Raw genomic sequence first — 57,671 nt, 5'->3', positions numbered from 1 at the left:
GGCTGCGCCACCTGCGGGTGCCCGGCGGGATACCGGTCGTCCGTAAACTGGATACTGATATCGCCGATGGCGAAAATATCGGCATATCCTTTCACTTTATTGAACGCGTCGGTGATCATTCTTTTTCCCCTTCCGATACTTTCCGGGGCGATGCCGTTGAAGGAATTGGCGACCACACCCGCGGCCCAGATCAGGGTACCCGCTTCGATGGCGGTGCCGTCAGACAGTTCAACGCTGCCGTTGCGGAAATCTCTCACCTGCGTGTTCAGCTTCACATGCACGCCCAGTTTGTTCAACGCTTTGAACGCCGCCACGTGGGTTTTGGCGCTCATGGGCGCCAGCAGGGCCGGCGCGCCATCTATCACATGGATATTTACCGGCGCTTTGGCCAGGGTAGGATAATCGTTGCCGAGGATGTATTTCTTCGTTTCCGCGAGCATGCCGGCCACTTCCACGCCGGTGGGGCCGCCGCCGGCGATCACGACCGTCAGCATGCGCCGGCGCTCTTCAGGATCGGTTTCCAGCGAGGCTTTTTCGAGGTTCTTCAGCAGTTCGTTGCGCAGGAAGAGCGCATCATCGATCCCCTTCAGCGAAAACGAATGCCGGCGGATGTTTTCGTTGCCGAAGAAATTCGTTTTCGATCCGGCGGCGAATACCAGGATGTCGTAAGTCAGCTCGGAACCATCGCCGAGGTGGAGCTTTTTCCCAGCGGTGTCTACATCGTTTACCGCAGCCATCCGGAACGCGACGTTCTTTTGGCGGAACAACCGGCGGAAAGGATAACTGATGCTCGAAGGCTCCAGGAAGCTGGTGGCCACCTGGTAAAGCAACGGCGTAAAATAATTGTAGTTGTTCCTGTCTACCACCGTGATATCGTAAAACGGGTTCCTGTAGAGGCGCTTCACGAAATTCAGTCCGGCGAACCCGCCGCCGATGACGACTATATGCAATTTATTTTTCATGGTCTTCTGTTTTTGCCGGAGCAAAGCATGGGCATCCCGGCCTATGGCGGCCGGTTGCGGTGTGTACGAAAAATCGTAGTTGGAAAGGGAGGTCAGTGGCCCGGGAGCGCCTTCAGCTCCGCGATGTATTTTTCCATCGCGGCGATGCCCGCGGGCGTGTGCGCCAGTTGCAGCGCCGATCCGTAATGCTGCAGCGCCTTTGCGTCGTTGATGCCGGTATACAGATTGCCGAGCAGCGCGTAGTAGAAATGATTGTCTGTCAGCGCCAGTTTCTCCGCTTCCCGGATCGCTGCAGGTTTCCCTTTTACCTGCGCAATGGCGTACGTCCGGTTGAGCGCGGCCATGGGTGAGTATTGCAGGATGAGCAGCTGGTTATAGAGATCGAGGATATTCTCCCATTTTTCCCGGTCGTCTGCCTTATGCGTATGCCACCAGGCGATGGCGGCTTCCAGGTGATACGTACTGAGATTGGGGACGGTAGCGGCCTGGTAGAGATAATATTCCCCTTTTTCGATCAGCTCGCGGTTCCAGCGGCTTTCATCCTGTTCCTGGTAAAGTACCATTTCGCCGCGCTCGCTCACGCGCGCGTCGAACCGCGATGCGTGGAAGCACATGAGCGCCATGAGGGCGTTCACGGCCGGGAGGTTGGTCTGCGGCGATTCCAGCAACAGGTAGCAAAGCCGCATGGCTTCCACACAGAGGTCGCGGCGCAATACCAAATCGTGCGACGAAGAAAAATATCCTTCCGAAAACAGCAGGTAAATCGTTTTCAGCACCACGTCTATCCGGTCGTTGATTTCTGAAACGGTGGGCTGGCGGATGGCGAGCCCGGCTTCTTTCAGTTTCTCCTTCCCCCGGCTCAGGCGTTTGTAAATGACGGCGGGCGTGGTGAGATAGGCGTCGGCGATCTCCTGCGCACCGAATCCGCAGAGCAGGCTCAGCGCGAGCGCCACCTGCGATTCCGGCGGAATGGAAGGGTGGCAGACAGTGAACATCATGGCGAGCTGACTGTCTGACACGTTCCTTTCCGATAAATCGATCTCCGGCATTTCCCCTTCGGGTGTTGCACGCTTGAGATCGGTGAGCAGCTGCCGCTGGAAGAGGTTATTCCGTTTGAGCCAGTTCAGCGTTTTATGCTTCGCGACGGTGTACAGCCATCCGGTGGGGTTTTCGGGCACGCCTTTGGCGCTCCACGATTCGGTGGCCGCGAGAAAAGTTTCGCTCACGATATCTTCCGCTTCGTCTACATGGCCCGCGCCGAAAAGGGAACACAGTACCGAGATCATCTTCCGGTATTCCGTTCTGAACAAATGCGGTATTAATTCCCTTTCTTCCATCCTCCGAACATTAACGCCGTTATTGGACCGCCATGCGGATTTCCACGGTGCCGCCCAGCTCGAGGATCGGCGATCCTTCCGCGATTTGCACGGCTGCTTCATAATTCTCCGCGCGGATGACGATGAACCCGCCGATCGATTCCTTGATCTCGGCAAACGGGCCGTCGGTCACGCTTTTATCGTGCCTGACCACTTTGCCCGCAGGCTCCCAGGGCTGCAGCGGCCTGGCCAGCAGGTCGCGCGCCTTGAGATCGTCGAACCACGCCCGCCACCGGCCCAGGTGCGCCTGCAACTGTTCCGGCGACGGCTGTGTTTCCTTTGTCTTGTAATCTCTTCTGAATACCAACAGGAATTCGTTCATAATGCAAATTTTAAGGTTGTTCCTTCGTGGCTCAACCGAACTGTCCGGGTTGGTAGGTACCTACTGCCGCGGGGTTCGGGAAAGCGATGTTGAAACGGTTCCAGGTGTTGATGGAAGATACCACCAGCGTGAGGTCGATCAGCTCTTCGTCGGTGAAAAATACCTTCACGCGCTTGAATGTTTCGTCGGGCACGTTGCAGGCGGTCACCGCTTCGGCCCAGGCCAGCGCGGCCCTTTCACGATCGGAAAAGAACGGCGTTTCGCGCCAGGCGGCCAATGCGTACAAACGCTGCTCCGTTTCGCCATGTGCACGGGCGTCTTTGGAATGCATATCCAGGCAAAAAGCACAACCGTTGATCTGCGATACCCGGAATTCTACCAGGTGCTGCAATTTCGCTTCGATCGGCGATTTTTTCAGATAAGCGCCTATTCCGAAGAGAGTTTTGAGGGCGCCCTGCCCCTTTTCGATGAAATTAATCCTTTGTTCCATTATTATTCGATTTACTATACTAATGACAATCGAATCCCCTCAAATTGGACATTTTTCCCAACTTTTTTTATTCAACTGGTTATCAAATAATTATATCGTTTTGCGGTACGATCGGCGGCGGCAGTTCCTTTTCTCCCAGCATTTCCCGCAGGTCGATTTCGATGGCGCGGCAGATCTGGGAAATGGGCACGTCGTTGGAGTTCCCTTCGAAAGGGTTTTCCGTGCTTTCGCCGACCTGCACCAGCGAGGTATAAATCCAGGAGATCATGACGCTGAACGGAATGAGCAGCCAGACCATGTGCCCGTGCAGGAGCCCCGGCGCAGCGCGGTTCAGGCTGTCGAATTCCCGGAGCAGGCCGAACGGCAGCAGCGCACAGAATATCCTTACGAATATAGTATTGACGATGGAATACTGGCGGGGATAGGGCGTGTCTTTCAGCGATTCGCTCTGTGCCGTTTGCGCGAAAAACAGGTTGATCGTGCGTTGCAGCTCGATGAACTGCGCCAGCTGGACGGTCCCCTCCCCGTAAGCCGCTTTCACCGCGGCGCTCTGCATGGCCAGCAGCTGCGTGGTTTTGTTCCGCACGCCGGCAATCTGTTGCAACTCCCCCTGCGAAAGGTACTTCGCCAGTTCGGCCTCCAGGCTGCTGTTGCGCTCGGGAATGGTGTAATATTGCTGGTATTCCGCATTGTGCTGCGCGTCCGCGGATTCCCAGACACGCTCGCCGCGCAACTGGTACCGCAAGGCCGTGAGCCAGGCGAAATGCCGGTATACCAACTCCCGCGCAACGGGCGAATCCCCGAAATAATCGCGGCACATAATGCCCCAGGTATTGCTCGTATTGCCGATGTTGGTCCAGATGTGCTGCGCGTCGCGCGTGCGGTTGTAGCTCTGCGAATTCTTGAAACCTACGATGAACGCCGTGGCCGTTCCGAAAAGCGACACCACCGTCCATGGAAGCACCAGCCACCGCAGCCCGAACGTTTCGTACAGGATAACGGGCACGGCGCCGACCCCGGTGAGGATATACAGATCGCGGCGGGTCCAGTACAGGAAATCGGTGAGGCGGTATGATTTGCCGATGTGCATACGTCAGGGTGCCTGGGGTTGAGGGTCTTCTTCCGGGCTTTCATCTGTCCTGATCTGATCGTCGAGGAACTCGGAGCCTTGCCAGGTGTCGTGCTCACGGACGGGCGCGGGGATCGATACGTCTGGCGGATCGTCGGGGCGGATCCCTTTTCCGGATTGCGGATGTTGTGACATGTTGCAGCGTTTTTGGTGATGAATAATGTCGGGGATGGATAGGCAACCCCTGTGCCATCACCCCAACTATCTCACAATCAAACACTTACCAAACTATTCATCTTTCGCGGCTGACGATATTTCGCCAACCCGCAATGATTCCGCGATATTTAGCGAAGCTTTCCTACGATCCGCTCAAATCCTCGAACGGATACTTCCGTTCGCTCCAGAACGCGTCCAGCGCCAGGAGCCTCGGCTTGAAAAACGAGATCAGCGCCGGCCAGTCGCCCTGCCGGAACACGCTCACCCCGGGCAATTCCTTATAGATCCTGCTGATGGTTTTCCCATAATCATCGCGAGTGTGCAGCTCCCAGGTCCAGGTTTCGCCGAGATGGCTTTCGAGCGCGGATTTGAATTCCCGGAACTGCTCGAAGAAAAGTTCCTGTACGCCCGCGTCCGGGTGGGCCACCTCTATGGCGATGGCGGCGCTGCGGTGGCCGGCCTGCATCCGGAAATAGATATGTTTCACGCCCGTTTTGTAATTGGTCCAGTTCACGCGGTTGCCTTCGGCAGATAGGTGCGGCGCGATATACTGGCCGAAAGCGGTCCAGAAAGCTTCTCTGATGCGGGAGGTTTCTTCTTTTGAATACAAATCCGGTAATATTTTGGCGGATGCAAGTTAGGATTTTGCACGCTATCATTTAAAAACCCGGCCAATGACGTTCCCGATCTCCATGAAATCCCGGTGGTTGCTGACCGACCGCTTCTCCACCATTCCTTCATCATCGGCAAAGGGAAAGATGAGCAGATAGGTGCGGTCTTTGAGCCGGCTATTCAGAAAATCGGGCAGCCGCCGCATTTCGCGGGTGTACGACGGCGAGCCCTGGCGCGCCATAAGCACCACGAAAGCTTCGTCTTCCTTCACCCCCGACGCGATCCCTTCCGCCTCACGCCAATGTTGCAGTTCACGCATTTCCGCTTCCAGGCTGGCTTTCGACAGGATGCGCTCCAGTACTTTCCGGGTGTCGGCGCTCACATAAAACACCATCTTCGCCCCTGAATTCCGGCCGATGTTCCAGACGCGCAGCAAAGCATGGAAGAAACCCGGCTCCATTTCCGCACGCGCCGGAATGAGCACGGTGTAGCGTTTGATGGTGGATACGGGCTGAACGGCGTGATAGATCAGCACGTTCACATGATCGTTCTGCAGGTAGCCATTGTGCAGGTTATAGACGAACGAAGGCGAAAATCCCTTTTCGTCCTGCAGCACGAACACGACGTCGGTAATTTTCTGTTCCTTGATGACGTTGCCGATGCCAGACACCACATCCGCATCGTACCGCGTCAGGGGAACGAGCTCTACATCGGCCGCGGCGGCGGTTTCTACCGCTTCGTGCAGGATTTTTTCCGAGTTCCTGATGGCGGATTCGTTCTTATCGTCGTCGATGACGCTGATCGCGAAAAGCGGGTTGCCGGCCGATTTCCCGCGGACGAGCAATCCCAGGTTCACGAGCTTTTCCACCGTTTCGCCGTGGTTCACGGCCAGCAGGATGTGGTCTTGCTCCCGGCTGTTCCCCGACACCGTGTTTTCATTATCGGCTTCCGCGATGCGCCGCGCGCTCGACAGGGAAACGAACGACGAAATGGTACAAGACACCAGGATCAGCAAAATACTGCCGTTGAGCACGTGCTCGTTCAGCAGGCGGACAGGCTCTCCGGCAGCGGTTTCCGATAGGATGATGTTGTACCCCACCATTACGGAAGCCAGTGTGGCCGCGGCGGAAGCGGTGCTCATACCGAAGATGAGAATGCCTTCGTCCCTGGTGAGCCGCAGCGTTTTTCGGGTGGCCACGGCGGCGAGGTATTTCCCGCCGATGGACGCGATCATCATTACTGCCGCCACGCCCAATGTCTCCCATCCCTTGAAAAACACTTTAAAATCGATCAGCATGCCCACGCTGATGAGGAAAAAGGGAATGAAGATCGCGTTGCCCACGAACTCCACGCGGTTCATCAGCGTGGAAGTGCGCGGAATGAGCTGGTTGAGCGCCAGCCCCGCGAAAAACGCGCCGATGATGGATTCCACGCCCGCCACTTCGGCCAGCAGCGCGGCCAGGTAGATCATCACCAGTACGAAAATATATTGCGATATCTTGTCGTCCACCCGCTTGAAAAACCACCGCGCAATGATGGGAAAAACGAGCAGCACCACCAGCACGAAAACGACCATGGAGATCGACAATTGTGCCCAGAACCCCGCGCCCACGTCGCCCTGCGTCATGCCCACTACCACCGCCAGCACGAGCAAAGACAGCACATCCGTGACCATCGTTCCGCCCAGCGTGATGTTCACGGCAATGTTCTTCGTGATGCCCATTTTGCTGATGTAGGGATATACGATAAGGGTTTGCGAGGAAAAAAGACTGGAGAAAAGCACAGTGGTCAGCATGTTGAACCCGAGGATGTAATATCCCCCGATGATGCCCAGGCCGAAAGGTATGATGAACGTAAAGGCGGAGAACAGGAGGCTTTTCCATTTGTTTTTCTTGAAATCGCCCATATCGATTTCGAGGCCGGCGAGGAACATGATGTACAACAGCCCGGTGGTGCCCGTCACCACGACGCTGCTGTCGCGCGAGAGGAGATGGAAACCGTTGGGGCCCACGAGCGCCCCGGCGATGATGAGCCCCAGCAGGTGCGGCACTTTGATCTTGTTCAGCAACAGCGGCGCGCCGAGGATGATGATCAGCTCCAGCAGGAATTTCAGCAGTGGATCGTCGATTGGCAGCGTCAGGTGCCCGATATTCAGCAGGACCATACATTATTTATTTGAAGCCCGGACCAATTCTACGGTGAACCTCGCGGTACAGCCGTTTTCCATTTTCAGCAGCTGGCTACCCTTCATGGTACCCGTTCCGCTACGGCTCAGTTCCACATCCATTTCCACCCGCCGCGCCGCGCTGGAATCCGACCGGAATTGCAGGCGCACGGCCGAACTGTCGAACGTACCGGCATACACGCGCACCAGGGCGTTGCGGTCGAACACCTTGGTGAACAGTCCGGCGGAATCGGCCGAAAACTCCCAGGCGCCGGCGCGCTGATCGCCCACCACGTATTCGCTGCACGACGATTCCTTGCAGACCGTCTTACTGTTCCACCGCCCCAGCACATCTTCCGGCCATGCCCTTTCGGCGATGGCGCCCAGGGTATCTTTCACGGCGAGCAAACTATCCCGCCAGCGGAGGAGCGCGCGGTAATCGGCTTCTTTCAAGGCAAACTGTTTCTCCTTTTCCGCCAGCGCCGCCTCGCGCGATGCGAGCTGCCGTTCCCGTTCGGCATCCTTGCAGGCGGCTATGGCCAGCAGGCAGAAAATCATGGTTACAAATGGCTTCATCGATAAAAATATTTGAGGGATGAATGGGCACGGAACGCAATGGCATGGCCGTTCACCGTTAAAATCCCCTGTTCTCCCGTTCGATTCAATCAACAAAAAATATCCGAAATTGTTCCGGCGAAGCGGCAGCGGCGATTCCCCGAACTATTCCGTACCTTCGCGCATTCCAGGTCAGGAAATGTAAACTTCGGGATGGTCCAGCTTCTCCAACAATACCACGATAACCGCGACGCACAGGAAGCCATCAGGCTGATCGCCTATACCCGCCAGTCGGTTTTCCTAACCGGCAAGGCCGGAACGGGTAAGTCTACCCTGCTGCGCAACCTCATCGCCCACATCCCGAAAAAATACATCGTGCTCGCTTCCACCGGCGTGGCGGCGCTCAACGTCGGCGGACAAACCATTCATTCCTTCTTCCTCGTTGAACCGCGGCCCTATCTGCCGCAAGACAAAGGCGCGGCCGATCTGAACGAAGAAAAAACGGAGCTCCTCAAGCAGGTAGACCTCATCATCATCGACGAAATTTCCATGGTGCGGTGCGACCTCATGCATGCCATAGACCTCACTTTGCGCAAAAACCTCCGTTCCGCGCTGCCCTTCGGCGGCAAGCAGCTCCTCGTTATCGGCGACCTGCTGCAATTGCCGCCAGTGATCGACAATAAACGTGCCGGCGAAGTGGAGATCATTTCCGGGAACTATTCCACCCCTTATTTTTTCAGCGCGAAAGCTTTCAAAGAAGGCTTCCGGATGCAGATCATCGAACTGAAACGCGTGTACCGCCAACCCGATCCCGCGTTCGTGCAGGTGCTCAACGCCGTGCGCGACAATACCGTGCAGCCTTCCCACCTCGCCACGCTCAATACCCGCCATGATCCCGACTACGAGCCGTCCGGCGCGGAGCTGGAGCTGATCCTCTGCACCACCAACGCCATCGCCGACGCGGTAAACGAACAGCGGCTCAAAGCGCTGGAAGGTGAGATCAACTCCTACAAAGCTTTGCTGACGGGTGATTTCGAGCAGGAAGCGCGCAGCGGCGGCAACCGGCTGCCCGCGGAATTGCAGCTGCAACTGAAAACGGGCGCACAGGTCATGTTCATCAAGAACGACAAGGAAAGGCGCTGGGTGAACGGTACGCTCGGGAAAATTACCGCCCTCGAAGAAGAATATGTGGAAGTGCAGCTGGACGAGGGCGAAGTGGTACACCGCGTCGATAAATCGGAGTGGGAACACATCGAGTACAAATGGAACCGCCAGAAAGAAGAGATCGAAAAGATCGTGACGGGCACGTTCCGGCAGCTGCCGCTGAAACTCGCCTGGGCCGTAACCATCCATAAAAGCCAGGGACAAACGTTCCAGAAAGTGATCATCGACCTGGGGAACGGCGCTTTCGCGACGGGGCAAACGTATGTGGCGCTCAGCCGCTGCACGAGCCTGGAAGGCATCCGGCTGAAAAAGAAAGTGACCCTGCGCGACGTCCGCTACGATCCCCGCATCGAATTTTACCTGCAACACATGATGGGCGGGAACATGGAAGCGGAAAAACAGCGTGCCATCGCGGAAGGCATCCAGGCCCGCATCGCGGAGATCGGCGCCGGAAACGCCAAAAACGAAACCGAGCGCGCCGCCCTGGAAGCGGAGCGCGCCCTGCTCGAAACTTCCTGATCCTTTACTGGTATACCTTCACCCAATCCACGATCATATTCACCGGAAGCGTTTCCGGCTTCACTTTTCCTACCCAGTTACCTCCCAGCTGCTGGTCGATGAGGATGTAGAACGACTGGTCGAACGGCCACTGCGAAGCATCCACGCCCTGTACGCGCGGATAGGTGAACGTTTCCCTGCCGTTGAGGATGTACACGATTTTATCGGGATACCATTTCAGGCCGAACACATTGAACTCATCTTTATTGAAAACCGCGGTGCCGCCGTGTTTGGGGTTATCCGCCTGTTTCAGTTCGAGCGTGTACCAGGAATGGACCGTCTGGTAAATGATGGAGTCGTAGTTGAGGTGCTCCATGATATCGATCTCCCCGTTTTTCGGGTATTTGCCGTATTTATCCTTTTCGGCGAGCATCCACATGGCGGGCCAGGCGCCCTGGGCGCTTTCGAGCTTTGCGCGGATCTCGATCTTTCCGTACTGGAACGCGAATTTCCCTTTCGTCCAGATACCGCCGGTGAGGAAAGGGCGCTCGTCGGCCGAGGTGTCCGGGTTCACGATGCCTTTGAGATAAAGCAGCCCGTCCTTCAGCTCGTAGCATTTATCGTCTCGCGTCATATGCCTGTTCCAGTCCGATTTCCCGGGCGGGATGCGCGTCCACTTCGCCGTGTCGATCGTTTGGCCCTTGAAATCATCTTTCCAGACGAGTTTCCAGTTTTCGTTCTCCCGGCCGGGGCGCTGTTCGTACATATAACCGTCTACCAGTTGATACGCCGGTGTTTTGCAGGCGGCCAGTGCGCCGAGGAATGAGAGGAAAGCTGCCGGTTTGGCGAAAGATCGGATCATACTTTTCATATCAAACAATAAGTAAAAAGATAAAATTATCATCATCCGTCAAGCGGAATGCCGCTAAATTAACCAAAACAGGATGCAAATTGACAAAATACCCCAACTTCGGGCTGAGCCACTATCTTTACGGGTATCCTTTATTTGTTTGGTATGAAAAAAACGATATTGCTTTTATCCGCCTGCTGGATGATGCAGGCACACGCCCAGCAATCGCCCATCCCGTTCCGCAACACCATTGCGGTAGATGCGGGCGACAGTCCGGCCGACATTATCCGCAAAGCCGCGCACGTGGTGCCTACGGCCAATCAGTACGCTGCGCTCCGGAATGAGTTCATTGCCTTCATTCACATGGGGCCGAATACTTTTACACGAATGGAATGGGGGAACGGGAAAGAAGACCCCGCCATCTTCGACCTGAAAACCTTAAATACCGACCAATGGTGCGCGGCGATGAAAGCGGCGGGCATGAAAATGGTCATCATCACGGTGAAACACCACGATGGGTTCGTGCTCTGGCAGAGCCGGTATACGAAGCACGGGATCATGTCTACCGGGTTCCGCAACGGCAAGGGCGATGTGCTCCGCGACCTGTCCGCCTCCCTGAAAAAATACGGGCTGAAGCTCGGGATTTACCTTTCCCCCGCCGACCTTTACCAGATCGAAAACGCGGAAGGCCTGTACGGGAACCTCAGCAAATACACGAAGCGCACCATCCCGAGGGCCGTTCCCGGAAGGCCGTTCGCCAATAAAACGAAGTTCGAGTTCGAAGTGGACGATTACAACGAATATTTCCTCAACCAGCTGTTCGAGCTGCTGACGGAATACGGGCCGGTGCATGAAGTATGGTTCGACGGTGCGCATCCCAAAACAAAAGGGGGCCAGCAATACAACTATGCCGCTTGGAAACAGCTGATCCACACCCTGGCGCCGAAAGCGGTGATTTTCGGGAAGGAAGACATCCGCTGGTGCGGTAACGAATCGGGCAGGACGCGCGCGGAAGAATGGAACGTGATCCCTTACCCGGAAAACCCCAATACCGCCAGCCATTTCCCCGATATGGAAGCCGACTCCCTGGGCCAGCGCTCCAAATTGCTGTCCGCCAAATTCCTCCATTACCAACAGGCAGAAACCAATACCTCCATCCGCGAAGGCTGGTTTTACCGCGACGATACCCGGCAGAAAGTGCGCAGCACCGACGATGTTTTCGACATCTACGAACGCTCCGTGGGCGGCAACTCCACTTTCCTGCTGAACATTCCGCCCAACCGAGAAGGGAGATTCTCGCCCGCAGATTCCATTGTGCTCTATGAAACCGGCCGCCGCATCCGTGAAACCTACGGCAGCAGCCTGTTCAAAGGCGCGAAAGGCCCGCAGGCCGTGCTGGACAACAATCCCGCCACCGCATTACAACTGAAAAGCGAATCCGGCGCCATCGAGATCACGGCGCCGAAACCCGTCACCATCAACCGTATCGTGCTGCAGGAAGCCATCCAAACCAGCAGCGAAAGAGTGGAAAAACACGCGGTGGACGCGTGGATCGGCGGAGAATGGAAAGAGATCGCGCATTCGGCCAACATCGGGTACAAACGCATCCTGCGTTTCCCCGACGTGACGGCGAGCCGCTTCCGCGTCCGGATCATCGAATCGCGGCTGGCACCCGCCATCAGCACGGTTTCCGCCCATTACTACCGGAGCCGGCCACCGCAACTGGCCATCAGCCAGTCGGCAGAAGGCATGGTCACCATCGCGCCCGTGCAACCGGAATTCAACTGGAAGCCACACGGCGAAAACGCCACGCAAAACCTCAGCGCCAATTTCGAGATCCGGTATACGACAGACGGGTCCACGCCTAACGCGCAATCCCGGAAATATGAAGGCCCGTTCCGCATGACGGCCGGCGAAGTGAAAGCCATTTCCGTTCAGCATAAGGAAACCAGCGGCGTGGCGCGCCAAACCATCGGCCTCGCCAAAAACGCCTGGAAGCTCGTCAATGCCAGCAGCGAACGCAACAGGCGCCCCGCCACAGCGGCTTTCGACGCCAATCCGAAAACCTTCTGGCAATCCGCCGACGGCGGTGCGCACAGCATCACCATCGACCTGGGCGCACCGCACGATCTGAAAGGATTTGCCTATACGCCGCAAACCGCCAATGCGGAAGGCATGATGGCGAAGGGTAAATTGCTTGTCAGCGCCGACGGACAAACCTGGCAACCCGCCGAAACGTTCGAATTCGGGAACCTTATCAACGATCCTACAACCCGCTACCACTATTTCAAGAATAGCGTCAAGGCGCGGTTCGTGAAGATCGAAGCCACGGAAACGGCCGCCGGCAGCGCATCGGTAGCGATCGCGGAGATCGGTTTCTTTGAATAGGGAAAGATGTAAAAAAGAAAAAGGCGGGATGTGATTCCCGCCTTTTTTATTGGTTATTTCCGCTGGTAGTTCGTGTATTCGTTGACCGTTATCATCTCCAATGGTTTTCCGAGCACCTTGAGGTTGATCGATACTTCTTCCCGTAGCGGCACATATCTCTTCAGGTCGTCCATAAATTGATAAGTGACGCTGCTGCTCATGTGATCTCCCTTGAACATTTTTATTCTGAACGTTTCAGCGATTTCCGCCTCCGACTTTTTCAAACGGCCGGTGGTGGCGTTGAACGTGAGCGTAATGATGCAGGCTTTCATGAATTCGTTGTCAGGCACCAGCGACGCGGGATCGTAATGATAACTGACAACCAGTTCCCTGCCATCGTCCTTTACGATGTTGAAAGTGGCGGTATCGGGCCTGGGCGCGGGAATTTTTTCGCTGTGCTGCTTTTTGAACGTGTTGAGGTCGAGGCGCGAAGGGGCGCCGCCGTTCACGGATTTCAGCATCCACTGCGCGCCTTCCGGTGCGGAGGGATCGTGCCGGGCGATGTAGTTCTTCTCCGTTCCTTCCGTCACGATCGAAGTATGAAGGTCGAACGCATAGTGAAGGAAAGCATGCGCGGCCACGGAATCCGCTGCGGTGATGTCGATTTTGTATTTCCGGTAAGCCTCCAGCACGACTGCGCGTTGCGCGGTGGCTGCCAGCGTCAGGCAGAGGCCGAGGGAAACGAATATGGACTTTCTGATCATGCCGGCGGGTTTTACAGGATGCAATCGGTTTGCGGTTCACATTTCTTCATCACCGGCTTGATCGTGGTTTCGGACACCGTCATCACTTTCAGGTAGGCCTCGAAGCTGTAGCTTTTTTCCGGGAGGATTTTAACGTAGTAAACCTGTCCCGGTTCTACTTTGATGGTCACCGGGCGCTTGGGCGACTTCAGCTCTTTCGAATAAATTTTCACATTGACGACATGATCGCCGGCCGGCACTTCATGTACCGAATAGTGATTGTTTTTCAGGTCGCAAACACGGCTACTGTCGATAAAACAATGGAAATTCAGCGCCATCCCGTTGTAGCCGGTGTGGCGGACGAAATAGATCTTGCCGGTGTTGCCGCTATCCTGCGCTGCCGCACTGAAAACCGGGCAAAAAAACGCGATAGCCAGCAGAAGGGTTTTGAATATCTGCATATGAATCGTTAGGGGTGAAACAAGTTATTTGGTATACAGCGGCGAGCGTTTCAGCAGGTATTCCAGCGTGTTGGAATAAGCGTCCTGTGTGTTCCAGAAGGCTGTCCTGTCCTGGCTGTACACGGCCGTGCCTTTATCGTTATAGATGGCGAGGCTCAGTTTGGTCTGGAAGTTTTGGGTGGCCGTGCCGTAGGAATAGCTGTTGTATTTGCGGTCTTTACGATCGTCGTCATCGTTCCCCCTGGTTTTAACGGCTCCGGAGTTGGACTGGGTGGTGGTTTGTGTGGTTTTGTTCATGGTCACGAGCCCGTCTACCACATATTCCACGCCGAGCACGTTGCAGATATCCTCCATGGTAAAGCCTTTGATGGTTTCGCTGTTGATGCCGGCCTTGATGAGCAGGGCATTGGTGGTGCGGGGCGGGAGGATGGTATAAACACCGGAATGTTTGTTCATGAACGAATAGCATTCATTCTGGATCTGCTCACCATCTGCGGGCTGTCCGTCGCGGATGAAGCCGAAAGGCAGGATGGCTACTTTGTTATGATGGTCTTCGAGGCTGGATTTGTCGGTGGATGCGGGTGCCTGGGCGGGAGCGGCTTGCTGGGGTTTGTTGAATACCTGGATGCGGCCGCTGCCAAAGGTGATCTTCATGATCTCCGCCTTCTTGATGTTATAGGTGAGGGTTTCGCCGGCGTAGGAGAACTCTATATCGTTATCATTGATTTTCAAAACCTTACCTACCAGCTCGTCACCATCGAGCTTCAGGATGACATCGTTTTTGGATTGGGCGAAGGAAATAATGGAAACGAGTAGCAATGCGATGCCTGTCAGGAGTTTTTTCATGTGCTTTGAATGAAGGGTTATGATTAGATTATATGGTAGCAGCAAATTAAAAAAAAATCCGACATGAAAATGCAGGGGCCCTAACTATCCTGCATGAGCGCCGACCGGCCGCCGTCTACCAGGTAAGTGGTGCCGGAAGCGAAGGCAGCGAAGGGGCTGGCGAGAAAGGCGCACCAGGCGCCGATTTCTTCCGGATGGCCCAGTTGCTTCACAGGGTGGAGTTGCACGGTGCGGTTTCTCTCTGCCGCGGGGTCGGGGAACGAATCGAACCAATGCTGGTTCCCGGGCGTATCGATGAACCCCGGGGCGATGCCTACCGTACGGATGGCCGGCCCCCATTCGATGGCCAGGCTGCGGACAAGCCCCGTCAGCGCCGTTTTGGCCACGTTGTAGGGGAAGCAGCCGGGAATGGTGGAAAATGCGTGGTTGGATGCGATGACGATGATGACGCCATGCCCCTTCTTTTGCAGGTGCGGCCGGCACAGTTTCGCGATGCGCCAGTGCGCCGTAAGGTTCAGTTGCTGATTGCGTTCCCAATCGCTGTCGGTACATTCGGCCGCGCCTTTGAAAACATTGGCGCCGGCACAAGACACGAGGATATCGACCCCTCCGCGCCGGTGCGCCACCGCTTCCACGAAGCGCTCCAGGGCCGTGGCGTCCGTCACGTCCACTTCTACCACCCCTTCTCCCCCGTTCAGGTCGCAGCCTTCCACCACGGCGCCCGCACGGGCCAGCACCGCCGCGATCCCCGCCCCGATCCCCGAGGCGGCGCCCGTCACAATGGCCACTTTGCCGGCCAGGTCAATTTGCAGCGCCATACCGTTCTATTTTTGTTTGGGTGAAAATAAAGCCATCAATCCCCCGAACCCCACAAACAGCAATCCACACCAGAGATTGGTCCCCGCTTCGCCGCGGAAAAAACTGTAACCCGCTAACAGCAAGCCCGTCAGCAGAAAAAACAGTCCAATGATAAACCGAAGTTCCGTCAATCTTTCCATATCCTGAATTAAAAGAAAATGATGTTCAGCACTAATGTGAAAGCCAGCACCACGGCCCCCAGCCACATGGGGTTCTGGTACCAGCGTTTGGCGGTGTCCGGCGTTTTTTCGGTAAGGCTGTACACCAGTCCTTTCAAATCCTCATCCGGCCGCGCTTTCGTGAACATGCTCACCGCTACCGTCACCGCCCCGCAAACCAGGAACGCCATCCACGCGATGTTGAACGCTTGTCCCGTTCCGGAAAGATACGTATGCAACGGGGCGATCCATCCGCCTTTTCCTTCCGCTACCGACAAACCATGGACCACCGCGGCAGACAGCGTGCCCGCCACCAGCCCCCAGAAAGCCCCGTGACCGGTCGTTCTTTTCCAGAACATGCCGAGGAAGAACGTTGCGAAAAGCGGGGCGTTCACGAAGCTGAACACCAGTTGCAGCAGGTCCATAATGCTATTGTACCCCCGCGCCACGTATGCCGTGGCCACGGATGCCAGGATCCCCGCTACCGTCGTGAGCCTGCCCACGAGGAGGTAATGGCTTTCCGGCGCGTTGCGGCGGATGTGGGCCTGGTATATGTCGAACGTCCAGACGGTGTTGAAAGCCGTTACATTGCCGGCCATTCCGCTCATGAAAGACGCGATGAGCGCCGTAACGCCGACGCCCAGCATGCCGCTGGGATAGAGTTGCTTCAGCAATACGGGCAATGTCATATTATAATCCACATCGCCGGAAGGCGTTTGCGGCAATTCGAAACCGGAGAACTGCGATTGCAGGGCAAGGATGACCAGGCCGGGCAGGATGACGATCGCAGGCATCAGCACTTTCGGGATGGCGGCGATCACCGGCGTGCGGCGCGCATCGTTGAGGTTACGGCTGATCATGGCGCGCTGCACCACGAGGAAATCCGTGCACCAATATCCGAATGCCAGTACGAATCCGAGGCCAAACACCATGCTCACCGCATCCACGCCCATGGGGTTGGTAGCGGGAGAAGCCAGCCCTTTCCAGACGTGCAATTTGGCTTCGTCCACGTTTTTAACGATCCCTTCCCAGCCGCCGGCACGCTGCATGCCCACGAACACCAGCGGCGCAATGCCGAGCACGATGAGGAAAAACTGCAGCACCTCGTTGTAGACGGCGCTCGTCAGTCCTCCCATAAAAATATATACCAGCACGATGCCCGCCGCCAGCCAGATAGACACGTCGAAATCCCATCCCAGCATCACCTGCATGAGCATGGCCAATGCGTACAGCGATACGCCCGATGAAAAAACCGTCATCCCTGCAAACGTTACCGCATTCAGCGTGCGCGTTTTTTCGTCGAAGCGGAGCTTCAGGTATTCGGGCACGCTCCTGGCGCGGCTCCCGTAATAAAACGGCATCATGTACACACCGAGGAAAATCATGGCCAGCACGGCGCCCAGCCAGTAAAAATGGACCGTGTACAATCCATATTTGGCGCCATTGGCCGCCATGCCCAGCACTTCCTGCGCGCCGAGGTTGGCGGAAATAAAAGCCAGGCTGGTGATCCACAACGGAATGCTGCGGTTGCTCATGAGGAAATCGTTCCCGGTTTTCACCCGTTTCTTCAACATCAACCCGATGCCGACCACAAAAACGAAATAGAGGAGAATGATCCCGTAATCGATCAGTTCTAATTGCATAACGATGGAATAACGATTGCATGCGGAACGGCGGCGTTTCGCGAATTATACATAGAAACCCGGTCTGGGCTGGAGAATGCCGGGATGCTTCTCCATTTCCGCTTCTACGAGGTCCACCCCCAGCCCCGGCCGCTCGCTGAGGCGCAGATGCCCGTTGCTGACCATGCCAGCGATAGGATGGGTAATGACTTCGTCGCGCCAGGGCACGTCGGTGAACATGAATTCCTGCCGGAAGAAATTGGGCACCGATGCGCAAACGTGTGCAGATGCGAGGGTCGACAGCGGACCGTTGGGATTATGCGGCGCCAGCAAAACGTTGTAGGCTTCCATCATGGTGGCCATGCGCTTCATTTCCGAAGGGCCGCCGCAGCGGGTGATGTCGGGCATGAGGATGTCGCACACGTGTTTTTCCAGCAGCGGCCGGATGCCGTACCGGGTATAATGGCGCTCTCCCACGCAAATGGAAACGTTTGAAGGGATGCGTTCGCGCATGGCCCGGAGCGTATCGGCGCTTTCCGGGCCGGCGGGCTCTTCGTACCAGGTGATATTCAGCGCAGATAACCGTTGCGCCATTTTCACCGCCACGCTGTAATTGAGCATGGCATGCGTTTCGATCATGATATCGAACTCAGGGCCCACTGCTTCGCGGACGGCTTTGCTGACCTCGAAGGCCAGGTCTTGCTGCGCGGGCGTCAGTGTGAGGTTAGACGAGAGATCTTCGCCGTACAGGTAGTTGGTATGGGCGAACGGGTCGAACTTCAGGCCGGTGAAGCCCGCGTCTTTCACTTTGCGCGCCTGCGCGGCATAATCTTCCGCGTTATGGCCGCCGCCGGTAAACCAGTAATTGGCGTACAGGAGAATATCTTTCCGGTAGGCGCCGCCGAGCAGCTCGTAGCAGGGAACGCCGAGGGCTTTGCCTTTCAGGTCGAGCAGGGCCATGTCGATGCCGCTGATGGCGCAAAGACTGGCGCCGTAGGGGCCCATCCAGTTGAGATCGCGGTAGAGTTTGGTCCAGATGAAATCCGTTTTCTTGGGGTCGAGGCCGATGATGCGCTCGCCCACATGTTTGGCGGCATGGTAAACGATGGGGCTCCCGGGCCAGTTGGTAGCCTCTCCCACGCCGGTGTGGCCCGTATCGGTATAAATCTTCAGCAGCGTCCAGTTATACTTCACACCTTCCACCAGCCATACTTTCACATCGGTTATTTTCATGTTTTCCTTTTTATTCGATAATGAATCTGATGATGCCCTTCATTTGTTTCGAAGGATTGGGCACGCCCTGGAAGTTTCCCCAGGCGAGGCTCCAATAGTCCCATTTGTCGGATATGACGAGCCATTGCTTCCCGTCGGCTTCCACGTCCATCCGCGCGGCCTGCGAACCGTCAGACAGTACGCGGATGCGGCCGGGACCGTTCCGGCGCGACGCTTTTTGTCCGCTTAATCGAATTTCCCAGGTGCCGGCGAGGCTCGTTGAAACCTGCTTCACACCTGAAACCGCCGCCGGAACGGGCGCCAATTGTTGTCTGCCGCCGGCCATGGATTGTTGCGCGCTGGCTGTGAAAGGCAGCAGCAGCAATAATATCCGGCCTATGCCTAATGGTTGGTCCATGGTAGTAGGATGATTGTCTTTCCTTTGATCGGTTGCTTCCTGATATTGATCCTGCCGTCGGAATGCGGCGTGTTGTAAAAACCTTCAGAGCCGTTGTTGCTATAATCCGCGATGAGCCAGTGGACAGCGGCGTCTTGCAGCCAGGTGCGGGAATGCTGGGTACCGTTGGAAGTAACGGTGAGCGAGTCGCCGTTTCCGTTGGCCAGCGCCACACGGGTGATGTTCCGCTTGGTAGACCTGAAATCGTTGGACCCCAGTTCATTGGCATCGTCTTTCCAACTGCCGGCGGGAATTTCGCCGTGCGGCTCCACTTCGCCGATGGTCCGGGCGTTCAGCCTGGCCTCGCCTTTGTTCCGCGCAATATCGTCGGCCGGGTACACGGAGAATTCACCGTTCCTTTCCCAGCTCATCCTGTCGAAATGGCGGGGCAATTGCAGGAGGAGGCCGTATTGATAGGGATTGTCCCCACCGTTGTATTTCAAGTCGTATTCGGTGATCAATTCCCCTTTCGTGGTGAAAATATAAGACTGACGGCCTTCCGCGTTTTTAAATTGCAGCTGCGCATCGAAACGGACGCCTTCGCTGGTCGTCGTCACATCGATCTTCCGGGCAAAAATCGTGTAGAGCGGGTAATATTTGAGCGGGTAGATATTGTTTTGATAGGTTTCCCCGGCCACGTTGGGCTTGCCGCCGTCGTCGCCGTTCAAAGGTATCACCGACACCACCGGCCCCTGCGTCATCAGCGTATCGTTGTCTCTGCGCAGGCATTCGATGAGGCCTTTCGTTTTGCTGATCGTCCAGCTGTAAGGGCCTTGCCGGATGGTGTAACCGCCCGGCACTTCTACCCATTTCACATCCATCGTACGGCTGTGAACGGGAACCGCAACCGGCGGCGCGAAGCGTTCTTCCACGCACACGAACCCGCGCGGATCGGTGACCTTCACATCTACCGCACCATCGCGTTTCTTCACTTTCAGGACCGCCGTTTTACCGGGGGCGGCGTCCAGGTTAACGGGCACACCGTTCGCTTCGATCCTCACCTCCTTCAGCGAAGTGAAATCATACCGGTTTGTGAATTGCAGCGTAAGTTGTTGGCCGTCGTCGCGCAATTGCGTGATGCGTACCGGCTCGTAGGCTTTCTTCATGCCGATGTATTCCGGTTTCGGCCTGCGCCATCCGTCGATCGGCCCCCATGGCCCGTATCCCACGATCTTGCCATCGGGCAAATGGAAAATATCGTCGATCCCGCTCCAGATCGCACCGCCCAAACTGCCTTGATAATGGTAGATCGAATCGTAAAAAGTAACCAGGGGCGCGCTCCAGGCCGCCCTTACGCCGGGGTCCGTCACCAGTTCGCGGCGGTTGTAGCAAGACAGGTGCGCATATTCCCCGAAAAGTACCGGCCGGTCGGATTTCGCCGCCGCGTCGGGCCCGTTTACGCCCGGGTAATGGTAATTGGCGATATCCGCCTTGCTGCCCAGGTTGTTGAAGCCGCCCCAGCATTGGTCATGGAAAGTAGCGGGGCGCGAAGGGTCGTTTTTCTTCACGAAAGCCAATACCTCCGCCCAAAGCGGGCTCCAGTTGGATTCGTTTCCCAAAGACCACATGATCACGGAAGGGTGATTTTTCCCCGCAGCGATGTTATCCGCATTCGCGCGGACCATATACGGCAAAAATTTCCCGTCGGTATAGCTCCATAATTTCCAGATAGGCGCGGCGTGATGGTTGATCCACGTCAGGGCGGATTCGCTTTCCACGAAAAGCCCCAGTTCATCGGCCGCATCGAGGAATTCTTCAGATGGCGGGTAGTGCGACGTGCGGATATAGTTACAATTGGCCGCGCGGAAAAGTTCCGCATCCTGCCGGTCGAGCGCGGGGCTTAGGCTGCGGCCCTGGAGCGGGTGTACATCGTGGCGGTTGACGCCGCGCAGTTTCACCGGGCGCCCGTTCACCAGCACTTCGTTCCCGCGGATTTCCACCTGCCGGAAACCGATTTTCCGGGACGTGCTTTCTACCACATGTCCGTTTAGGAGCAATTCCGTCTGCAGTTCGTACAGGTTGGGATGCTCGGGATCCCAGTGCTTCGGGGCTTTCACGGCCAGTTCGTGCGCTTGTTGGGATGTAGTGCGGGCCGGAATATCGTTGCGCCTGGCCGAATGCCGGAGCACCGCTTTGCCGGATGCGTCTTTCAAAGTGAAACGGATCTCCGCGCCGGTAATTTTATCCGATTCGTTCGCGATGCCCGTAGTGATGCGGAGCATGGCGTTTTTATAATTTTTATCGAATTGCGTAACCACCGTCAGGTCGGATAGATTGGTCTCCGGAACGGCGAACAGTGTCACTTTCCGTAAAATCCCCGCCACGGTATGCGCCGCGTATTGCGAAGTGCAGGCCAGGTAATCGGAGATCGTCAGCGCCTGTACTTCCACCGTCAACACATCGTTCCCGAACCGGAGGGCGTGGGTGATATCCAGTTCGAACGGAACGAAACCGCCTTCGTGTTCCCCCACTTTCATCCCGTTCACCAAAACGCTGGCATGGCTGCTCACGGCGTCGAACCGGAGCTTCACCCGCTGGCCTTTCCAGGTCTGCGGAAGTTCTAATTTTCTGGAATAGACGGCCGTTTCGCCTTCGTGAATGTTGAAGCCCTGCATCAGCAGTTCTCCCGGCACTTTCACGGGGTATTTCCCGTTCAGTTCCCACTGCCCGTTGAGGGAAACCACATCAACCGGGCGCGGCGACAGGCGCGGGAGTTGCGCCATGGCACTGCTGCATAAAAAGGTAAAGAGGATGATAAATACACTTTTGCTCATGTTACATTATTCCGTATTTCGCGAAAGCCTGCCCGGCGCTCATGCCTTCCAGGATTTTTTGTTGTACCATTTTTTCGCCCCGTGCTTTTTCGATAGCGAGGGAAAACACTTCGCGTTCCGCTTCCCGGGGAACGATGCAGACGCCGTCGATATCACCCAGCACAATGTCTCCCGGAAGCACGCGCACGCCCCTGATCTCGAGGGGCACGCGGAAATCGATCACCTTGCCGCGGGGCGCCTGGTCCTGCGCATAGCGGCCATAGGAAAAGGTAGGGAAATTCAGCTGTAGGATGCCCTTGGTGTCCCGGGAATACCCGTCTACCACCGCGCCCGCCGCGCCCAGCTGCATGGCGCGGGTGCTCATCAGCTCGCCCCATAATGCGTACGACGGTGAAGCGCCTGCGCAAATATAAACTTCGTTCTTCTTCAAATCGTCCAGCGCCTCCAGCATCAGCCCGAAAGGCTTTTTGAGCAGGGGGTTCTGGCCGGCAGACGGATCTTCCGAGAACACGTCCGCTTCCAACACCGTCATCGCCCGGCCTACCAGGAACATATCCGCCTGCAGCGGCTGGATCTGGGGCGGGAGAAACTGACGCTGCAGTCCCATTTTGTCCATAATATCGCCCACCACGGCGGTATATAATTCATTTCTTACGATCGAAAAAAGTTCATCGTCGTGCTTCCACAACGGGCTGGCCACGCTGCGGCCGTTTGTCTGTTCATTCATATGGTTTGATTCTTCATTGGCTGCCGCCCGGGCTCACCGCCCCGGTAAAACCGCTTTATGAAAAGAGTAACATCATGTGTAGTAGCGGTGCGCCGGGCCGGTGAGGCTTTCCTTACCCAAATTTTCCCGGGGCGACAATCTTATGCAATTTAATGGCTGGAGGTACCGAAGAGATTAACGATTTTAGCCAAAACATTAACTATTTTAGCAACTTTAGGCCATTTTATTTAGTAAATTTGTCAATAAAATTAATACGCACGAACATGAAAGCGAGGTTGATCGAAACCGGGCTGGATGCCAACCGGCAGTTCAGGGTGAAGCAGGTAGACGAGTACTTCCTCAATTCTCCCTTCCACTTTCACGACACCTGTGAGATCGTGCTGATCGAGGAAGGGTACGGGAAGCGGATCGTGGGCGATCATATCGACGATTTCGACCAGGGGGATATGGTGATGATGGGGCCGAACCTGCCGCATATCTGGCAAACGGACAATGCATTTTACCACAGGCGGAAAAACCTCCGCGTGAAAGCTACCGTGTTGTATTTCGCACCAGCCATGGTACTGGGGCTCGTGGCCGGTACCGATGCCGCGGCGGCCGTGGAAGCCCTGCTTGCCAAAGCCAGCAGGGGCCTGGCTATCAAACAGGACACGCACGCCCGGCTGCTGGAGCTGTTCGCGGAAATTCAAATTTCCGAAGGACTGAAACGGATTTCCCTCTTCCTGGAAGCCCTCCATTTATTGGCGCATACGGAAGATTACGACTGCCTCGCCAGCGACCATTACAAAAACGCCATGACCGTCAAAGACGCCGGCCGGTTCAACGATGTGTACCAGTTCCTCATCACCAATTTCCACCGGGAAATTCCGCTGGATGAAGTGGCTTCGGTAGCGAAAATGTCGCCCACGGCGTTTTGCCGCTATTTCAAAACACGGACGCAGAAATCGTTCGTGAGCTTCCTGCAGGAAATCAGGATTTCGCATGCCTGCAAGCTCCTTCGCCGCGACGATCTTTCCGTCATGGAAGTTGCCCTGGAAAGCGGGTACAACAACCTCGTCAACTTCAACAAATGTTTCCGCAATATCATCAGCCACAGTCCTTCAGAATACCGTAAACGCATGCGGGCGGAAGCTGCAGGCGAGCTCACCTGATGATCGCCATCCCGCCCTTTCAAAAAAAATCCCGCAATTACTTGGCAATGAAAAGCAAAATCAATTAACTTTGAAATACAAAGTACTTTTCAACTATTAATTAACTATAAAAAATGGCGGGTTATGACCTCGAATCACCGTTCCACGATTTCCTCCTTCTTTTCCGTTGCCCTGCTGAAGCGGATGCTCGCCGGCGCGGCCATCGGGCTCGTGCTCATGATCATCTTCCTTGCCGGCGTCCCTGATCCTGATCCGGCATGGGGCCGTTACTGGACCGTTCGCCCGCTCGTAGTGATCGCATTCGCCGGTGCGGCGGGCGGCGCATTTTTCCACCTGGTGAATCCTCTCCGTTTCTCCGGCGCCTGGAAGAAAATCGCGGCGTTTTTGCTTTGCCTGCTGGTTTTCGTTTTCTGCCTCTGGATCGGCACTGTGCTGGGGCTCGACGGCACGCTCTGGAATTAACGTTCTTTCCTTCCGCTTTTCCACTTTTTTAACCGTATTTTCATTCCGTCGATCCAAAAAATCCACGGAATGAAAATCCTCCCCATCCTCCTTGCCGCCATCATAACTTTGCCTGTTACCGCCCAGCTCCGCCAACAGCGCGCCACAGCCGACAGTCTATTCCAACATTACAACACCTCCGAAACCACCGGCATCAGCGTGCTCGTGATCCGCGACGGCAAAAAACTGTACGACCGCTCCTTCGGTTACGCCGACATCGCGCGGCACAAGAAAGCCACCGCCACCACCAATTACCGCATCGCTTCCGTCACCAAATCTTTCACCGCCATGGCGATCATGCTGCTGCGCGATGAAGGGAAACTTTCGCTGGACGATCCATTGATCCGGTTCTTCCCCCAATTGGCCGCATTCGGCCGCAACATCACCGTGCGCCAGATGCTCCTGCACACCTCCGGGCTCGTGAACTATGGCGACATTCTCCCCGCGCCGCCTGCCGCTCCGCTGAAAGACGCCGATGTGCTCCGCCTCCTCGAAACCCAGGACACCACCCGCTTTCCGCCCGGTTCGCGTTTCGAATACAGTAATACCGGGTACGTACTGCTGGGCCTCATCGTGGAAAAAATATCCGGGATGCCGTTTCCCGAATTCCTCCGCCAGCGCATCTTCCAGCCGCTAGGCATGAAAAACTCCACCGTCAACAGCCTCACCGTTCCCATCCCGGACCGGGCATACGGCTACAATCTCGAAAAGGGAACGCTCGTCCCCAAAGACCAGAGCATGTTCAGCTACCTCCTGGGCGACGGCGGCGTTTACAGCTCCACATCGGATTTCTACCGGTGGGACCAGGCGCTCTACACCCATCAACTCGTATCCGCCGCCACGCTCCGTGAAATTTTCACGCCCGGCTCTTCGCCTACGCCGACGCTGGGTTATGGCTACGGCTGGGAAATCGACCGTAAATACGGACTGGAAAGAGTGATGCACACCGGCGGGACATCCGGGTTCTCTTCGTATTACGTCCGCTACCCGGAGAAAAAATTCTCCATCATTTTGTTCGCCAACCAGAACGCAGGGCTCGCACTCGACCCCATCGCCCAATCCCTCGAAAAAATATTTCTATCCGAAGCCGCCCCTACACCCTGAGATGGCCATATTAATTTTTTCCTAACAGGAAATATTTTTTCCTATAATTAAATAATACGGGATATTTTCGTAGCGGAAAAAAGCAAAACATATGTCCGCCACCTCCGCGAAAAATGGCAGGCTCGTCCTGTTCGACGGACCGGGAACGCCCTTTCGCACAGAAACACACGCCGTCCGCACCTTGCATCCGGGCGAAATCCTCGTCCGTAACATTTACACCACCCTATGCGGCAGCGATCTCCATACTTTCTGCGGATTGAGATCGGAGCCTTGTCCTACCGTGCTCGGCCACGAGATCGTGGGTGAGATCGTGCAGATGCACCCATCCCACCCGGGAACGGATTTGCAGGGAGACACCCTGCGCCCGGGAGACCGCATCACCTGGACGATCTTCGCCAGCGACCCGCAATCCGCCAATGCCTTGCGGGGGATGCCGCAAAAGGGCGAAGGGCTTTTCAAATACGGGCATGCCCACGCCGCCGGCGACGAAGTTTTCCACGGCGGACTGGCAGAATTCTGCATCCTCCAGCCGCATACCGGCATCATCAAGCTGCCGGAAGAAATTCCCCTTCCCGTTGCCGCAACACTGAACTGTTCCGTGTCTACCGTTGCCGGTGCGCTCCGCACGGCCGGCGATCTGTCGGGAAAGAAAGTGCTGATTACCGGGATGGGCCACCTCGGCATCATGTGTGCCGCCATGAGCCGCGAAGCCGGCGCCAGCTGGATCGGGGCGGCGGATATCAATGAAACCCGCCTCCGGGAATCGCTGCAATTCGGGGTGGATGCCGTTTTCAATATGCAACAGGACACAACGGAGCCCGCCGCAATTTTACGCGAACAAACCGGCGGAGTAGACGTCGTATTCGATATGAGCGGATCGCCCGCCGCCATGGAATTCGGGATTTCCTGCCTGGCCATCGGCGGATGCGCCGTGTGGATCGGTGCGGTGTTCCAGACGCGGCCCGTCTCCGTCAACCCGGAAAAGATCATCCGCAACCTGCTTACCATCCGCGGATTGCACAATTACAACTTCGAGGATTTCCGGAATGCGTTTGCCTTCATCCGTGCCAATTGGAAAAAATATCCATTCGCATCGATGATCGAAAAAGAGTTTACACTCGCGGAAACACAGGCGGCGTTTGCATATGCGGTGGCCCGGAAACCCCTGCGCGTGGGCGTCCGGCTTACATGAGCAGACTTCAAAAGACAAAAAAAGCCGCGCTTGCTGAAGCACGGCTTTTTTGCATTACTATATATCACCTGAATATTTCGGTAACGGCCCTCCCGATCCAGACCTGCGGCGGACTCAGCCGGAAAAGTTTTGCGATGGTAGCGGCGGTGTCGAACGTCATGACGCTCGTTTGTACTTCGTACCCGGATTTGATGCCAGGGCCTTTCACGATCCAGGGGATTTGCATTTCCGCCATGGAAATGGATCCGTGCCCTTTGTTGATACCGCCATGATCGGCCGTAAAGATCACCACCGTTTCCTTTTCGATACCCGCGTCGCGGATGGCTTGCAGGATTTCGCCCACGTGCGCGTCCGTCCGCTCGATGGCCGCATAGTACTCCGGCGTATCGTGGCCAACCTTGTGGCCTACGCTGTCTACATCATGCAGATGCACGAACAGGAAAGTGGGTCTGGCGGATTTGATGTAGTTGCAGGCCGCAGCAGCAACCGCGATGTCGCCGTCTCCGTTCTCGTCTTTATTCACGGCTGCTTTCGGAAAGAGATAACCGATGCCGTCCCACTCGTAGATCACCCCGATCTCCGCTTGCGGACGGGCTTTCCGGAGCAATCCATACACGGTGGGGAACATACCGTATTCATCCAGCATGCGCGCGGGAAGGTCGGGCTTTTTACTGCCCCAGGTCGTGTAGCCGTGCAGCTCCGGTCCTGCGCCCATCACCATAGACGCCCAGTTGGGCGCGCTGGAAGAAGGCAGCACCGTTCTGGCTTGTAATGTCCAGGCGCCTTCCTGCATCATGGCGCGAAGCACCGGCACGCGGGCTTTCTGGAAGGCATATGCGCCGAATCCGTCGGACCCGACGAGGATCACGTGTTTCGGTTTTGGCTGAGCAAAAGCGGCCTGGCCGATCAACGAACATACAAGGAAGAGGTATCCTGTCCATCTGGGTAATCGCATACTTCAGTGTTTTCGACAAGATATAAACTTTCCTTTAAAGAAATAATATTTCCTGAAATGAAATTTATTGAATAATTTTCCCAAAGAAGTACATCACCAGCAACCTGACCTTTTTCTTTTTCGGGTTGATCGGCACGTGGCTGATGCTGCCGTCGAAGAAGATGGAATCGCCTTCCGACAGTTCGAAGATTTTGTCTTCCAGCTGGAATTTGAGGTTGCCTTCGAGCACGTAGACATATTCGAAAGCCGCGGTAGACACCAGTTCCCGGCGGGCGCCGGGCCTCAGCGTCAGCAGCGAAACCTGGAATGCGCCGCCTTCGAAATTTTGTTCGAGGATGGATTGATATTCGAATCCAACGGCGTCTTCCTCCTTTTCATAGGATGTGTAAGTATCCGCCGGCAGCAGCAGGTATCCCGGGAAACTTTTTTCCGCGCTCAGTTCGGAAAAGAACGTTTCCGTTTTGACGCCCAGCTTCTGAATGATGGTAAAAAGCGTGGGGATGGTGGGCAGCATCCTGCCGTTTTCGATCTTGGACAGCAGGGCGGATTTGATGCCCGTGAGCGCCGACAGATCGAGCAGCTTCAGGCCTTTTTCTTTCCGGTAGCGGCGGATCAGTCCACCGATCCTGTGATATACGAGCGCGTTGTTGTTGATGTCTTCCTGCGATGGATCGTGTTGCATGTGCTTAACAATTACTTAAAAGCGATTCCGCTAATTTAAACAATAAGAAATATATTTTCGCCTCAGGAAATTTTCCTGCGCACCTGCAGGTGTGAAATTGTATGATAAGCAAACTGGCAAGCCTTCGAAGGCATGCCGCCATTAATCCTTCCGACATGACGGACACCACGAACGTTCCTACACGGGCCGAGCCCGGGCGCTGGCGCATGCTGCTGCTCACCATGTTCTGCTACCTTTTCTTTTATACGGGGCGGCACAATTTCGGTTGGGCCACCCATCAGCTGGCAGACACGCTGGGCATATCTTTCGAAAAGGTGGGCTGGATCAGTTTCGCCATGCTGGCGGGCTACGCGTTCGGGCAACTCGTGAACGGCCTGCTGGCCGACCGCTTGAGCCCCCGGCACATGATCCTCACCGGCGGGATATTGTCCGTTCTCGCCAATATCTGCATCAGCTTTTCCGGCTCATTCACCGTGATCCTCGTACTGTGGGGACTGAACGGCTATTTCCAGTCGATGGCCTGGGCCCCGGGCAGCAGGATCATCGCCAACTGGTGGCACAATGGCAACCGTGGCCTGGCGTATGGCCTGTACACCATGTCGGCCGGGCTTTCGTCGGTTGTCACATATGTATTTTCCATCCTGCTCGTGCAAGACAACTGGCGGAACGTGTTCCGTGTGCCGGTGCTGTTCCTCGCCGTGGCGGTGGTCATCTTTTTCATTTTCGTGAAGAACGCGCCTCCCGGCGCCGGGGCTTCTCATCCCCCAACCGGCGATCAACCGAGCCCGAAAAACACATTTACGGTCATCACGGGCAACGCGCGCTTCCTGGCGGTGTGCCTTTCGCTGGGGTTCCAGAGCATGGCACGATATGCGCTGATCTTCTGGCTGCCGCTGTTCTTTATCAAATCCGGTTCCGTCTGGACCAGTCTCCTGTTGCCGCTTGGCATGGCCGCGGGCGCCATTTCGTTCGGCTTTATATCCGACAGCGTTTTCCGCGCCAACAGGATGGCGTCGATCTGCACGGGGATGCTTTTATGCAGCCTGTTGTCTGGCCTGATATACATGCTCGAAATCAGGAGCGGCGTGGCCGCGGGGGCTTTGATCTTTTGCGCGGGCTTTTTCGCGTACGGCCCGCAGGCGAATTTCTGGCCCCTGGCGCAGGAGCTGCTCGGCCAGCGGTACGTAGGCACCGGCACGGGCGTGATGAACATGACGGCATATCTGTTCGCGGCGGTCGGCGAGCCATTGATGGGCAAACTGATCGACATGACCGGCAACAAGGCCGTGATATTCCCTACCGTGGCAGTTATTGCCTTACTAAGCGCCGTTACGATACTTTTTGCCATGCCCAGGCGGCCGTCTCCGGGCAGCCTGTCGCGGATACCGGCTTTTTGAGGAAGTACAGGAACATTTTATGGGAGGTTCGTCCCGCGGAAGGGGCAACTCGTCACATCCCGGCGATGCGCCGGGATGCGGAGGCTATTTTCATGGTATGAAACCTTATCTCTTCGTATTGTTGCTCCTGGCTGCGGGGCTTTCCGCCTCCGCCCAATTTACGTTAAGCGGCCGTGTCCGCCATTTCAGCGGACAGCATAAAATAGAAGTTAACCTGCCGTCCATCTTTGGCTATCATAATGAAAATACCGTTTCCGTTCCATTATCGGGGACCGGCGAATTCCACATCACATTGCCGGCAGACAGCATCCGGTTCGCTACCCTCATTTACCGCCGGACGCATTACACCTTGCTCCTCGAACCGGGAAGAAACCTGGAAGTGGAATTCGATGAAAACGCAAATGGGATATGGTTTACGGGCGGAAGCGCGGCGGATGTTTGCCGGTTGATGCAGGATATCGGCATGGATAAAACGCCGTTTTTCTGGGAAAACGATTCGCTGGGGGCGCTTCCGGCCGGGGAGGTCCGGTCTGCCGTGATAGCGCCCTGGTTCGGGGAATTCGCGCATCATGCCGAAACCATCCGACAGTCGCGCCTATCAAAAAGTTTGCAAAATATCCTCATCGCCGAAAACTATTATCGCCATTTCAACTATCTCACCGATTTCATCTCCACGACCATTCCTGACAGAAAAACCGTGAATGAACTGATCGTTGCCCTTTACGATACCATTCCCATCGCACCGAAATCCCCGCATCCCGGCCCACAATACTGGACATTTACCGACAAATACATCCGCGCCCTCGAAATGCGGGCGTTCATCCGGGTAAAAGCGGAGAATATCCTCCCTTCGGCCCCCATCCCCTGGTTCGGCATTTCGTTCGACAGCGCCAACGTGATCGTCAGCCGGTACGGAAAACCGTACTGGCGCTGGATCGGCAGCATGCACAACTTTCCGCCGGATGTGGCAGAATCGTATAACTGGCAACAAATCCTGAATCAATTTTCCGACCGCGATGTTGCGCAGGCCCTGCCGCTCGCGGAAGCTTTCCGTCAACGGTTCCCGAAAAGCCGGTTCCTTCCCCGCCTCGAAAAAATGGAAACCGCGCTGCGCGATTCGCTGGCCGTCAACCGCAACAACAAAAATATCTCGATCGTTGAAGATTACGAGAAGGTACAATCGATTTACGATGTCGTGAAAAAACTGAAAGGGAAAGTGGTGTACCTGGACATGTGGGGTACCTGGTGCGGCCCCTGCAAAGAGGAAATCCGCCACCTGCCTGCGCTTCGCGCATCTCTTGCAGGAAAGGACGTCGTATTTCTTTTCCTGGACGTGGACGACGACAGCAAAGATGCCGCCTGGAAGGATTTCATCCGCGCCAACAGGATGGAAGGCCTCCACCTGCGGATGTCCCGCAAAACGGTAGCGCCCATCTGGAAAGAGATCCTGGCCAACCATTCCGACAAGTCGGAAAGCTACCCGCAATATTTCCTATTCGACAAATCCGGTAAACTCGCCATAGCCAAAGCCCTCCGTCCGAGCGACGGCCCGGCGCTTACGCAGCAGATCGAATCGCTGCTCATGCCTTAAAAAAATCACCCGGCTCCTTGCGGGCCGGGCGATCAGTTATCTCCAAAAGCCGTTACAGCTTTGTGATGTTCTTAACGAAGTATCCCGAAATACAATCATCGGTACAACGGACGGTTTTCGACTGGACCGACGCGCTGGAAATGATGCCGTTGTTTTCTGCCGTAAACTGGTATTCATGATCGGGGTTGTATTTCAGGATCACCGTTCTGACATGGGCGTAAAACTGGTCCATATTCATGACCGGAAGGGGAAAACCGCTTCCATGCGTACCTAAATCCCTGCCTTCTTCCGACCATTCTTCGACCACCTCATTTCCGGCCTGTGCAATTTTGGTACGCACATACGCCCGTTTCTTCACTTTGCCGCTATCCACGGTGATGGTGGTCTGGATATCTTCCTTGAACGTGCCTCTTCTTTCCCTCAGCACTACAAAGCTGTACTTGTCGTTGGCACTCGCCTTGAAAGACAGCCAGGCTTTATAGCTTTTATTGAATTTATCGGCGTAGACAAAATCGTCGCTTTCCTTTTTGCACGCGGAAAAGAAAGTCATGGCCAACACGCAAAGCATGACAGCATACGTATACATTTTCATCGGTTGAATTTGAAGGTGAACAAGTTTCAGGGATTATGCCTTTTACGGTCAGGGTTAATTGCCGTAAGTGTTAGCTGCTTTAAAATCAGTATTGTATGATGGAAGTGATGTAAATACCTTCGAAACAATCATCCATGCAGCCGTTCGGAACGTAACCGGCGGTGGAAAGCATGCCGTTGTTCTTCGATTCGAAATATACCTTGACATTTTCCCGTTTCTTCAGCCAATCGTTTTTGGCTTTTGCATAGACTTCGTCCATCGTAATGGCCGCTGCGCCTGCGGTGTGGGAACCGATGGCATTTGCGTCCTCCGTCCATTCGCCGGTGATAACGATCTGCCCCGTGCCTTCTCTTTTATAGCTGGAAAATTTCCGTTCGGTGACTTTCCCGCCGACAACGGTGATCGTTGTATTGGCACCGAAATTGAAAACGCTGGACTGGTTAACGGTATACTGGTATTTGTTACCGGATTTCGATTTAAAACCGGCCCAGGCGTCGTAACTGCGATCGTATTCGCTTTTGAATTCCATGTTACTTTTGCCTTTGCTGCAGGAAGTCATGATTGTTGCCAGGCACAGCAATAATAATGCGTAGAAATCGTATCTCATAAAGGGAATTTTGTGTGAAACGGCCCGGTCGGCCATTTGTTACACTTTATCGGCATTTTTCCCGATATGGCGGCCTTCCAGCCACGCGAGCCCTCCTACGATAACTATCTGCAAAACCAGGAACGCTTTCCCGAAAAGCGTGGCGCCACTGCTATAATACAGCAGCATCCCGATACTCACCACGGTCCATGCCCAGTTGGCGATTACCAGCCACCTTACGGCACGCGCGCGCACCGGTTTCATGAGCACCAGGCACGCGGCCAGCAGGGCATACAGGCCCGTAACCGCCGCTATCAGCAACACCAACCGTTCCGGAAGCCCCAAAAACCGGCTCCACCAGCCATAGAGCGCCAGGCCGGCGATGCCGGTAGCGCCACCGATAAAAGCATCGGCCAGTAGTATTTTTCGCAAACGCGGAATGTCCAGTAATTTCATATGATTGAGATGTCAGGCTAATTCATTCCGGCATTCCGGCTTTGGACTTCCATCGCAGCACCAGCGGCACCAGCAGCAACCCCATGAGGAACGCTGCGATCGCCGATACGATGAGGTTGCCATAAGCGGCAAACTCCCCGCCCGCCAGGCACCTCGCTGCCACAACGATTCCCGTCCAGCCCAGCACCATCATCCAGTACCGCGGATTCACCGGTTGTGCTGGGAGACCGTCTGCCGGGAGCTTCATCACCACCCACCCGATCGCCACCGCCCCGGCCAGGCTACTTCCATGTTGCAGCAATTTATATACCGGGATGCTGCGCCCTGCAATATCGCATTCAACGGAAAGCCCCGGCCAGGCCTGCACGAAAAATCCGTGCGCATGCGTACATCCGTCCCACAACACATGCGACACCGCACCAATCAACACCGAAACACAAACCACCAGCCAGTTTTCCGCGAAGTACTTCCGCCAAGGATACTGCGCCATGGGCCGGGACCGCACCTGCAGAAACCCCGGAAAATTGTTCACCAGCGCCGGCTTCGCCCATTCATGAAACAAAAAAGCGATCACCAGGCCCAACGGCAAACAAAACAGCAACAACCCCCACAACGTATGGCTATATTCACTCTGCACCTTCATCCGCAGAAAATACTCGAAATCCGGCGCCATACTCCCCACAATGAGCCCCGTGGCGGAGGCCAGTCGTCGCGGCAATAACGTTAACGGCAATACGATTGCCGGGTGCGAAAAGGTAAAGGGCATAAAAAGGATTTATCGAACAACATCTTTAGCGATCACGTTCCAGTCGTTCCCGCCAAAACCCTTCGCGATCCATTCGTCCATCAGCGCGGCGATGGCCGGCATGATCGCCAGGTGGCCGCCTTGCTGCTGCACAGTATCGATGAAGATCTGGGTGTCTTTACGCGCCATGGCCAGCTCCCAGGAGGGTTTGGAATAATCACCGCCGCTCATCCGCCGGATGCGGGCGGGCAGCATTTGCGCGGGGTTCCAGATTTCGAAGAGGCTGCCCACGTCGCGGGTGGTCTGGCCGAGCACGCCCGCCAGTGCGAACGTATCCCGCAAACCGGCTGTAAATGCCACCAGGAAGCAGTTTCCGATTAGTTTCATGGCAGCGGCCTTTCCCTCTTCGGGACCGAGGTCTACCAGTTGACCGGTCATTTTTTCCAGTAGCGGGCTGACTTTTTCCACCGCCGCGCGGCTCCCGGAAACGAGCATATAGCCGCTGCCTTCGCGGGCGTTGGCCGGGCCCATGAACACGGGCGCATGCATGTAGGTGAATCCCTTCTCTTTCCAGGCCGCCGTTCGGGCGATGGCGCCTTCTTTTGTGGTGGTGGTATGATCGATGATGACGGCACCGGGCTGCAGACCGGTTTCCGCGGCAGCCAGCACTTCGTCCACACTCTGATCGTCTTTCAGCGTAACATGTACGAATGCCGCTCCCTGCACGGCACGCGCCGGTGTGGCAAACACTTCCGCTCCCAGGTGTTCCAGTGCCGCGGCCTTTTCTGGACTGCGGTTCCAAACCCTCACTTTGTCTCCTTTTTCGAGCATCGCCGTAACGAAATTCGATCCCAGCAGGCCCATTCCTAAAAATGCTTTCACCATGTCTTTCCGATTTTTAATTAAAGTTAAGGAATGCCGCGCGTAAAAAAGGCCGCCCGGTGAAGGCGGCCTTATCGTTATTGTTTCAGCAAAATATCGCGGAACTCCACTTTCATGGGCGGCCCCACATGCACTTGCAGGCCCAGCCAGCCTTTTAGCTTCCGGTTGGCGGTATCTGCGTCCGTCACTTCGCTCAGGAGTGTCCCGTTAACGAAATGCTGCAAGTTATTGCCTGTCGCCACTACGCGGTATTCATTCCATTCATCCGGCTTGTAAACGGATTTGAGGGATGCGTCGCTGCCAAGCGTTCCGGTAACCTGCACGGGCGCCCAGGCGTTGTTTTTGATCCCGGCTTTCAGATCAGCGCCGGAAGCGGGAACGGTTACACGCTGGCCGCGATACGCAAGCGTAGTACGGGCATATTCGTCGTAATTCTGCCCCAGATACGCCCGGGCAGCATCGATGTCGGCCTGGTATCCGCGCAGCGCATGCGGCTCGTTTGGCACAATTTCGCTGCGGTAGTTGATGCCGCTGTTGCCATCCGCTGTAATGCGGAACTGCGTCTTCAGTTCAAAATCCGCCGGCTGTCCGCCTTTCCAGATAATGAACGTATTGCGCGAGAGCGGTTTTTCCGGCGTGATCTCGCCCGTCAAAATACCGTTTTCCACCCGCCAGTAGGCCGTATCGCCATCCCATCCGTCGAGGTTTTTGCCATTGAAGATGGATACGAAACCGCTGCCGTCCGCCGCTTCCGAGGCAGGCGCGTTGCTGCCGCAATGCATGAACAGTAGTGCCATTGCGGCGATGGATATGCTTTTCGGATTGACTTTCATTTGCCTCATTACCCGGATTATCGAACGGCTGCGCGTTTGCTGTTGGTAAAGATCGTGTCTTTCGGATTGCCGCCCGATTTCAGGTAGGCCATCAGGTCTACCAGCTCCTGCGGGCTCAACCGGTTGATCATGCCGGGCAACATGGGCGATACTTCAGACACGCGTGTTTTCGACACGCTTTTCTTCGGCACTTTCCGGATGTCTTGCGGAGAGAACGGGTTTTGCGAAACGAAATATTGCTCGTCGTCCTCGTTCGTCAACCTGCCTATGACACTGCCCCCGTCTTTCAGGTAAAAAACGGTAGCGCCGTATTGATCGGAAATGGTTTTATTCGGGTCGATGATCGATTCGAGGATGTCTTTATTGCTGAAACGGGTACCCAGCTGCGTGAGGTCCGGACCGGCCACACCGCCCTGCCCTGCCAGGGTATGGCATTTCGAGCAAAGCGTGGCGGAGAACATCGCTTTCCCCTGCTCGAAATTGCTGCCCGAGAAGCCAATGCTGTCCACCATTTTCACGGCGTCGTCCACTTTCCAGTTGCGGCCCGGGCCCTTTGGCTGTATGCCCGAAGCCACGGAAAAGTTCCCGCCGGCTTTTACGATCGAATCACCCGAGATGTCGTTCAGCTGCGCGAATTGTTCTTTCGGCGCCAGCGCCAGCGCGTTTTTCCGGGCGTTATTGATGTAGCCTACGAAACTATTGCCGCCCTGGTACCCGAAAGCGCCCGCGAACCATTTAAAGTATGCCTGGCGCAGCGGGTCCGTCCAGCCGTCTTTCGCGCCGGAAAGCACCGTGGCGTAGAAGGTTTGCTGTGCGGGGGGCATTTTCGCCAGCATGCCCGCAATGGCCATGCCGTATTGCGGATTGCGCATGATGAGGTCTGAAGAAGAAAGCAGGGATTGGCCGGCCGAGGTATCGTCTTTCGCGGAAGCCATGAGCTCCACCGTGATGCGCACCGCATCCGGCGCACCGATGTGCACGAGCAGCTTGCTGAGCAAACGGTTCATTTCGTTCGTCTTCGCAGGATAGAATGGCTGGAGCCAAGCTGCCAGCGCTACCCTCGACGCATCACCGGGCATCCCCATCCGCGTGATCGTCACTTCGGCCGCACGCACCGCATCTATCTGGCTTTCGGGCGATAACTTCCCGAAATCGATCGTGACCAGTTTGTGCAGGAGACTGTCGCGCAGCGAAGAATCGCCCATCCGCGCCAGCGACAGCGCCCCATGGACCAACGCCACGGGATCCGTCTCGGCGAACACTTTCCCCTGCCAATGCACCACGGGCTGATGTTCCAGCGCGATCCGGGCCGCATATCTGACGAAACGGTCGGGGTGTTTCAGTTGCGGCCAGGCAAAATCGATCGCCGCGGGATCAGGGCCATGGTGGTATTTTTCGAGTTGCCGGCGCAGGGAGTTTTCTTCCGTCAACTTCGCCGGTTGCAGTTTATTGGAATAGTCACTGGCATTTTCATGATACACGCGGTACAGATCCGATTCCAGTTTCCGGCCGCCGGTGAGGAAATACAACGCCCCGTCGGGCCCGATCACCCCGTCCGTCAAAGGCAGCGGTGATCCGGACAGGAACTCCTCTCCGGTAGCTTTATACGACCCGCCGTCGGGCTCCAGCTGAAGGGCATACACGATGCCGAAGCTCCAGTCGAACGCGAACATGGATTTCCGGTACTTCTCCGGGAACCGCGCATTGCCGCCGTACACCAGGTTGGTGGGCGAGCCCTGCCCGATGTTGATCACGGGCGGCAGGTTGTCTGGGTAGGTGGGCGACCATTTCATGGTGCCCGTCCGCCAACCGAAATCGCTGCCGCCGGTGGCGTGGCAGATCCTTGTGGGGCGGTACCAGGGCAGCCCGAAATCCCACTCCATATCCGAATCGTAAGTGAATAGATCGCCGGCGTCGTTGAACGCGATATCGAACGGATTGCGGTAACCGGCGCTGACCAGTTCCCAATGCTTGCCTTCCGGATCGATTCTGGCGATCCATCCGCCGGGGGGCTTGATGTTCACCGCATGCCCGTTGGGGTCTACCATCCGGGGCAACAGGTTATCTTCCTGCCAGTTGCTCGGCAGCATGTACGCATCCATCTCCGGGCATTTGGTGTGGTTGCCGGCGATGAGGTAAATGGATTGCCCGTCGGGTGAAAGGATGATGCTGTGCGGCCCGTGCTCGCCGGAGCCTTCCATGGCTTTGAGCAGGGTCACTTTGTCGAACTGGTCGTCGTTGTCCGTGTCCTGCAGCCGGTACAGCCCGCTGCCCTTGTCGAACTCATCGTTGGCCGTATGGTTCACCATCACGTACAGGCTATTGAAAGCGTAGAGCAACCCTTGTGCGAAGCCCATGGTCACTTTCGTACGCACGGAATCGGTGCCGGGGATGGTGTCTTTACCGAAGCCCAGCGGCTCGATGCTCACTTGCTGTGTGCTGTCTGCCCCGATGGGCGGAAGTTTCAGCCGGTACAGGGCGCCGAATTGGTCAGACACGATGAGGCGGCCCTTGTCATCGAAGGTCATGGCCACCCACGAGCCGCGCCCGCTATCCGACGGACTGAAAAGGTGTTCGGCGATGAAACCGTCCGGCAATTTGAGCTTGTCCGTTTTCGGATCGGCCGGCCGCGCGGGCCGTTCGTTACAGGAAGATGCTCCGGCGAGGCAGGCAGCCAACACTACCGGCAAGCATTTCAACAGGGAAATTCCAGGTATACGCATGGTAATAAAAACTGTATGGTGGAACGCGAAACGTCTCCACAACGTGGTTGAATTTGGTTTCTACAATATAAGTAGCCCGAAATAAAATTTCAGCAGAATGTGACGGATAGCGCCAATATCACACAAACAGTTATAAATCAATCCGATGCATCACCACCGTCTTCCTTTTCCTTTTCTTCGTCCGGCTCCCGCCTGATGTGCAGATCGCGCTGAGGGAACGGGATAACGATCCCGTGTTCGCGGAAGGCTTTATGGATGGCAAAGATCAGCTCGCTTTTGGCTACCATCCCGGCGCGCAGGTTCCCCGTCCAGAAATACAGCTGCATCCCGATGGCGCTGTCCCCGAACTCAGACGCCCAGACTACTGGCTCGGGGAAAGCCAGGATGTTATTGTTGGATTTCATTGCCTTTTTCAGGATGGATTCTACCAGCTGCAGGTCCGAATCGTAGGCCACGCCTACCATGAGGGCGTTGCGGCGCATGAGTTTCTGGATATTCCAGTTGACCAGCTGATCGTTGAGCAGCTCACCGTTGGGGATCACGAGATGGGAACCTTCCAGCGTCTGGAGAAGGCTGCTGCGGAAGCCGATGGATTTTACCGTGCCGGATTTCCCTTTGACTTCCACAAAGTCGCCCACGTTGAGGGGTTTCTCGAACGCCAGGATCACACCGCTCACGAGGTTGTTGACGAGCGACTGTAACCCGAAACCGATGCCGACGCCCAGCGCGCCCAGTACGAATGTGGCCCTGTCTATGGGAATACCCGCCACGGCGAATGCCAGCAACAGGCCCAGCACGAAAATGAAGATGCGGACCACGAGCAGCCAGCTACCCAAACCGGCCGGACTCCCCGTATCAGCAGGATGCCCGGCTTTGTCTGACGCGAAAAATGAAACGATCTTGGAAATGATGGACGCGAGCACAAGGATGGCAAAAAAGGCCAGCACACTGAAAAAAGAAAACGTATATGCGCCAACGGTACGCTGGTCGAACAGGAAATTTTCCAGCGGCTGGGTGACGAGATTGAACACGTAAAACGTTCTGGCGAAAAGATAGAACCAGCCGATGACGAGGAATACGTAAAAGAACCGCGGGGCCTTCCGCCCTACCGCGGCGAAGTTCACGAAGAACAGCTGGCGTTCCGGCGTCTGGTAGATGTCTGACGCCAGCGTGAGCGCCTCGTTGATGAGGCGTACCGTCCACAAAAACATAATGGCGATCACTACGCTGATGAATCCGCTCACCATCAAGCCTTTCGAGAGGTTGAAACGCCCGGCCAGGTTGGCGATGATGGATAATGCCTCCACGATCACCACGAACCAAATGAAATAAACGATCCATTGTTCGCGGAGCTCTTCGCGGCGCCCGCGGGCCAGGTACCAGCTTCCCACCAAAATCCCGCCGGCCGCCAATACGATCATACACCAACGTTCCGGCCGCGATGCCTGCAACACGAAATTATCGGCGCAGGCCAGCAGGAACAGCAGCCAGATCATCCACCAAAACCGCATCCAGTAAGCCGTGATGAAACGCCGGAAAATGATCGTCAAACAGGTGGAAGCGATCACCCACAACAGGCAGATGAACACCCACGGCGGATCGGGGAAAATGAACTGGAAGACGCAGACCACGATCAAAACGGCCGACAGCGCAGGGTAGCGCAACACGAGCTGCCCGTCGAAATCGTTCCGCAGCAGCCCGTTGGCGGCCACCTTCCGGCGGAGCGTCCGCAAAAATATGGTACAGAACAAGGCAAGAACGGCCAGGATGGCGAGCTTTCCGGGATTGTTGCGGACGTAAAACCAGAGGATCAGCCGGTTCTTTTCGAACGCCTGGTGCAGGATTTCGTTCATGGGCCTTGCGTGCAGCGGCGGAATATTCAGTCCGCTCACTTCCTGCCGGAACGTTTGCTCCGACAAATCCCTTTCATACCGCTCGATCTGTTCCAGCCCGGATTGCAGCTCATACACGGTTAAATCCAACTGGTCCTTGATGTGCTGCACATTGTGCAGCGAACCGGCCAGGATACTGTCTATCGGCGAAACTTCCCTCGCCGCCACGTACAACTTGCGGACCACAGGGAGGAACTCCGCCGAATCCGCCGGAATCGTGTACAGCTGCGGCTTGCTGGCGATGGAATCGAAATTATGGCGGAAACCCACGAGCTTCTTCCGGTAGGCATCTACCTGCGCTTTCCGCGCGTTGGCGCGCTCCAGCAGCTCGCGGATCAGCTTATAGGAAGTGGTCAGGTTCCTTTCCGTCTGCAAAGTGCCGGTATTTTTGAAAACGCCGTCGCTGGCGATCTCGAAACGCTGGCGGATGGCGGACAATTCCCTTTTGATGGCGTTGGTATCGAGACTGGCTTTAAGAAAATCGCGGGTATGACGGATGGTGCGCAGCAGCTCGTCGAGCAGGGCGTCCTGCATATTGGCGGAATCGTGCTGCCGGTATTTGGCCGCATATTCGGCGGGCGCCGCTTCGAGCAGCCTGCGCAACGTTTGCGCCGCGGAGTCTTTCACATGCAGCGTCACCGGTTCGGGATGCTGCCCGCGAACGTTGGAAGACGCCACGCAACAGAGCGCGCAAATGAGGAAACAACGGAAGTAACTGCTGAATAGCATTTTCATATTCAACAATTTACAAATTTTTTTGGCAGAAAGCGTGGGCCCTTCCGTCATTTCGCAGCAACAGCATCAAGGAACTCGATGACCAGGGCCGCAGTACGGGCCGGCGCGTTGCTGGCTGGATCGAGTGATGCGGCCTCGCCCAGGTAGGTGCCGTGCGCGCCGGGGAAAATGGCGAGCTGGCCGTTCGGGAACAACTGGTACATCTCCACGGTATGCGCCATGGTAGCCACATCGTGATTGCCTGCCAGCACCAGCACCGGCTGCTTGATGGCCCGGAGCATTTCGGGCTGCCAGTCTTTGAAGCTCAGCAAACGCCCCATCAGTTTCGCGACGAAGGTATCCGGGTCCGGTTGCGGCGATGCGGTAGTATAAGCGTTCCGCAGCACCGGTGGCATCCCCGCGGCGTCGGCTTTCCGGAACATCGCTTCCAGCCTCGGCACCCAGCCTTCCTTTCGGTAAAAAACGGAAGCCACCACCAGTCTGCGCACTTTCCCGGGATGGCGCATGGCCAGCATCATGGCCGAATTGCCGCCGTTGCTGAAACCCATGACATCGGCCTGTTGCACATTGAGCCGGCTCAGCAAAGCCGCAGCATCGTCTGCATCCTGCTCGAAACTGAAAGGCGTTTTCCGGTCGGCGGTATGGCCATGGCCCTGCAGCTCGATCGCGATCACACGCCGGCCGGCAGACAGTGCCGGCAAAACCCTGCCGAAAGTGGTCCCGATCGTAGATCCGCCGCCATGCAGCAATAATAAAGGCACGCCTTTATCGGGGCCGTGGATTTCATAATACATGCGCAACCCGTTCACGTCGGCATAGCCGGTTTTCACGGCCGATGAATCTTTAGCGGCAACGGACAACGGGATATTCAGTAATAAGGTCAAATAAAACAGGTATTTCATGATGGCTGTTTTTGTGTACGGGACATCCGTTTTCCACAACCGAGGGATTGCGGAATTACGTTATCGCATGTACGAATGGGTAAAATTTATGTTATTGCATCAAGCGCCCAGTGCGGCTTCCATGCGATCGAGCATTTGCAGCCAGCTGGGGTAGGCACCGGTCCTGCGGGCGATGTTTTCCGGCGCGGCCTGGTGGATGGTGATCTCCGTTTTATTGGCCGCCAGGGCGTGGAAGGATACGGTCACCAGTGTTTCGTCCGGCCACTCGGGGTCCATGCCGGCCTGGGCGGAGGTGCGGCGGATGCCGTTCTCGTCGGCGATGGCGATGTTATACACGATCTTTTCCGGCGACGTGATCTCCAGGTATTCGCCTACGCACCAGCACTCCTTTCCATCGGGCGTGCGGATGCAGGAGTGGAATTTGCCGCCGGGGCGGATGTCGAGCTTTTCGAAATGGATCGTGCAATCATTGGGCGCGAACCATTTCGGGAGATGTTCGGGGTCTGTCCAGATGCGGAACACCAGTTCTCTCGGGAAGTTGACCGTCCGTGAGATGAATACGTCATTTGCTGCGGGGCTTGCCGCGTTGGATGTGCTTTGCATTTTTCGGTTTTTTTAGTTCTGGTGCGATGTTAAGCAGATAGGATTCCATGGAGTCGAGGGTTTTGTTCCAGGCTTTTGCGTATTGCGCCACCCAGGCCTGTACCTCCGACAATGCCTCCAGGCGCGCCTCGCAGTGGCGCTCCCGCCCTTCTTTCCGGATCACGACCAACCCGCACTCCACCAGCAGCTTTACATGCTCCGAAACGGTGGGCCTGCTGGTATCGAAGTAATCCGCGATGGCGTTCATCGTCAGCGGCTGTTCCGCCAGCAGCTGGATGATACCCCGGCGCGTGGGGTCGGCTATCGCCTGGAATACGTCTCTTCTTCTTTCCATTATGTAGGCATTTCCCTACAAATGTAAGAATATGTCGGGATTTCCCTACATATTTTTTTTTACGAAAAGAAAAAAGGGAACAGCCACCTGACCGTCCCCTTTTATTACTTCCCTTGATCTTCTTGACCTGCGGCGTTTTGCAACGGGATCAATAAGTAACTTTCTGCCCCTTACTTTTCCAGTAGCTGATCATCGGTTTATAGGGCCCGTATTTATGCGTGCTTACAGAAAAAGTGTCTGCAAACGGGCCTTTGTCGTAGTCGAGCGCTTTTTCGTCGATATGCGGATAATCGAACGTTTTCGGATTCGGCCGCGGATGCCGGCTGTCGTCGTTCACGAATGCCGCGATATCCAGCGCATCCTCATCTGAGAGAAACGGCTTCTCCCAGGTAGCCTTATCAAACGGCATATTAGCCTTCAGCCATTGCGCCTGCTTGATGATCCGGTGCATACTGGAGCCGGGCTGGTAGCCAGACGGCCCCCAGAGCGGCGGATAAACGAAGGTGCCCTTATCCGCCGTCATGATGCCCTCTCCGTTTTTACCATGGCAACGCTCGCAATGCTGCACATACAACAGCGCTCCCCTGGCCGGGCTCGCCGCCACATCGGGCAGTACCACATCCAGGTTTTTCCCGCCTTTGTGTGGCTGGCCTTTCGGCACAAAACTGTTGATCCACCTGAAATATGCCAGGAACGCCACCATTTCCTTACTGTCGAGCGGGAGCGATTTACCATTGTGCGGCCGGTTGATACAGTTATTGACGCGTTCTGCCAGCGTGAGCACTTTCCCTTCCCTGGCGCGGTATTGCGGGTATTGCTCGTGCGACAGCATAAGGTTGAAGGAATAAGGCTTGGTGCCCCCGTTCTGGTGGCAATTGGTACAGTTCATCCGGTTGCCGAGGTAGCGGCCGTTAATGCCTTCGGGACCGATGTAATAGGCCGTTCTGTACATCAACGCCTGTCCATATTTCACGGCTTCGCCATATTTGCCGTCGGGAATCGCGGCGCTGTCGGCCTGCAGTAAAACGGCGGCCGGTGGTTTCACTTCCGCCGAAGTACTTTCACTTTTTGCGTTCGTTTGACAGGAATAAACGGCGATCGCGGAAATCGCCGTGAGAAAGCCACTCCAAACTATCCGGCTGGAAGATATTTTCATGCGTACAATTATTAATTCAGTTATAAAATCAATCGGCTGTAAAATCAGGCAAAGCCGATCGGGGAATGAATTCTGCGCGATACGGAATAAATGCGCAGCGAAGGTGCCAGCGCGGCGTTCCCAGTTTATCCGTCAACATCACCGTGTTCTTTTTTGAACTGCATTGCAGGATATGATCGCGCCCCACCAAGTAGGCGCTTCCCATCCGGTCGTTAAACAGGTATGCCGGCAAAGGTGCGCGGATGACGGTCGTTGCCGTGCGGGCGGACTCATCGATCCGGAATGCCAGGGTTTGCGACCGCGTGCTGGATACACCATTGTCGAATAACATAAGCTCTCCCTGCTCATTTCTATGCACCGCATGCCCCATGTCGAAAGCTGCGGAATCAGGGATCGGAAAATCGCCACCACGGCCGAACTTCCAGATCACCGCGCCTGTTTTCGCATCCAGTTTCCAGATCTGGCCGTTGTTGTAAAACGAAATAAGGTAATTGCCATCCCTGTCGAAGCTCAGGCTGTTGGCGTGCATCCAGTCGTTGCGGGTGCCGACGATACCTGTGTCGCCCAAAGGGTCCAAGGCATCAAAAACCGTCCATTCCCAGACCTTCCGGCCCTTCCGGTCGAGCACCAGGATGCCGTCGCTTTTCACGGTATCGGCCACACCGCCGCCTTTCGCGCGCAGATCGAACGTTCTTTCCACCGTATTGAGCAAAACGATGTTATCCCCCGGCGCCAGCAATACTTCATGATGCGCGTTGGATGTAAAATCGCCCTGGCCTTTCTGCAAATGAAGCAACGTATCACCCCGCAGCGAAACCTCCAGCACCTGGTCCCCGTAACTGGTCGCATATTCCTTGCTGCCCAGGATGCAGAGAAAAGTTTTGTTTTCCGTGAAGTGCGCCGTCTTGAAACCCGTCCCCTTCACCCCATGAAACCATACCACTTTACCTTTCGCATCGAGCAGATACAATGCCCCGGGCTCGTCGCGCTGGCTCAGCAATACATACCCCGACCTGAAAATCTCCGGCGCCCCCTGCATTTGCGCAGTATCCAGTAAAAAACCGTCCTGCGCCCAGGAAGGAACATCCACTTTCTTCCTTTGCTGGCAGGCCAGGCAAAACAACAGCCCGATCAGGCAGGGATAAAATTTCATACATGCATTTTTAACGACCGAAGCCAACCGGCAGGCTGCGAGTTACCGCAACCTGCCCGATTTGGCCTGGCAGGGTTCAGATATTATCGCCAAAGACTGTTTTGTTCAGCCTTGGGGTTAGATTTCAGTTCGCTAGACGGAATGGGGAACACAAAGTGCTTCGCGGCAAACTCGTTCGCGCCCTGCTTTTCCCGGTTTTTCAATATGAGCGAAAGTTCCGCGGCGGTCTTGTGCCACCTTCTCAGATCGTACACCCGGTTTTGTTCGAAAAACAGCTCCAGCAATTTCTGGTGATCGATTTCTCCCAGCATGCCCGCTTTACCCGGCAGATCGGCCAGTGTTTTGTCTTTCAGCCCGGCTCTTCTGCGGATGCGGTTCACGTCTTCGAGCGCTTTGCCGAATTTGCCGTTCTGCGCAGCCGCTTCAGCGCGCAGCAACAGCACTTCGGCAAAACGGAATACGCGGTAGTTGGCCGTAGATGGCGTTGCGCCCCAATAGTTATCCGCATCCTTCACGTTCCTCCAGGCGTTCGTCCCTTTTTTGATCAGGAACCGGCCATAGGTAACGGTATCGAGCTTGGTCCCGGGGTGCAGCCGCACGATGGTGGAAATGGCGGAAGTCCACATCCGCTCGAAAGGCTGGTTATCGTAAAAAGTAGTATCCGTTTCGCCGAGCACCGAGCGTTTCCACATGAGCGTGGCATACATCCGCTTGTCGAATTTCGTATCGGAACCCGCAGGCCGCGGCTCTTTCACGAATTCGCGGACGGCATAGTTGGAGGGCACATATTTGAACCAGCCGCCCGCCGAGGGAGGCCCGATGAACTGCGGCAGGTAATTGTACATGGGAGAATTCGCGCCTTCCACCCCCCAGGCGCCGTACTGGTCGCCGAGCGGTGCGAAAGTCCATTCAAAAACCGACTCCTGATTGTACTCGTTCCTGTCGGTGAAGTTATCTTCGAAATCGGGCACCAGGTCGTACGCGTAAGGCGCCGCGGTAAGCAGATCGAAGGTGGTTTCTGCTTTCGTATAGTCTTCCAGGAACATGTATGATTTACCGAGCCAGGCAATGGCCGCACCGCTGGTGGCCCGGCCCCTTTCCTTCGCATCACGCACGGCCGGCAGGCCTGCGGCGGCTTCCGTGAAGTCGCTCACCACGAGTTTCCAGACATCCGCTTCCGGGCTGCAGGGCGCGGCGTAGCCGTCGGTCGTTTCCACCGGCACCGTTCTCAGCGGAACGGTTTTCCAGTTGGTCACGAGAATGAAATACGCGAGGCCGCGGAGGAATTTGGTTTCGGCGATATACTGTTTCTTCTTTGCCTCATCCATAGGCACTTCTCCGATTTTCGACAGCAGCAGGTTACCGCGGTGGATGCATTTGTAGATGTTGGTGTATACGTCGTTGAGGTCGCTGTTGTTCTCATCGTTGGTAAAGCTGGCCACGCCCCATGTGGCGGCTTCACCGCCGGGAATGGTAAAGATATCGTCGCCCAGGGAGTTGATGTCCTGGATGCCCGTGAAGGAGCCCCAGTACCCGTACAGCGACGGCCGTAGCGGACTGTAGGTGGCTGCCAGGGCCGACAGCACGTCGCTTTCATTTTTCCAGAAAGTGGCGTCCGTTACCTTGTTGGGATCGTTTTGCCGGAGGAATTCCTTTTCGTTGCAACCGGAGCCGGCCAGCAGCAACATCGCGGTAGCTATATAGTGAAATTTACTTTTCATGTTGATAATCGGTTTGATCGGTTAGAAAGTGAGATTGAGGCCAAACAGCAGGGTGCGGGCGAGCGGATAAGCGTCCGAGGAGTCGTCGACACCGCGCACCAGTGCACCGCCGCCGATATCGGGGTTGTAGCCTTTGTATCTGGTAACCGTGAACAGATTTTCTCCGGATGCGAACACCCTTACTTTCTCGATACCGTATTTTGCGAGGAGGCTGGCCGGCAGGCTGTAGCCCAGTTCCACTCTTTTCAGACGCAGGTAGGATCCGTCTTCCAGCCACCTGTTGATGTTATTGCGGTTGTTGTTGTTGGGGTCCGCAAGGATGAACCGCGGGAAATCGCTGTGGTTTTCAGGCGTCCAGGCGTTGAGCACGTCGGTGGAAAGATTGGTCACTTCGTTCATCTTTTCCATCCATTTCCTCCGGGCGTTGTAAATCTTGTTGCCGGTTACGCCTTCGAGGAAGAGGTTCGCATCAAACCCTTTCCACGACAGGTTGGCGGAAAGGCCCATGTTCATACTGGGGAACGGACTGCCCATGTATTGTTCGTCTTTATTGTCGATAATCCCGTCGTTATTGAAATCCACGAACCGGATATCGCCGGGCTGGGCATTGGGCTGGATGGCGTTGCCGCCTTTGGCGTGGGCCTGCACTTCTGCCTGCGACTGGAAAATGCCATCGGTCTCGATCAGCCAGAAACCACCGATGGGGTACCCCACCACAGCGCGGGAGATGGAGCCGAATTCCTGCCGGCCGGAGCCGATGGTAATGGCTTTCATCTTGTTGGAAACATGCGAGAAGTTCAATCCGAACCGGTAATTCAGTTTGCCGCTTCTGTCGGCATATTCGATCGTGGCTTCATATCCTTTGTTATCGATCACACCGGCATTGAGCGTAGGCGATCCCGTTTTGCCGACAGACGGCGGGAAGGGAACGCTGAGCAGTACGCCATCGGTTTTCTTGCTGAAAACGTCGACGATGATCTGGAGTTTATTGTTGAGGAAACCGAGGTCGGCGCCCACGTTGGTGATTTTGGTCTCTTCCCAGGAAAGATCGGTGGGGGAAGCGTACCCGCTGGAGGTGGCGCCCGGCCAGATCACGCCGCCCTGTACATAGTTGAGGTTCCGGTTGATGCTGTTTTGAGTGAGATAGTTCCCGATCTCCTGGTTGCCCAGCACGCCCCAACTGCCACGGATCTTGAGGGAGCTGACGATGTCTTTCATGCCTTCGAAGAATGCTTCGTTATGTACATTCCATCCCAAAGAGAAGGAAGGGAAAGCCCCGTACTCGTAATCGCTGGCAAAGCGCGACGAGCCGTCTCTGCGCACGGAAGCCGAAAACAGGTAGCGGGAATCATAGGAATACATAAGGCGGGCAAAACGGGAAACGATGGTGCTCACGCTGGCGCCGCCGCCGTTTTTCTGGGACGACGTGGTGCCCGCGCCGAGAACCAGGGTGCCGGGCGGCAGATCGTCGCGCTGCGCATTGAAATCGTTGCTCATGTTTTTCTGCGCCGTGTATCCCACCAGCGCGTCGAAGTGATGGCGGCCCAGTTTTTTGTTGTAAGCCAGTGTATTTTCTATCAGCCAGGAATTGCTGGTGGAAGTGGATTCACTGAGGTCGGGCAAGGTGTTGCCGTTGTTGCCGTCGTGGTAAATGCCGGTGTACACGCGGCCGGCGCTATGGTTTTCGGTGAGCCCCACATTGAATTTATACTTCAAACCCTCGATCAGCTTCACTTCCACGAAGGCATTGGCGAGGATGGAAAGGTCTTTGGCGCCGTTTTCGATCGTTTCCAGCCGGGCAACGGGGTTGGAGAGGTTCTTCATGTAGGTGGGCCTTCTGCCATAACCGCCCAGGTCTTTGGTGGGGTCGTACACGGGCACGGTGGCCGGCATCATGAGCGAGCTGCCTACGAGGCTGTGCGTCTGGTCTCCGCCGCCGGGATTTTTACGGTTAATACCGCGGTTGATGATCACGGTTTCGCCGACGCGGATGCGTCCTTTTTCGTAATCGGTCTTGATCCTGAAGTTGGCGGCGGAATATTGTGTGTTGATCATGGTGCCTTCCTCTTTCAGGTATCCGCCGGAGAGGTTGTAGGTGAAATTTTTGGAGCCGCCGCTGAAGTTCAGGTTGGTACGGGTGATCATGGCCCTTCTGAAAATGGCATCCTGCCAGTTGGTGTTGATGCCGTTGTATGCGGGGATCCCGGGAACGTATTTGCTGTAGAGGTCGGTCCACTGCTGGCCGTCGAGCATGCTCATCCGTTTGGGGATCGACTGCATGCCTATCCAGCTGTCTATTTCCAGTTTCGGCGGGGCTTCTTTCCGGCCGGTTTTGGTGGTGATGATCACCACGCCGTTGGCGGCCCTGGATCCGTAGATGCTGGCGGTGGCGGCGTCTTTCAGTATTTCGATGGACTCCACGTCGTTGGGGCTCACCCCGTCGATGCTGCCTACGAATACGCCGTCTACGATAAAGAGCGGGGCATTGTTGCCGAGGGTGCTCATACCGCGGATGGAGATGATGAGCCCTGCGCCGGGAGCGCCGCTGGCCGATTCAACGGAAACCCCAGGCACGCGGCCCTGGATGGCGGAGCTGACGTTCCTCGACACGTTGGCGCTCAGATCTTTCACCCGTACCGAACTTACTGCGCCGGTGATGTCTTTCCTTTTCTGCGTGCCATATCCTACCACCACCATTTCGTCGGTAAGAACGGCTTTCGGTTTCAGGGCCACATCGAGCGCGCCGGCCTGCGACACGTTCCGTTCCGCCACTTCGTACCCGATGTACGATACCACGATCACGCCGCCGTTTTCGGGCAGCTGCAGGGCGTAGTTCCCCTGGGCATCGGTGCTGGTGCCCTGCGAGGTGCCTTTCAGTTTCACGGAAGCGCCTGCCAGCGGCGCATTCGTTACCGCATCCGTGATCCTTCCGAAAATGGAAATGTTGACCACGGCGGCAGGGGTTTCGTTTGCCAGCCCCTTTTCCTTCACGGAGATGATGATCGTTTTGTCGATAATACTGTAGTGGAGGCTTTTGTTTTCCAGGCATTTGCTCAAAACGTCTTCCAGGTCTTCATGGAAAACCGAGAGCGAAATCTTGCTTTTTTCCTCCAGCATTTCCGTGTTGTAGAAAAAGGTATAGCCGGTTTGCTTCCGGATTTCCTTGAATACTTTGGATAGCGGGGCGTTGCGCATGCTAAAGGTCAGTTTCTGCGAATAGGCCGTGGCCCTCACCTGCATAACAAGCACCAATAGCAGATAGACAGTCAGTTTCATAACGGTCAGCATTTTCGCAAACACCGGATTTTTCAGGTGTTTGCCAACATCTCTAAATTGCATAAATTTGAAAAGTTTAGGGTGAGCATTGAGCTGTTTACGTCAAATACACGCACATATGCCAGCCAGACAAATTCCGCCGGGAACGTTGCCTCGTTCCCGGTTTCTTTTTTTGCCGGCGTCACATAACGTGAAGATCCTGGTTGTTATATGTTTTTTATCTTGAAATCGTCTACTGCTGCACGTCTACAATGATCTGCCGCCCTTCGATCTTAAACCCGATCCCCGCGGTTTTTAGGATCCGCAAGGCTTGCGATAACGTGGATTGCCTGCGGATGGAACCGGTATAGTGTTTGTCGGGCACGGGGCCGGAGAACTTCACTTCCACATCGTACCAACGCGCCAGCTGGCGCATCACGGTGGAGATATCATCGTCGTCGAACTCGAACATGCCTTCCTTCCAGGCAATTACTTTACTGACATCTGCGGCGGCTATGTTCAATTCCCCGCTTTCCCTTGACAGGCTGGCCGTTTGCTCGGGCGCCAGCACTACGTCTTTCCCGTTTGGCGATATCACTTTCACTTTTCCGTTGACCAGGGTGGTGTTGACGGCGGATTCATCTTCATAGGCCATAATATTGAATCCGGTCCCCAGTACGGCTACTTTCGTTCCGTTTTTCATTTGTACGAAGAAGGGCTGCGCGGATTTTGGGGCGATGTCGAAATAGGCTTCTCCCGTGAGGTAAACGGTCCTTTCATTTCCATCGAACCGGGTCGGGAACCGGAGCGAAGAGCCCGCATTCATCCAAACCTGCGAGCCATCGGGCAAGGTTATTTTATATTCGCCGCCTCTTGGGGTGGTGAGCGTGTTATAGATCGTTTCATTTCCCGTACCGGCGGCGGCATCGTAAGTCAACTGTCCTTTGGACCTGCCGATGCGGGTGCCGTCTTTTTCCCGGAGGCCCTGCTCGCTGCGTTCATCGAGCAGCACGGCCGTGCCGTCTCCCATCACGAGTTGCGCCGTGGGGCGGCCGGGCAATACATCATTATTGTCTTTTGCTGCAACAGCGGGCGTATCGGCAGCCGGCCGGCTGCTTTTGTTCCAAAGTTGCCATCCCGCCACCGAAACGGCGATGAGCACAACGCATGCCGCAGCGGCGCGCCAAACATACATCCGCCGTACCCTGGCGCCTTTGGCGGTCTGCATCGCTACGTGATCGCTCAGCAGGCCCCGGAAGCGGTCCACTTCCGCATCCAGGCGCCCCTGCCGGCCGTTTACCATGTCGAAAATCCTGCGGGCCTCCGAAACAACGGGCTGCTTTTCCGGATTTGCGGCCAGCCAAGCTTCCCAGTGTTGCATGGCGGCAACGTCCGTTCCCATGCAATAGCGCAGGAAAGAGTCATCCAGGAGAAAATCTTCGGCAACGTTAAATTGATGCTCCATCTGTAAGATTAGTATAGTATGGTGTAAGGATCGGGGAATTATTCCCAAAGAAAGGAGAACTATTTTTTAAAAATCTTTTTACTGATTGAATCTAACCGGCGATCGGCGGAGTTACCACCATTTCCAGCAAAATAAAGCCATCAGCAAGCCGGCCGACAGTGCCTTCAGCGCGGCGGCCAGTGTATTGTAGGCTGTTTTGGTGGAGATGCCGGCCCGGGTGCTCACTTCTTCCATGCTGAGGCCTTCGAAAAACCGCAGCTGCACCAGTTCCTTTTGCCGTGGTGTGAGGGCGGCCATGGCGCGCGTGATTTTCGCTTTCACTTCATCGGATGCCTGGAGGGCCACGATGCATTCCTCGTAAGAAAGCTCGTAAGTGTCTGTGTAAGCGGAAAGCCGGCCAGCGGCGGCGCTCAGCTTTTGATCTTCGCGGATATTGGTCAGCACCTTACGGCGGAGGTAAGTGAGGAGGTACGACCGTACGTTGGCAACATCGGCGAGCTGGAGCCGGCGGTCCCACAGTTCCAGGAACACATCGTTAATGGCATCGCGGGTACGCTCCAGATCGCCGCAGGTGCGGATGCCATAATTCAGGAGGGAAAAGTAAAGCCGTTCATACAGCACCACAAGGGCCTCCTGTTCGCCGCCGCGCACGCGGTCCCACAGTTGCACTTCGGCAGCCCTGTCGCGTTGGTTCGTATCGGGATTCGGTTCTTCGTGTGAAGAAACTGGTGGCTCGCGCTTCATCAGCAGTCAGCGATTTCTTAATATAGCTTGAAAAGGAAGGCTTCAGACGGGCTGTCTGCAGCCTGTTCATCAGTAGCGGTTATGCATTCCGGGTCACCGGCCATGTTGCTTCATACATTTGATTTTCATACGGTTTATCATACATCCGGAGCGCCGCGGCACGTGGTTCAGTAGCAGGCACGGGACGCCTTCACGCTCCTATCATTTCTCCCTGGTAAACGTGGTCGTATTTGTGATTAATTGATTGCCAAGATACTTTTTTTTTCTGTTCCTCAATCGTCGATCGCGTCTCTGTCCGCTTTCATGATCCAGGATTCCAGTGTGGGGATGTGGGTGAAGATGGGACAAAGCAGCTGGAGGAACCGGCTGCGGTCGCTTTCGAAATTAAACTTCGCCGCAAAGAGGCCTGCTTCGGGATCGAAATTGATGCGATGGAGCAAACCGGTATCGAGATGCAGGAGGATCGCCGCGATATGGCCGGCCCAGCATTCGCCGTTGCCGGAGTAACCGTGTTTTTCAAAAACATCGGCGTAATATGGATAAAGCACATCTCCTTCGATGCCGGCATGCACGTAATATCCACCTTCCATATCGTAAGCCGTAAAAGGGAAAGTTCCACCAACATTATTGTGTTCCGGGATCTGCATGGGTTTGAATGGATGAAAAAAGACTAAAAAAAGGCATTTGAGCCGTTTCCGGGCAAGAAATATTGTGGTACGGGAATTTTTTTACCGAAAAATAATACATATTACAATCATATCCACCTTTAGACTTTGAAACAGAACAACGAACAGTCCTCCGGCCGCAAGCTGGCGCGGGGGCTTCAAAACCGCCACATTCAGCTGATCGCGCTCGGGGGCGCCATCGGCACGGGTCTTTTCCTGGGCATCGGCCCGGCCGCGGTATCAGCGGGGCCTTCGGTTATCCTGGGGTATGCGCTGGCAGGGGTCATCGCATTTTTCATCATGCGCCAGTTGGGCGAGATGGTCGTGGAAGAACCTGTTTCCGGGAGCTTCAGCCACTTCGCCTATAAATATTGGGGAAACTTCCCCGGGTTCGCTTCCGGGTGGAACTACTGGGTGCTTTACATCCTGGTGAGCATGTCGGAGCTCACGGCCATCGGCCACTACGTGCAGTTCTGGTGGCCCGAGATCCCCCTGTGGGCATCCAGCCTGTTTTTCTTCGTAACCATCAACGCGCTGAACCTCAGTTCCGTAAAAGTATACGGCGAAGCCGAGTTCTGGTTCTCCATCGTGAAAGTTGCGGCCATCATCGCCATGATCGTGTTCGGCGTATACCTGCTCTTCAGCGGCAACGGCGGCCCGCAGGCCAGTGTGCAGAACCTCTGGAACGACGGCGGCTTTTTCCCGAAAGGGCTCCTTCAATCCGACGGACAAGGCGGCTACCAGGGGCTCCTGGCCGCGATGGCGATCATCATGTTCTCCTTCGGCGGCCTCGAACTGATCGGGATCACCGCAGCGGAAGCCGATCAACCGGAAAAAACCATTCCCCGCGCCACCAACCAGGTGATCTACCGGATCCTCATTTTCTATGTAGGCGCCCTTGTGATCCTGTTCTCGCTGTCGCCCTGGCGCAATATCACCACCACCAGCAGCCCGTTCGTCATGGTGTTCGAAAGCCTGAAAGGGTTCGAGTTCCATCTGTTCGGCAAAACGATTTATTTCACCAGCCTCATCGCCAACGCGCTCAACCTGATCGTGCTCACGGCGGCGCTGTCTGTCTACAACAGCTGCGTATACAGTAATTCCCGCATGCTGTACGGCCTGGCGGAACAGGGCAATGCGCCTTCCTTCCTTTCCAGACTGAACAAAAACCACGTGCCCGTGCTCGCCACGATAGTGTCTGCCGCGTTCGTGGCCGTTTGTATTATTATCAACTACGTTATGCCCGGCAATGCCCTGAAAGCGTTGATGACACTGGTGGTTTCCGCCCTCATCATCAACTGGCTCATGATCAGCGTGGTGCATCTCAAGTTCCGGCAGCGGTACAAAAACGGGCAGGCCATCACCAAATTCCCGTCGTTCCTGTACCCGGCATCCAACTACATATGCCTCCTCTTCCTGACGGGCATCCTCGGGCTGATGCTGCTCACAGGCATGGCGCTCCCGGTGCTGCTGATCCCGGCATGGCTCGTGCTCTTGTATGTGTTTTACATGCTGGCCGGCAAAAACAAAAAACGCGAAGCGCTGTAAGGCGTTCTTCTTATAAAAAAAAGCGGTCCCGGCTATGCCAGGACCGCTTTTTTTATGCCTTGATCATCTTACTGGATCACCCACCAGTTGTAGCTTTCCGGCGCCAGCGTCACCGCCATATCGATCGTGTAATCGCGGTTGAGGGTGTAGCTTTTCGGCGCGGTGCCGTTGGCGGATACTTTAGCCGTGGCCGTTAGCCCGGTATAGTAGAGCGGAACGCGGATGGTACGGGTGATGGCGGTTTTGAGGGGATTGTAGAGGATGAGGAACCCTTTCTCCTTCCCTTGCGGATCGGCATGCAGGATGCCGTCCCAATCGCGTGCATCGGCGCGGCGCAGGTGGATGACGTCCGCGTTGAGGATGTTGCGGTACTTTTTGTACCAGGTCACCATGTCTTTCACGACGGCCTTCGTGGCGTCGGTGTCGTACAACCTGGGGCCGCGGTAGCAGGCCTGCACACCGGAACCGTAGTATTGGAACATCAACTGTCTGTAATCGTCCAGATGCTCGTTCAGCGGCTCCAGCACGGCTTCCGGGCCACCGCCCTGGTATTTGGTGAGCGGCACGAAGCCCCAGCCCATGGAAGGCGTTTTCGCCCAGGTGCCGTCATAGATATTCTGCCGGTTGAGGATTTTCTGCTGGTCGCGGGAAAGGGAGAAATTCACTTCCCGGTAACCCAATGCGATTTTGTTGGTGCCGTCGAGGAAGTACCAGTCGGGCGCGTTCACGTATACGCCCTGCTCGTTGAGGGAACGGTACAATTCTTTCTGGATCTCCATCTGGCGCCATTGCGAATCGTGCAGGTCCTTATGCCCGGGGTGCGTTGTAGACGCGCATACATCGCCGGGATAGGGCCCGTCGTTCTCCCAGATATCGAAACCGGTCTGTTTGATGAAATACTTGATCTTGTCGCGGTACGCCAGCCCCCATTCGCTGCCGAAGCAGGGCGCGTTGCCGAAGAAAGCACCGCCGGGCTTGCCCGTAGCGGGATTGATCACATCGTCCTTATCGCTGATGCGGCGGGAGCTGAACAGGGAATATCCGCCGATGAGGATACCTTTCGCATGTGCATAATCGCTCAACGATTTCCACCTTGCGATGTTGGCGGCAGCGGTGTCTTCCATGTTGACATGGCTGCCGAAACTGAGGATGAGCGCTTCGTAACCGGTTGCCGCGCATTGGTCGACGGCCGTCCTCACTTCCTGGTCATTTTTGCTGACCAGGTGCATGAAAATGGGATTGCCGGTGGTCCACGGCGCGATGGTGCGGTACATTTTGCGAACAGCGAGGCCGCGCCTTTCCCGGTCGTCGCCATCCATGAGCAGTTCCCAGGTGGCGGGCGAGGTCATGCTTTCCCCGTTTTCCAGGTTAACGGCCGTCACCTTGTCCGGATACGCTTCGAAAAGGCAGGGCGTGCCGTAATCGTAGTTGACCTGCGAAGTGTACGACGAATCCAGTTTCCAGTGGGAGGTTTGGTCGCTCACGGGATAATTCATCGCGTTGTTGAACGCATAATTCGTTTCGAAATAAATGCCCTGGGGCTTTTTGAGTTTTTCGGGCGTGCCTACCACGGCGCTTTCCTCTTCCACCATGCCCAAAATTTCGTGCACGATGCCATTCACGGTAACATCCGCACCGCTTTTATTCTGTACCGTCACCCATTTGGCGATGAGCGGGAGCCCGTCGTAAATGGCGTAGCTGACGATCACGGTAACGCCTTTGGCTTCGGGCGCGGCGCTTTCATAGTAAAACTCGATCTGCCGGCCGGTGGGCTGGTTGCGGTTGGCGGCCCAATAGGCGCCTTTCCAGTTTACACGGGGCTTCAGCGCGGATTCGGTATGGCGGATGTAGCGGAAATCGCTTTCGCCCGCCGTAAAGCCGTCGAGCCATTCGGGTTGGAGATAGGCGTTTTCTTTTTGTCCGCGGAGGCCGCCTACGTTCAGCGTTCTCCCGTTGACGGTGACCCTGGCTTCGGGTTTCACGGCGCGGAGGAGCTGCTGGCCGGTAACGAGGTTGAGGTAATCGTAACAGGCCAGGTTGGGCTGTGTGCGGAACTTCCGCTGAACGAGACCGTTAGCGAGCACAATGTCTTTTCCGGTTTCGGTGATCGTTGCTTTTTGCGCGACGGGCGAAACGAGCCAGTCGGTCTTTTGGGAACGGGGGACCTGCGCGTTCACTGTTACGGCGGCCAGCATCATTCCCAACATCCAGGTGCTTTTCATATTCATAACATCTAATAGGTTGAGTAGCGGCGCGCGACTGATGAGCACGCGCCAACTACAATGTACGAACAGCGGTGTTGCCGATGGAACCGCCCATCATTGCAATCGATTGGTAAATAATTCCTCATTACTTAAAAGCAAAAAGATACCATGGGTTTTATTCCTATCTTGGTGGCCCGCGCCAAAGCGGAGACCGGCATATGAACAACAGCCATGCCCCGATGCATACGCGGGGGCTTATTTCGATATTGGTGGTGCTCCTGATCTGGGGGAGCTCGTTTTCGGTGACGAAGTATGTGGTGACGGAGATCCCGCCGCTGACGGCCGCTACGCTCCGTAATGTGATCGCCTGCATCGCGCTGCTGCCATTTTATTTGGTAAGCAGGCGGCGGACGAAGGCCCCGTTGCCGTTGGGAAAGCTCACGTTGATGGGGCTTTCCGGCACCACGTTGTATTATCTCTGCTTCAACACCGGCATGCACTATATCCCGGCCAGTACCGGCGCCCTGATCGAGGGCCTCGTACCGGTGGCCATTGCCGTACCGGCCGCGCTGATATTGAAGGAGCACCTGGGCAAGCGGCTCGTGGCGGGGATCATACTGTCCGTCACCGGCGTGATCCTCGTCGGCTTCGTGGGCAACCGCGGCCAGGGCGCCGGCAGCACCCTCGGCAGCACGCTCATCGTGGCCGCCGTGTGCCTCTGGAGCGTGTACACGCTGCTGTCCCGCACCATGAAAGACCACGACACGCTGCAGGTAACCGCCGTGAGCATGATGATCGGCACGGCGCTTTCCATCCCCATCGGGTGGATGGAAGTTCATCAGACCGGGTTCCCGGAGATTTCGTGGAAAGCCTGGCTGGGATTGGGTTACTGCGGCATCCTGTCGTCTGCCGTGGCGTATTTCCTTTACAACAAAGCCCTCGAAAACCTGCCGGCCGCGCAGGTCGGGAATTTCCTGAACCTCAACCCCGTCATCGGCGCCATCGTGGCCTTCATTTTCCTCCGCGAAACCTTTACCAGCCTGCAATGGGCAGGCGGCGTGCTGGTGATCGCCGGGATATGGCTCAGTTCCCGGAAAAGCGGCCCGGTGCCGGAAAAATAGTTGTTCATTTTCCGGTTGCCTGCCCTCCGCCGGCATCCTACCTTTGACGTAAATCATCGCCCATGCTTACCCGAGAGAGAATGTACCAGGCCATTGTTGAAAAAGACACATCGTTCGAAGGCACCTTCTTCACCGCCGTCAAAACCACCGGCATTTTTTGCAGGCCCAGCTGCACCGCGCGCAAACCGAAGCTGGAGAACGTGGAATTCGTGACCTCTGCCAAAGAAGCCATCCAGAAAGGCTACCGCCCCTGCAAAGTGTGCCGCCCGCTGGAAAAAAG

General features: G+C 55.9%; 52 protein-coding genes (2 of these 52 only partly in view). 11 read left to right on the top strand and 41 right to left on the bottom strand.

Annotation, left to right across the window (positions count from 1 at the left end; translation table 11 throughout):
* The 9 genes from ACQKLP_RS21000 to ACQKLP_RS20960 all read right to left on the bottom strand — a co-directional run.
* A protein-coding gene (locus ACQKLP_RS21000; protein WP_427324918.1) for an NAD(P)/FAD-dependent oxidoreductase crosses the window boundary here: on the bottom strand, positions 1-962 show its 5' portion. Its footprint begins 319 nt before the window's first position; 962 of the gene's 1,281 nt are visible here — the first part of the coding sequence; its start codon is at positions 960-962; its stop codon lies off the left edge, out of view.
* 92 nt (positions 963-1,054) lie between these two features.
* The gene (locus ACQKLP_RS20995) at positions 1,055-2,299 is read right to left on the bottom strand and encodes an RNA polymerase sigma factor (protein ID WP_427324917.1); all 1,245 of its coding nucleotides are present in this window, start codon (positions 2,297-2,299) and stop codon (positions 1,055-1,057) included.
* 19 nt (positions 2,300-2,318) lie between these two features.
* Positions 2,319-2,660, bottom strand: coding sequence for a YciI family protein (locus ACQKLP_RS20990; protein ID WP_427324916.1), 342 nt, complete (start codon positions 2,658-2,660; stop codon positions 2,319-2,321).
* 31 nt (positions 2,661-2,691) lie between these two features.
* The gene (locus ACQKLP_RS20985; RefSeq protein WP_427324915.1) at positions 2,692-3,150 is read right to left on the bottom strand and encodes a carboxymuconolactone decarboxylase family protein; all 459 of its coding nucleotides are present in this window, start codon (positions 3,148-3,150) and stop codon (positions 2,692-2,694) included.
* 82 nt (positions 3,151-3,232) lie between these two features.
* Positions 3,233-4,240 (bottom strand): bestrophin family protein, encoded by a 1,008-nt coding sequence (locus ACQKLP_RS20980; RefSeq protein WP_427324914.1) that lies wholly within the window; start codon positions 4,238-4,240, stop codon positions 3,233-3,235.
* 3 nt (positions 4,241-4,243) lie between these two features.
* On the bottom strand, positions 4,244-4,414 hold the full coding sequence (locus ACQKLP_RS20975) for a hypothetical protein (protein WP_427324913.1): 171 nt from the start codon (positions 4,412-4,414) through the stop codon (positions 4,244-4,246).
* Positions 4,415-4,577: 163 nt separating this feature from the next.
* Positions 4,578-5,045 carry a DUF4268 domain-containing protein gene (locus tag ACQKLP_RS20970; protein WP_427324912.1) on the bottom strand — a complete coding sequence of 156 codons (468 nt, stop codon included), beginning with the start codon at positions 5,043-5,045 and terminating at the stop codon, positions 4,578-4,580.
* 45 nt (positions 5,046-5,090) lie between these two features.
* Entirely contained in the window at positions 5,091-7,211 is a 2,121-nt protein-coding gene (locus ACQKLP_RS20965) for a cation:proton antiporter (RefSeq protein WP_427324911.1), read from the bottom strand.
* A 3-nt stretch (positions 7,212-7,214) separates the two neighbouring features.
* Positions 7,215-7,787, bottom strand: coding sequence for a hypothetical protein (locus ACQKLP_RS20960; RefSeq protein ID WP_427324909.1), 573 nt, complete (start codon positions 7,785-7,787; stop codon positions 7,215-7,217).
* Between the two features lie 192 nt (positions 7,788-7,979).
* On the opposite strand from ACQKLP_RS20960, the gene ACQKLP_RS20955 reads away from it, so the two are divergent.
* Positions 7,980-9,449: an ATP-dependent DNA helicase gene (locus tag ACQKLP_RS20955; RefSeq protein WP_427324907.1), complete on the top strand. Its 1,470-nt coding sequence runs from the start codon at positions 7,980-7,982 to the stop codon at positions 9,447-9,449.
* A gap of 4 nt (positions 9,450-9,453) precedes the next feature.
* Here ACQKLP_RS20955 and ACQKLP_RS20950 read toward each other — a convergent pair whose 3' ends face one another.
* Entirely contained in the window at positions 9,454-10,290 is an 837-nt protein-coding gene (locus ACQKLP_RS20950) for a glycoside hydrolase family 16 protein (protein ID WP_427324905.1), read from the bottom strand.
* A 153-nt stretch (positions 10,291-10,443) separates the two neighbouring features.
* Between ACQKLP_RS20950 and ACQKLP_RS20945 the strand changes: the two genes are divergently transcribed.
* Complete coding sequence (locus ACQKLP_RS20945) at positions 10,444-12,666, top strand: alpha-L-fucosidase (RefSeq protein ID WP_427324904.1); 2,223 nt, start codon at positions 10,444-10,446, stop codon at positions 12,664-12,666.
* A gap of 53 nt (positions 12,667-12,719) precedes the next feature.
* Here the strand turns inward: ACQKLP_RS20945 and ACQKLP_RS20940 are convergent, their stop codons facing one another.
* The 10 genes from ACQKLP_RS20940 to ACQKLP_RS20895 all read right to left on the bottom strand — a co-directional run bounded on the left by ACQKLP_RS20940 (position 12,720) and on the right by ACQKLP_RS20895 (position 22,503).
* On the bottom strand, positions 12,720-13,409 hold the full coding sequence (locus ACQKLP_RS20940; RefSeq protein WP_427324903.1) for a hypothetical protein: 690 nt from the start codon (positions 13,407-13,409) through the stop codon (positions 12,720-12,722).
* An 11-nt stretch (positions 13,410-13,420) separates the two neighbouring features.
* The gene (locus ACQKLP_RS20935) at positions 13,421-13,849 is read right to left on the bottom strand and encodes a DUF2846 domain-containing protein (RefSeq protein ID WP_427324902.1); all 429 of its coding nucleotides are present in this window, start codon (positions 13,847-13,849) and stop codon (positions 13,421-13,423) included.
* Between the two features lie 24 nt (positions 13,850-13,873).
* Positions 13,874-14,695 (bottom strand): hypothetical protein, encoded by an 822-nt coding sequence (locus tag ACQKLP_RS20930; RefSeq protein ID WP_427324901.1) that lies wholly within the window; start codon positions 14,693-14,695, stop codon positions 13,874-13,876.
* 80 nt (positions 14,696-14,775) lie between these two features.
* Entirely contained in the window at positions 14,776-15,513 is a 738-nt protein-coding gene (locus ACQKLP_RS20925; RefSeq protein WP_427324900.1) for an SDR family oxidoreductase, read from the bottom strand.
* Positions 15,514-15,519: 6 nt separating this feature from the next.
* Complete coding sequence (locus ACQKLP_RS20920; RefSeq protein WP_427324899.1) at positions 15,520-15,693, bottom strand: hypothetical protein; 174 nt, start codon at positions 15,691-15,693, stop codon at positions 15,520-15,522.
* An 8-nt stretch (positions 15,694-15,701) separates the two neighbouring features.
* A complete protein-coding gene (locus ACQKLP_RS20915; RefSeq protein ID WP_427324898.1) occupies positions 15,702-17,354 on the bottom strand; it encodes a sodium:solute symporter family protein in 1,653 nt (550 codons plus the stop codon).
* A gap of 45 nt (positions 17,355-17,399) precedes the next feature.
* Complete coding sequence (locus ACQKLP_RS20910; RefSeq protein ID WP_427324897.1) at positions 17,400-18,566, bottom strand: mandelate racemase/muconate lactonizing enzyme family protein; 1,167 nt, start codon at positions 18,564-18,566, stop codon at positions 17,400-17,402.
* Positions 18,567-18,576: 10 nt separating this feature from the next.
* Complete coding sequence (locus ACQKLP_RS20905) at positions 18,577-18,963, bottom strand: hypothetical protein (protein WP_427324895.1); 387 nt, start codon at positions 18,961-18,963, stop codon at positions 18,577-18,579.
* Positions 18,948-21,776, bottom strand: coding sequence for a glycoside hydrolase family 2 TIM barrel-domain containing protein (locus ACQKLP_RS20900; RefSeq protein ID WP_427324893.1), 2,829 nt, complete (start codon positions 21,774-21,776; stop codon positions 18,948-18,950). Before ACQKLP_RS20900 ends, ACQKLP_RS20905 begins: the two co-directional genes overlap by 16 nt.
* Before the next feature lies 1 nt (position 21,777).
* Positions 21,778-22,503, bottom strand: coding sequence for an RraA family protein (locus ACQKLP_RS20895; protein ID WP_427324891.1), 726 nt, complete (start codon positions 22,501-22,503; stop codon positions 21,778-21,780).
* A gap of 263 nt (positions 22,504-22,766) precedes the next feature.
* On the opposite strand from ACQKLP_RS20895, the gene ACQKLP_RS20890 reads away from it, so the two are divergent.
* The 4 genes from ACQKLP_RS20890 to ACQKLP_RS20875 all read left to right on the top strand — a co-directional run bounded on the left by ACQKLP_RS20890 (position 22,767) and on the right by ACQKLP_RS20875 (position 26,451).
* The gene (locus tag ACQKLP_RS20890) at positions 22,767-23,654 is read left to right on the top strand and encodes an AraC family transcriptional regulator (protein ID WP_427324889.1); all 888 of its coding nucleotides are present in this window, start codon (positions 22,767-22,769) and stop codon (positions 23,652-23,654) included.
* 123 nt (positions 23,655-23,777) lie between these two features.
* Positions 23,778-24,116, top strand: a complete 339-nt coding sequence (locus ACQKLP_RS20885; protein ID WP_427324887.1) for a hypothetical protein — start codon at positions 23,778-23,780, stop codon at positions 24,114-24,116.
* Between the two features lie 69 nt (positions 24,117-24,185).
* Positions 24,186-25,259, top strand: coding sequence for a serine hydrolase domain-containing protein (locus tag ACQKLP_RS20880; protein WP_427324886.1), 1,074 nt, complete (start codon positions 24,186-24,188; stop codon positions 25,257-25,259).
* A gap of 91 nt (positions 25,260-25,350) precedes the next feature.
* Entirely contained in the window at positions 25,351-26,451 is a 1,101-nt protein-coding gene (locus ACQKLP_RS20875) for a zinc-binding dehydrogenase (RefSeq protein ID WP_427324884.1), read from the top strand.
* Between the two features lie 64 nt (positions 26,452-26,515).
* Here the strand turns inward: ACQKLP_RS20875 and ACQKLP_RS20870 are convergent, their stop codons facing one another.
* Together ACQKLP_RS20870 and ACQKLP_RS20865 are read right to left on the bottom strand one after the other, a co-directional pair.
* Positions 26,516-27,406, bottom strand: a complete 891-nt coding sequence (locus ACQKLP_RS20870; RefSeq protein WP_427324883.1) for an alkaline phosphatase — start codon at positions 27,404-27,406, stop codon at positions 26,516-26,518.
* Positions 27,407-27,470: 64 nt separating this feature from the next.
* Complete coding sequence (locus ACQKLP_RS20865) at positions 27,471-28,088, bottom strand: helix-turn-helix domain-containing protein (protein WP_427324881.1); 618 nt, start codon at positions 28,086-28,088, stop codon at positions 27,471-27,473.
* Between the two features lie 155 nt (positions 28,089-28,243).
* Here ACQKLP_RS20865 and ACQKLP_RS20860 point away from each other — a divergent pair, with 155 nt between their 5' ends.
* Together ACQKLP_RS20860 and ACQKLP_RS20855 are read left to right on the top strand one after the other, a co-directional pair.
* Positions 28,244-29,485: an MFS transporter gene (locus ACQKLP_RS20860; protein ID WP_427324879.1), complete on the top strand. Its 1,242-nt coding sequence runs from the start codon at positions 28,244-28,246 to the stop codon at positions 29,483-29,485.
* 97 nt (positions 29,486-29,582) lie between these two features.
* Positions 29,583-31,076 carry a TlpA family protein disulfide reductase gene (locus ACQKLP_RS20855; protein ID WP_427324877.1) on the top strand — a complete coding sequence of 498 codons (1,494 nt, stop codon included), beginning with the start codon at positions 29,583-29,585 and terminating at the stop codon, positions 31,074-31,076.
* 52 nt (positions 31,077-31,128) lie between these two features.
* Here the strand turns inward: ACQKLP_RS20855 and ACQKLP_RS20850 are convergent, their stop codons facing one another.
* The 18 genes from ACQKLP_RS20850 to ACQKLP_RS20765 form a co-directional block, all read right to left on the bottom strand.
* Positions 31,129-31,662 (bottom strand): hypothetical protein, encoded by a 534-nt coding sequence (locus ACQKLP_RS20850; protein ID WP_427324875.1) that lies wholly within the window; start codon positions 31,660-31,662, stop codon positions 31,129-31,131.
* A gap of 91 nt (positions 31,663-31,753) precedes the next feature.
* Entirely contained in the window at positions 31,754-32,275 is a 522-nt protein-coding gene (locus ACQKLP_RS20845; protein WP_427324873.1) for a hypothetical protein, read from the bottom strand.
* A 39-nt stretch (positions 32,276-32,314) separates the two neighbouring features.
* Complete coding sequence (locus ACQKLP_RS20840) at positions 32,315-32,710, bottom strand: hypothetical protein (RefSeq protein ID WP_427324871.1); 396 nt, start codon at positions 32,708-32,710, stop codon at positions 32,315-32,317.
* Between the two features lie 22 nt (positions 32,711-32,732).
* Positions 32,733-33,476 (bottom strand): DUF4184 family protein, encoded by a 744-nt coding sequence (locus ACQKLP_RS20835; RefSeq protein WP_427324869.1) that lies wholly within the window; start codon positions 33,474-33,476, stop codon positions 32,733-32,735.
* Positions 33,477-33,485: 9 nt separating this feature from the next.
* On the bottom strand, positions 33,486-34,340 hold the full coding sequence (locus tag ACQKLP_RS20830; RefSeq protein ID WP_427324867.1) for an NAD(P)-dependent oxidoreductase: 855 nt from the start codon (positions 34,338-34,340) through the stop codon (positions 33,486-33,488).
* A 74-nt stretch (positions 34,341-34,414) separates the two neighbouring features.
* A complete protein-coding gene (locus ACQKLP_RS20825) occupies positions 34,415-35,179 on the bottom strand; it encodes a 3-keto-disaccharide hydrolase (RefSeq protein WP_427324865.1) in 765 nt (254 codons plus the stop codon).
* A gap of 8 nt (positions 35,180-35,187) precedes the next feature.
* Positions 35,188-37,893, bottom strand: a complete 2,706-nt coding sequence (locus ACQKLP_RS20820; RefSeq protein ID WP_427324863.1) for a c-type cytochrome — start codon at positions 37,891-37,893, stop codon at positions 35,188-35,190.
* A gap of 137 nt (positions 37,894-38,030) precedes the next feature.
* Positions 38,031-40,520, bottom strand: a complete 2,490-nt coding sequence (locus tag ACQKLP_RS20815) for a mechanosensitive ion channel family protein (protein WP_427324861.1) — start codon at positions 40,518-40,520, stop codon at positions 38,031-38,033.
* A 47-nt stretch (positions 40,521-40,567) separates the two neighbouring features.
* Entirely contained in the window at positions 40,568-41,422 is an 855-nt protein-coding gene (locus ACQKLP_RS20810; protein WP_427324859.1) for an alpha/beta fold hydrolase, read from the bottom strand.
* A 99-nt stretch (positions 41,423-41,521) separates the two neighbouring features.
* The gene (locus tag ACQKLP_RS20805; RefSeq protein WP_427324857.1) at positions 41,522-42,025 is read right to left on the bottom strand and encodes an SRPBCC family protein; all 504 of its coding nucleotides are present in this window, start codon (positions 42,023-42,025) and stop codon (positions 41,522-41,524) included.
* Positions 41,985-42,359 carry an ArsR/SmtB family transcription factor gene (locus tag ACQKLP_RS20800; RefSeq protein WP_427324855.1) on the bottom strand — a complete coding sequence of 125 codons (375 nt, stop codon included), beginning with the start codon at positions 42,357-42,359 and terminating at the stop codon, positions 41,985-41,987. Before ACQKLP_RS20800 ends, ACQKLP_RS20805 begins: the two co-directional genes overlap by 41 nt.
* A gap of 148 nt (positions 42,360-42,507) precedes the next feature.
* Entirely contained in the window at positions 42,508-43,515 is a 1,008-nt protein-coding gene (locus ACQKLP_RS20795; protein ID WP_427324853.1) for a c-type cytochrome, read from the bottom strand.
* A gap of 28 nt (positions 43,516-43,543) precedes the next feature.
* Positions 43,544-44,668: an aryl-sulfate sulfotransferase gene (locus ACQKLP_RS20790; RefSeq protein ID WP_427324851.1), complete on the bottom strand. Its 1,125-nt coding sequence runs from the start codon at positions 44,666-44,668 to the stop codon at positions 43,544-43,546.
* 83 nt (positions 44,669-44,751) lie between these two features.
* Positions 44,752-46,389, bottom strand: a complete 1,638-nt coding sequence (locus ACQKLP_RS20785) for a RagB/SusD family nutrient uptake outer membrane protein (RefSeq protein ID WP_427324849.1) — start codon at positions 46,387-46,389, stop codon at positions 44,752-44,754.
* Between the two features lie 21 nt (positions 46,390-46,410).
* Entirely contained in the window at positions 46,411-49,665 is a 3,255-nt protein-coding gene (locus ACQKLP_RS20780; protein WP_427324847.1) for a TonB-dependent receptor, read from the bottom strand.
* 232 nt (positions 49,666-49,897) lie between these two features.
* Positions 49,898-51,109 carry a FecR family protein gene (locus tag ACQKLP_RS20775; RefSeq protein ID WP_427324845.1) on the bottom strand — a complete coding sequence of 404 codons (1,212 nt, stop codon included), beginning with the start codon at positions 51,107-51,109 and terminating at the stop codon, positions 49,898-49,900.
* A gap of 111 nt (positions 51,110-51,220) precedes the next feature.
* Entirely contained in the window at positions 51,221-51,853 is a 633-nt protein-coding gene (locus ACQKLP_RS20770; protein WP_427324843.1) for an RNA polymerase sigma factor, read from the bottom strand.
* A 272-nt stretch (positions 51,854-52,125) separates the two neighbouring features.
* Complete coding sequence (locus ACQKLP_RS20765) at positions 52,126-52,500, bottom strand: Imm51 family immunity protein (RefSeq protein ID WP_427324842.1); 375 nt, start codon at positions 52,498-52,500, stop codon at positions 52,126-52,128.
* A 126-nt stretch (positions 52,501-52,626) separates the two neighbouring features.
* Here ACQKLP_RS20765 and ACQKLP_RS20760 point away from each other — a divergent pair, with 126 nt between their 5' ends.
* Positions 52,627-54,066, top strand: coding sequence for an amino acid permease (locus ACQKLP_RS20760; RefSeq protein WP_427324840.1), 1,440 nt, complete (start codon positions 52,627-52,629; stop codon positions 54,064-54,066).
* A gap of 68 nt (positions 54,067-54,134) precedes the next feature.
* Here ACQKLP_RS20760 and ACQKLP_RS20755 read toward each other — a convergent pair whose 3' ends face one another.
* The gene (locus tag ACQKLP_RS20755) at positions 54,135-56,294 is read right to left on the bottom strand and encodes an alpha-galactosidase (RefSeq protein WP_427324838.1); all 2,160 of its coding nucleotides are present in this window, start codon (positions 56,292-56,294) and stop codon (positions 54,135-54,137) included.
* A 194-nt stretch (positions 56,295-56,488) separates the two neighbouring features.
* On the opposite strand from ACQKLP_RS20755, the gene ACQKLP_RS20750 reads away from it, so the two are divergent.
* The gene (locus ACQKLP_RS20750; protein ID WP_427324836.1) at positions 56,489-57,391 is read left to right on the top strand and encodes a DMT family transporter; all 903 of its coding nucleotides are present in this window, start codon (positions 56,489-56,491) and stop codon (positions 57,389-57,391) included.
* A 62-nt stretch (positions 57,392-57,453) separates the two neighbouring features.
* On the top strand, positions 57,454-57,671 hold the 5' end (the start) of the coding sequence (locus ACQKLP_RS20745) for a bifunctional transcriptional activator/DNA repair enzyme AdaA (protein WP_427324834.1). Its footprint extends 820 nt past the window's final position; the window shows 218 of its 1,038 coding nt (coding positions 1-218); it begins with the start codon at positions 57,454-57,456; the stop codon falls past the right edge of the window.

The sequence above is a fragment of the Chitinophaga sp. NPDC101104 genome (assembly GCF_050277495.1).
Classification (GTDB): domain Bacteria; phylum Bacteroidota; class Bacteroidia; order Chitinophagales; family Chitinophagaceae; genus Chitinophaga.
This window is presented reverse-complemented; position numbering and strand designations above follow the sequence as displayed.

Excerpts from the sequence above, each read along its gene's own strand:
- ACQKLP_RS20995 (WP_427324917.1), bottom strand. The coding sequence starts at position 2,299 with ATGGAAGAAAGGGAATTAATACCGCATTTGTTCAGAACGGAATACCGG.
- ACQKLP_RS20990 (WP_427324916.1), bottom strand. The coding sequence starts at position 2,660 with ATGAACGAATTCCTGTTGGTATTCAGAAGAGATTACAAGACAAAGGAA.
- ACQKLP_RS20985 (WP_427324915.1), bottom strand. The coding sequence starts at position 3,150 with ATGGAACAAAGGATTAATTTCATCGAAAAGGGGCAGGGCGCCCTCAAA.
- ACQKLP_RS20980 (WP_427324914.1), bottom strand. The coding sequence starts at position 4,240 with ATGCACATCGGCAAATCATACCGCCTCACCGATTTCCTGTACTGGACC.
- ACQKLP_RS20975 (WP_427324913.1), bottom strand. The coding sequence starts at position 4,414 with ATGTCACAACATCCGCAATCCGGAAAAGGGATCCGCCCCGACGATCCG.
- ACQKLP_RS20965 (WP_427324911.1), bottom strand. The coding sequence starts at position 7,211 with ATGGTCCTGCTGAATATCGGGCACCTGACGCTGCCAATCGACGATCCA.
- ACQKLP_RS20960 (WP_427324909.1), bottom strand. The coding sequence starts at position 7,787 with ATGAAGCCATTTGTAACCATGATTTTCTGCCTGCTGGCCATAGCCGCC.
- ACQKLP_RS20955 (WP_427324907.1), top strand. The coding sequence starts at position 7,980 with ATGGTCCAGCTTCTCCAACAATACCACGATAACCGCGACGCACAGGAA.
- ACQKLP_RS20950 (WP_427324905.1), bottom strand. The coding sequence starts at position 10,290 with ATGATCCGATCTTTCGCCAAACCGGCAGCTTTCCTCTCATTCCTCGGC.
- ACQKLP_RS20945 (WP_427324904.1), top strand. The coding sequence starts at position 10,444 with ATGAAAAAAACGATATTGCTTTTATCCGCCTGCTGGATGATGCAGGCA.
- ACQKLP_RS20940 (WP_427324903.1), bottom strand. The coding sequence starts at position 13,409 with ATGATCAGAAAGTCCATATTCGTTTCCCTCGGCCTCTGCCTGACGCTG.
- ACQKLP_RS20935 (WP_427324902.1), bottom strand. The coding sequence starts at position 13,849 with ATGCAGATATTCAAAACCCTTCTGCTGGCTATCGCGTTTTTTTGCCCG.
- ACQKLP_RS20930 (WP_427324901.1), bottom strand. The coding sequence starts at position 14,695 with ATGAAAAAACTCCTGACAGGCATCGCATTGCTACTCGTTTCCATTATT.
- ACQKLP_RS20925 (WP_427324900.1), bottom strand. The coding sequence starts at position 15,513 with ATGGCGCTGCAAATTGACCTGGCCGGCAAAGTGGCCATTGTGACGGGC.
- ACQKLP_RS20920 (WP_427324899.1), bottom strand. The coding sequence starts at position 15,693 with ATGGAAAGATTGACGGAACTTCGGTTTATCATTGGACTGTTTTTTCTG.
- ACQKLP_RS20915 (WP_427324898.1), bottom strand. The coding sequence starts at position 17,354 with ATGCAATTAGAACTGATCGATTACGGGATCATTCTCCTCTATTTCGTT.
- ACQKLP_RS20910 (WP_427324897.1), bottom strand. The coding sequence starts at position 18,566 with ATGAAAATAACCGATGTGAAAGTATGGCTGGTGGAAGGTGTGAAGTAT.
- ACQKLP_RS20905 (WP_427324895.1), bottom strand. The coding sequence starts at position 18,963 with ATGGACCAACCATTAGGCATAGGCCGGATATTATTGCTGCTGCTGCCT.
- ACQKLP_RS20900 (WP_427324893.1), bottom strand. The coding sequence starts at position 21,776 with ATGAGCAAAAGTGTATTTATCATCCTCTTTACCTTTTTATGCAGCAGT.
- ACQKLP_RS20895 (WP_427324891.1), bottom strand. The coding sequence starts at position 22,503 with ATGAATGAACAGACAAACGGCCGCAGCGTGGCCAGCCCGTTGTGGAAG.
- ACQKLP_RS20890 (WP_427324889.1), top strand. The coding sequence starts at position 22,767 with ATGAAAGCGAGGTTGATCGAAACCGGGCTGGATGCCAACCGGCAGTTC.
- ACQKLP_RS20885 (WP_427324887.1), top strand. The coding sequence starts at position 23,778 with ATGACCTCGAATCACCGTTCCACGATTTCCTCCTTCTTTTCCGTTGCC.
- ACQKLP_RS20880 (WP_427324886.1), top strand. The coding sequence starts at position 24,186 with ATGAAAATCCTCCCCATCCTCCTTGCCGCCATCATAACTTTGCCTGTT.
- ACQKLP_RS20875 (WP_427324884.1), top strand. The coding sequence starts at position 25,351 with ATGTCCGCCACCTCCGCGAAAAATGGCAGGCTCGTCCTGTTCGACGGA.
- ACQKLP_RS20870 (WP_427324883.1), bottom strand. The coding sequence starts at position 27,406 with ATGCGATTACCCAGATGGACAGGATACCTCTTCCTTGTATGTTCGTTG.
- ACQKLP_RS20865 (WP_427324881.1), bottom strand. The coding sequence starts at position 28,088 with ATGCAACACGATCCATCGCAGGAAGACATCAACAACAACGCGCTCGTA.
- ACQKLP_RS20860 (WP_427324879.1), top strand. The coding sequence starts at position 28,244 with ATGACGGACACCACGAACGTTCCTACACGGGCCGAGCCCGGGCGCTGG.
- ACQKLP_RS20855 (WP_427324877.1), top strand. The coding sequence starts at position 29,583 with ATGAAACCTTATCTCTTCGTATTGTTGCTCCTGGCTGCGGGGCTTTCC.
- ACQKLP_RS20850 (WP_427324875.1), bottom strand. The coding sequence starts at position 31,662 with ATGTATACGTATGCTGTCATGCTTTGCGTGTTGGCCATGACTTTCTTT.
- ACQKLP_RS20845 (WP_427324873.1), bottom strand. The coding sequence starts at position 32,275 with ATGAGATACGATTTCTACGCATTATTATTGCTGTGCCTGGCAACAATC.
- ACQKLP_RS20840 (WP_427324871.1), bottom strand. The coding sequence starts at position 32,710 with ATGAAATTACTGGACATTCCGCGTTTGCGAAAAATACTACTGGCCGAT.
- ACQKLP_RS20835 (WP_427324869.1), bottom strand. The coding sequence starts at position 33,476 with ATGCCCTTTACCTTTTCGCACCCGGCAATCGTATTGCCGTTAACGTTA.
- ACQKLP_RS20830 (WP_427324867.1), bottom strand. The coding sequence starts at position 34,340 with ATGGTGAAAGCATTTTTAGGAATGGGCCTGCTGGGATCGAATTTCGTT.
- ACQKLP_RS20825 (WP_427324865.1), bottom strand. The coding sequence starts at position 35,179 with ATGAGGCAAATGAAAGTCAATCCGAAAAGCATATCCATCGCCGCAATG.
- ACQKLP_RS20820 (WP_427324863.1), bottom strand. The coding sequence starts at position 37,893 with ATGCGTATACCTGGAATTTCCCTGTTGAAATGCTTGCCGGTAGTGTTG.
- ACQKLP_RS20815 (WP_427324861.1), bottom strand. The coding sequence starts at position 40,520 with ATGAAAATGCTATTCAGCAGTTACTTCCGTTGTTTCCTCATTTGCGCG.
- ACQKLP_RS20810 (WP_427324859.1), bottom strand. The coding sequence starts at position 41,422 with ATGAAATACCTGTTTTATTTGACCTTATTACTGAATATCCCGTTGTCC.
- ACQKLP_RS20805 (WP_427324857.1), bottom strand. The coding sequence starts at position 42,025 with ATGCAAAGCACATCCAACGCGGCAAGCCCCGCAGCAAATGACGTATTC.
- ACQKLP_RS20800 (WP_427324855.1), bottom strand. The coding sequence starts at position 42,359 with ATGGAAAGAAGAAGAGACGTATTCCAGGCGATAGCCGACCCCACGCGC.
- ACQKLP_RS20795 (WP_427324853.1), bottom strand. The coding sequence starts at position 43,515 with ATGAAAATATCTTCCAGCCGGATAGTTTGGAGTGGCTTTCTCACGGCG.
- ACQKLP_RS20790 (WP_427324851.1), bottom strand. The coding sequence starts at position 44,668 with ATGAAATTTTATCCCTGCCTGATCGGGCTGTTGTTTTGCCTGGCCTGC.
- ACQKLP_RS20785 (WP_427324849.1), bottom strand. The coding sequence starts at position 46,389 with ATGAAAAGTAAATTTCACTATATAGCTACCGCGATGTTGCTGCTGGCC.
- ACQKLP_RS20780 (WP_427324847.1), bottom strand. The coding sequence starts at position 49,665 with ATGAAACTGACTGTCTATCTGCTATTGGTGCTTGTTATGCAGGTGAGG.
- ACQKLP_RS20775 (WP_427324845.1), bottom strand. The coding sequence starts at position 51,109 with ATGGAGCATCAATTTAACGTTGCCGAAGATTTTCTCCTGGATGACTCT.
- ACQKLP_RS20770 (WP_427324843.1), bottom strand. The coding sequence starts at position 51,853 with ATGAAGCGCGAGCCACCAGTTTCTTCACACGAAGAACCGAATCCCGAT.
- ACQKLP_RS20765 (WP_427324842.1), bottom strand. The coding sequence starts at position 52,500 with ATGCAGATCCCGGAACACAATAATGTTGGTGGAACTTTCCCTTTTACG.
- ACQKLP_RS20755 (WP_427324838.1), bottom strand. The coding sequence starts at position 56,294 with ATGAATATGAAAAGCACCTGGATGTTGGGAATGATGCTGGCCGCCGTA.
- ACQKLP_RS20750 (WP_427324836.1), top strand. The coding sequence starts at position 56,489 with ATGAACAACAGCCATGCCCCGATGCATACGCGGGGGCTTATTTCGATA.